General features: G+C 69.6%; 52 protein-coding genes and 3 pseudogenes (2 of these 55 running past the window's edge). 25 read left to right on the top strand and 30 right to left on the bottom strand.

The features are described 5' to 3' along the window. A protein-coding gene (locus ABD374_RS06825) for an SCO2400 family protein (RefSeq protein ID WP_344492249.1) crosses the window boundary here: on the bottom strand, positions 1-779 show its 5' portion. 79 nt of this gene lie to the left of the window's left edge; 779 of the gene's 858 nt are visible here — the first part of the coding sequence; its start codon is at positions 777-779; the stop codon falls past the left edge of the window. A gap of 112 nt (positions 780-891) precedes the next feature. Here ABD374_RS06825 and ABD374_RS06830 point away from each other — a divergent pair. The 4 genes and pseudogenes from ABD374_RS06830 (at position 892) to ABD374_RS06845 (ending at position 5,881) form a co-directional block, all read left to right on the top strand. Continuing rightward, positions 892-1,508 (top strand): annotated as a pseudogene (locus ABD374_RS06830) (hypothetical protein). A 146-nt stretch (positions 1,509-1,654) separates the two neighbouring features. Next, positions 1,655-2,692: a rod shape-determining protein gene (gene mreB / locus ABD374_RS06835; RefSeq protein WP_344492251.1), complete on the top strand. Its 1,038-nt coding sequence runs from the start codon at positions 1,655-1,657 to the stop codon at positions 2,690-2,692. A 43-nt stretch (positions 2,693-2,735) separates the two neighbouring features. Continuing rightward, positions 2,736-4,316: a sensor histidine kinase gene (locus ABD374_RS06840; protein WP_344492254.1), complete on the top strand. Its 1,581-nt coding sequence runs from the start codon at positions 2,736-2,738 to the stop codon at positions 4,314-4,316. Positions 4,317-4,468: 152 nt separating this feature from the next. After that, positions 4,469-5,881 carry an acyl-CoA synthetase gene (locus ABD374_RS06845; protein ID WP_344492456.1) on the top strand — a complete coding sequence of 471 codons (1,413 nt, stop codon included), beginning with the start codon at positions 4,469-4,471 and terminating at the stop codon, positions 5,879-5,881. Positions 5,882-6,429: 548 nt separating this feature from the next. On the opposite strand, the gene ABD374_RS06850 is transcribed toward ABD374_RS06845, so the two are convergent. The 6 genes from ABD374_RS06850 to ABD374_RS06875 form a co-directional block, all read right to left on the bottom strand. Beyond that, on the bottom strand, positions 6,430-7,278 hold the full coding sequence (locus ABD374_RS06850; RefSeq protein ID WP_344492256.1) for an amidohydrolase family protein: 849 nt from the start codon (positions 7,276-7,278) through the stop codon (positions 6,430-6,432). A 68-nt stretch (positions 7,279-7,346) separates the two neighbouring features. Then, positions 7,347-7,484, bottom strand: a complete 138-nt coding sequence (locus ABD374_RS06855) for a hypothetical protein (RefSeq protein WP_425577148.1) — start codon at positions 7,482-7,484, stop codon at positions 7,347-7,349. 64 nt (positions 7,485-7,548) lie between these two features. Then, on the bottom strand, positions 7,549-8,580 hold the full coding sequence (locus tag ABD374_RS06860) for an aldo/keto reductase (protein WP_344492259.1): 1,032 nt from the start codon (positions 8,578-8,580) through the stop codon (positions 7,549-7,551). Beyond that, positions 8,577-9,422, bottom strand: a complete 846-nt coding sequence (locus ABD374_RS06865) for an SDR family NAD(P)-dependent oxidoreductase (RefSeq protein ID WP_344492262.1) — start codon at positions 9,420-9,422, stop codon at positions 8,577-8,579. The genes ABD374_RS06860 and ABD374_RS06865 overlap by 4 nt, the downstream gene beginning before the upstream one ends. Beyond that, positions 9,419-10,771 (bottom strand): enolase C-terminal domain-like protein, encoded by a 1,353-nt coding sequence (locus tag ABD374_RS06870; RefSeq protein ID WP_344492459.1) that lies wholly within the window; start codon positions 10,769-10,771, stop codon positions 9,419-9,421. Before ABD374_RS06870 ends, ABD374_RS06865 begins: the two co-directional genes overlap by 4 nt. A 612-nt stretch (positions 10,772-11,383) precedes the next feature. Then, the gene (locus tag ABD374_RS06875) at positions 11,384-12,298 is read right to left on the bottom strand and encodes a YceI family protein (protein WP_344492265.1); all 915 of its coding nucleotides are present in this window, start codon (positions 12,296-12,298) and stop codon (positions 11,384-11,386) included. 186 nt (positions 12,299-12,484) lie between these two features. Here ABD374_RS06875 and ABD374_RS06880 point away from each other — a divergent pair, with 186 nt between their 5' ends. Beyond that, on the top strand, positions 12,485-13,663 hold the full coding sequence (locus tag ABD374_RS06880; protein ID WP_344492268.1) for a MalY/PatB family protein: 1,179 nt from the start codon (positions 12,485-12,487) through the stop codon (positions 13,661-13,663). Between the two features lie 253 nt (positions 13,664-13,916). Here ABD374_RS06880 and ABD374_RS06885 read toward each other — a convergent pair whose 3' ends face one another. Then, positions 13,917-14,945, bottom strand: coding sequence for a GlxA family transcriptional regulator (locus tag ABD374_RS06885; RefSeq protein ID WP_344492462.1), 1,029 nt, complete (start codon positions 14,943-14,945; stop codon positions 13,917-13,919). Between the two features lie 147 nt (positions 14,946-15,092). Here ABD374_RS06885 and ABD374_RS06890 point away from each other — a divergent pair, with 147 nt between their 5' ends. From ABD374_RS06890 to ABD374_RS06900, 3 genes are all read left to right on the top strand, one after another. Continuing rightward, positions 15,093-15,683, top strand: a complete 591-nt coding sequence (locus ABD374_RS06890; RefSeq protein ID WP_344492271.1) for an isochorismatase family protein — start codon at positions 15,093-15,095, stop codon at positions 15,681-15,683. Then, positions 15,683-16,417: a cysteine hydrolase family protein gene (locus ABD374_RS06895; RefSeq protein WP_344492274.1), complete on the top strand. Its 735-nt coding sequence runs from the start codon at positions 15,683-15,685 to the stop codon at positions 16,415-16,417. The genes ABD374_RS06890 and ABD374_RS06895 overlap by 1 nt, the downstream gene beginning before the upstream one ends. A 122-nt stretch (positions 16,418-16,539) precedes the next feature. Then, a complete protein-coding gene (locus ABD374_RS06900; protein ID WP_344492276.1) occupies positions 16,540-17,676 on the top strand; it encodes a hypothetical protein in 1,137 nt (378 codons plus the stop codon). Between the two features lie 839 nt (positions 17,677-18,515). Here the strand turns inward: ABD374_RS06900 and ABD374_RS06905 are convergent. Both ABD374_RS06905 and ABD374_RS06910 read right to left on the bottom strand, forming a co-directional pair. Further along, positions 18,516-18,953, bottom strand: a complete 438-nt coding sequence (locus ABD374_RS06905) for an ATP-binding protein (RefSeq protein WP_344492278.1) — start codon at positions 18,951-18,953, stop codon at positions 18,516-18,518. A 119-nt stretch (positions 18,954-19,072) separates the two neighbouring features. Further along, positions 19,073-19,468, bottom strand: coding sequence for an STAS domain-containing protein (locus ABD374_RS06910; protein WP_344492281.1), 396 nt, complete (start codon positions 19,466-19,468; stop codon positions 19,073-19,075). Positions 19,469-19,790: 322 nt separating this feature from the next. Between ABD374_RS06910 and ABD374_RS06915 the strand changes: the two genes are divergently transcribed. Both ABD374_RS06915 and ABD374_RS06920 read left to right on the top strand, forming a co-directional pair. Further along, entirely contained in the window at positions 19,791-21,260 is a 1,470-nt protein-coding gene (locus ABD374_RS06915) for a PP2C family protein-serine/threonine phosphatase (protein WP_344492284.1), read from the top strand. Beyond that, entirely contained in the window at positions 21,257-21,625 is a 369-nt protein-coding gene (locus ABD374_RS06920; RefSeq protein ID WP_344492287.1) for an STAS domain-containing protein, read from the top strand. The genes ABD374_RS06915 and ABD374_RS06920 overlap by 4 nt, the downstream gene beginning before the upstream one ends. Before the next feature lie 190 nt (positions 21,626-21,815). Here the strand turns inward: ABD374_RS06920 and ABD374_RS06925 are convergent, their stop codons facing one another. Together ABD374_RS06925 and ABD374_RS06930 are read right to left on the bottom strand one after the other, a co-directional pair. Then, positions 21,816-22,121 carry a hypothetical protein gene (locus tag ABD374_RS06925; RefSeq protein ID WP_344492290.1) on the bottom strand — a complete coding sequence of 102 codons (306 nt, stop codon included), beginning with the start codon at positions 22,119-22,121 and terminating at the stop codon, positions 21,816-21,818. A 370-nt stretch (positions 22,122-22,491) separates the two neighbouring features. Beyond that, the gene (locus tag ABD374_RS06930; RefSeq protein WP_344492293.1) at positions 22,492-22,896 is read right to left on the bottom strand and encodes an ATP-binding protein; all 405 of its coding nucleotides are present in this window, start codon (positions 22,894-22,896) and stop codon (positions 22,492-22,494) included. A 753-nt stretch (positions 22,897-23,649) separates the two neighbouring features. Between ABD374_RS06930 and ABD374_RS06935 the strand changes: the two genes are divergently transcribed. After that, positions 23,650-23,850, top strand: coding sequence for a cold-shock protein (locus tag ABD374_RS06935; protein WP_058941408.1), 201 nt, complete (start codon positions 23,650-23,652; stop codon positions 23,848-23,850). A 481-nt stretch (positions 23,851-24,331) separates the two neighbouring features. On the opposite strand, the gene ABD374_RS06940 is transcribed toward ABD374_RS06935, so the two are convergent. The 6 genes from ABD374_RS06940 to ABD374_RS06965 all read right to left on the bottom strand — a co-directional run bounded on the left by ABD374_RS06940 (position 24,332) and on the right by ABD374_RS06965 (position 29,647). Then, on the bottom strand, positions 24,332-24,865 hold the full coding sequence (locus ABD374_RS06940) for a hypothetical protein (RefSeq protein ID WP_344492300.1): 534 nt from the start codon (positions 24,863-24,865) through the stop codon (positions 24,332-24,334). Positions 24,866-25,505: 640 nt separating this feature from the next. Beyond that, positions 25,506-25,937, bottom strand: a complete 432-nt coding sequence (locus ABD374_RS06945; RefSeq protein ID WP_344492303.1) for an SsgA family sporulation/cell division regulator — start codon at positions 25,935-25,937, stop codon at positions 25,506-25,508. After that, on the bottom strand, positions 25,934-26,293 hold the full coding sequence (locus ABD374_RS06950; protein ID WP_344492306.1) for a hypothetical protein: 360 nt from the start codon (positions 26,291-26,293) through the stop codon (positions 25,934-25,936). Before ABD374_RS06950 ends, ABD374_RS06945 begins: the two co-directional genes overlap by 4 nt. A gap of 749 nt (positions 26,294-27,042) precedes the next feature. Next, a complete protein-coding gene (locus ABD374_RS06955) occupies positions 27,043-27,657 on the bottom strand; it encodes an FMN reductase (protein WP_344492309.1) in 615 nt (204 codons plus the stop codon). Beyond that, complete coding sequence (locus tag ABD374_RS06960) at positions 27,654-28,751, bottom strand: LLM class flavin-dependent oxidoreductase (RefSeq protein ID WP_344492312.1); 1,098 nt, start codon at positions 28,749-28,751, stop codon at positions 27,654-27,656. Before ABD374_RS06960 ends, ABD374_RS06955 begins: the two co-directional genes overlap by 4 nt. Positions 28,752-28,810: 59 nt before the next feature. Beyond that, positions 28,811-29,647 (bottom strand): alpha/beta fold hydrolase, encoded by an 837-nt coding sequence (locus ABD374_RS06965; protein WP_344492314.1) that lies wholly within the window; start codon positions 29,645-29,647, stop codon positions 28,811-28,813. A 663-nt stretch (positions 29,648-30,310) separates the two neighbouring features. Here ABD374_RS06965 and ABD374_RS06970 point away from each other — a divergent pair. From ABD374_RS06970 to ABD374_RS06980, 3 genes and pseudogenes are all read left to right on the top strand, one after another. Next, positions 30,311-30,481, top strand: a pseudogene (locus ABD374_RS06970) (IS5 family transposase); the annotation flags it as partial. 324 nt (positions 30,482-30,805) lie between these two features. Continuing rightward, on the top strand, positions 30,806-31,267 hold the full coding sequence (locus ABD374_RS06975) for a hypothetical protein (RefSeq protein WP_344492316.1): 462 nt from the start codon (positions 30,806-30,808) through the stop codon (positions 31,265-31,267). Next, the gene (locus ABD374_RS06980) at positions 31,264-31,902 is read left to right on the top strand and encodes an IS5 family transposase (RefSeq protein ID WP_344492319.1); all 639 of its coding nucleotides are present in this window, start codon (positions 31,264-31,266) and stop codon (positions 31,900-31,902) included. Before ABD374_RS06975 ends, ABD374_RS06980 begins: the two co-directional genes overlap by 4 nt. Before the next feature lie 338 nt (positions 31,903-32,240). Here the strand turns inward: ABD374_RS06980 and ABD374_RS06985 are convergent, their stop codons facing one another. The 6 genes from ABD374_RS06985 to ABD374_RS07010 all read right to left on the bottom strand — a co-directional run bounded on the left by ABD374_RS06985 (position 32,241) and on the right by ABD374_RS07010 (position 37,775). Then, a complete protein-coding gene (locus tag ABD374_RS06985) occupies positions 32,241-32,555 on the bottom strand; it encodes a GNAT family N-acetyltransferase (protein WP_344492322.1) in 315 nt (104 codons plus the stop codon). Between the two features lie 43 nt (positions 32,556-32,598). Next, entirely contained in the window at positions 32,599-33,339 is a 741-nt protein-coding gene (locus ABD374_RS06990) for a GPR1/FUN34/YaaH family transporter (RefSeq protein ID WP_344492325.1), read from the bottom strand. Positions 33,340-33,355: 16 nt separating this feature from the next. Further along, positions 33,356-35,245 carry an amidohydrolase gene (locus tag ABD374_RS06995; RefSeq protein ID WP_344492328.1) on the bottom strand — a complete coding sequence of 630 codons (1,890 nt, stop codon included), beginning with the start codon at positions 35,243-35,245 and terminating at the stop codon, positions 33,356-33,358. A 17-nt stretch (positions 35,246-35,262) separates the two neighbouring features. Next, entirely contained in the window at positions 35,263-36,216 is a 954-nt protein-coding gene (locus ABD374_RS07000) for an alpha/beta hydrolase (protein WP_344492331.1), read from the bottom strand. 378 nt (positions 36,217-36,594) lie between these two features. After that, positions 36,595-37,107, bottom strand: a complete 513-nt coding sequence (locus ABD374_RS07005; protein ID WP_344492334.1) for a DoxX family membrane protein — start codon at positions 37,105-37,107, stop codon at positions 36,595-36,597. A 5-nt stretch (positions 37,108-37,112) separates the two neighbouring features. Next, complete coding sequence (locus ABD374_RS07010; RefSeq protein ID WP_344492337.1) at positions 37,113-37,775, bottom strand: hydrolase; 663 nt, start codon at positions 37,773-37,775, stop codon at positions 37,113-37,115. A gap of 738 nt (positions 37,776-38,513) precedes the next feature. Here ABD374_RS07010 and ABD374_RS07015 point away from each other — a divergent pair. The 7 genes from ABD374_RS07015 to ABD374_RS34540 all read left to right on the top strand — a co-directional run bounded on the left by ABD374_RS07015 (position 38,514) and on the right by ABD374_RS34540 (position 45,270). Further along, positions 38,514-39,770 carry a PucR family transcriptional regulator gene (locus ABD374_RS07015; protein ID WP_344492340.1) on the top strand — a complete coding sequence of 419 codons (1,257 nt, stop codon included), beginning with the start codon at positions 38,514-38,516 and terminating at the stop codon, positions 39,768-39,770. Between the two features lie 225 nt (positions 39,771-39,995). After that, a complete protein-coding gene (locus ABD374_RS07020) occupies positions 39,996-40,862 on the top strand; it encodes an alpha/beta fold hydrolase (RefSeq protein ID WP_344492343.1) in 867 nt (288 codons plus the stop codon). Between the two features lie 193 nt (positions 40,863-41,055). Continuing rightward, positions 41,056-41,784, top strand: a complete 729-nt coding sequence (locus tag ABD374_RS07025; protein WP_344492345.1) for a helix-turn-helix domain-containing protein — start codon at positions 41,056-41,058, stop codon at positions 41,782-41,784. Between the two features lie 270 nt (positions 41,785-42,054). Next, positions 42,055-42,774 (top strand): alpha/beta fold hydrolase, encoded by a 720-nt coding sequence (locus tag ABD374_RS07030; RefSeq protein WP_344492348.1) that lies wholly within the window; start codon positions 42,055-42,057, stop codon positions 42,772-42,774. Between the two features lie 777 nt (positions 42,775-43,551). Next, the gene (locus ABD374_RS07035) at positions 43,552-44,277 is read left to right on the top strand and encodes an alpha/beta fold hydrolase (protein ID WP_344492350.1); all 726 of its coding nucleotides are present in this window, start codon (positions 43,552-43,554) and stop codon (positions 44,275-44,277) included. A 76-nt stretch (positions 44,278-44,353) separates the two neighbouring features. Next, the gene (locus tag ABD374_RS07040; protein ID WP_344492352.1) at positions 44,354-44,545 is read left to right on the top strand and encodes a hypothetical protein; all 192 of its coding nucleotides are present in this window, start codon (positions 44,354-44,356) and stop codon (positions 44,543-44,545) included. Beyond that, positions 44,542-45,270, top strand: a complete 729-nt coding sequence (locus tag ABD374_RS34540) for an alpha/beta hydrolase (RefSeq protein ID WP_425577149.1) — start codon at positions 44,542-44,544, stop codon at positions 45,268-45,270. Before ABD374_RS07040 ends, ABD374_RS34540 begins: the two co-directional genes overlap by 4 nt. A gap of 36 nt (positions 45,271-45,306) precedes the next feature. Here the strand turns inward: ABD374_RS34540 and ABD374_RS07045 are convergent, their stop codons facing one another. After that, positions 45,307-46,434 carry a low temperature requirement protein A gene (locus ABD374_RS07045; protein WP_344492355.1) on the bottom strand — a complete coding sequence of 376 codons (1,128 nt, stop codon included), beginning with the start codon at positions 46,432-46,434 and terminating at the stop codon, positions 45,307-45,309. Positions 46,435-46,484: 50 nt separating this feature from the next. Next, complete coding sequence (locus tag ABD374_RS07050; RefSeq protein WP_344492358.1) at positions 46,485-46,787, bottom strand: hypothetical protein; 303 nt, start codon at positions 46,785-46,787, stop codon at positions 46,485-46,487. A gap of 243 nt (positions 46,788-47,030) precedes the next feature. On the opposite strand from ABD374_RS07050, the gene ABD374_RS07055 reads away from it, so the two are divergent. Continuing rightward, a complete protein-coding gene (locus ABD374_RS07055; protein ID WP_344492361.1) occupies positions 47,031-47,609 on the top strand; it encodes a Dps family protein in 579 nt (192 codons plus the stop codon). A 113-nt stretch (positions 47,610-47,722) separates the two neighbouring features. On the opposite strand, the pseudogene ABD374_RS07060 reads toward ABD374_RS07055, so the two are convergent. Continuing rightward, positions 47,723-48,468 (bottom strand): annotated as a pseudogene (locus tag ABD374_RS07060) (transposase family protein). A gap of 1,140 nt (positions 48,469-49,608) precedes the next feature. Further along, positions 49,609-49,815 carry a hypothetical protein gene (locus ABD374_RS07065; protein ID WP_344492364.1) on the bottom strand — a complete coding sequence of 69 codons (207 nt, stop codon included), beginning with the start codon at positions 49,813-49,815 and terminating at the stop codon, positions 49,609-49,611. Between the two features lie 186 nt (positions 49,816-50,001). On the opposite strand from ABD374_RS07065, the gene ABD374_RS07070 reads away from it, so the two are divergent. The 3 genes from ABD374_RS07070 to ABD374_RS07080 all read left to right on the top strand — a co-directional run bounded on the left by ABD374_RS07070 (position 50,002) and on the right by ABD374_RS07080 (position 54,009). Then, complete coding sequence (locus tag ABD374_RS07070) at positions 50,002-52,368, top strand: hypothetical protein (RefSeq protein WP_344492366.1); 2,367 nt, start codon at positions 50,002-50,004, stop codon at positions 52,366-52,368. Positions 52,369-52,569: 201 nt separating this feature from the next. Continuing rightward, complete coding sequence (locus ABD374_RS07075; protein ID WP_344492369.1) at positions 52,570-53,154, top strand: DinB family protein; 585 nt, start codon at positions 52,570-52,572, stop codon at positions 53,152-53,154. Positions 53,155-53,200: 46 nt separating this feature from the next. Continuing rightward, positions 53,201-54,009 (top strand): IS5 family transposase gene (locus tag ABD374_RS07080; RefSeq protein WP_425577151.1). Its coding sequence is split into 2 segments (ribosomal slippage): positions 53,201-53,371 and positions 53,374-54,009, totalling 807 coding nucleotides; the frame shifts between segments, so codons are not numbered across the junction. 68 nt (positions 54,010-54,077) lie between these two features. Here ABD374_RS07080 and ABD374_RS07085 read toward each other — a convergent pair. Continuing rightward, positions 54,078-54,914 (bottom strand): restriction endonuclease subunit S, encoded by an 837-nt coding sequence (locus tag ABD374_RS07085; RefSeq protein ID WP_344492372.1) that lies wholly within the window; start codon positions 54,912-54,914, stop codon positions 54,078-54,080. Beyond that, positions 54,904-56,277: the 3' portion of a class I SAM-dependent DNA methyltransferase gene (locus ABD374_RS07090; protein ID WP_344492375.1), read on the bottom strand. It continues 66 nt past the right edge of the window; only the last 1,374 of its 1,440 coding nucleotides appear in the window; the start codon falls outside the window, past its right edge — the gene reads right to left on this strand; it ends in the stop codon at positions 54,904-54,906. The genes ABD374_RS07085 and ABD374_RS07090 overlap by 11 nt, the downstream gene beginning before the upstream one ends.

The raw sequence follows: 56,277 nt of genomic DNA on the forward strand, positions 1-56,277 counted from the left end.
TCCGGGCCCGGTCCCGGGTTCGCGGACGTCGCCGGCGGCGGGGCCTGCGAGGCGGGCGGCGCGGGCGCGGACGGCGCGCCGGCCCCGGTCTCCGACGGCGCGCCGCCGGTCTGCGAATCCAGAACCGTCGCGGTGCCGGAGCTGGTGGCGGTGGCGGTGCCGCTGGGGCTGTCGGTGCCCGTGGCTTTCGCCGAGGGGGACTTCGACGCCTCGGCGGACGGCGAGCCCCTGTCCGAAGCCGAAGCCGAGGCGGTACGTACCGCCGCCGACGGATCCGCCCCCGTGTCCCCCACGCCGCCGCCGGTCCGGGCCGGCTGCCCGCCCGGGCCCTCCCCGCCCGCACCCCCGCCCTCGCCCTCGCCGTCACCCTGCACGGCCCCGGACGCCAGGCCCTCGCCCACGGACTCCGTGGCGAGCTCGGCCAGGCTCAGCACGCCCCCGGCCAGCACCAGGCCCATGCAGACGAGAACCGTCTTGCGACCTCGGCGCCGGTGCGCCCGGCGGGCGCTGCGGGCACGCCTGGTGGCGGTACGCCGGGCGGCGCGGCCGGGGGCCGCAGGACCCTCGGGGCCTCCGGGCCCCGACGGCGCCGCGGGCACGGCGGGCTCGGCAGGCGCGGCCGGCTCGGCGAGTCCTTGGTGACTGGCGTCACCGTGCCGGACGTCGTGTTCCGACGGCGCCCCGGGCGCGGTGTGACCGAGTTCACCGGCGGGGGCTCCGCAGCCGGCACAGGCCAGAGCGCCGTTGAGGTGCCTGCGGCAGGAGTAGCAGTAATCCATGGCGCCCGCAGGCTACGTTCTCCGAGGTCAAAATCGGAGACCGCACCTGTGAGGATCCTGTGTGGAGTCCCGCGTTCCACGGCGTGTCAGCGGGGCGGGGCAGGATGGACGTATGCATACGGGCACACACCCCTTCGGACCGCTCGGACCGCTCGGCTTCCAGCTGGTGCTGTTGCGCCGGATGGCCGACCACCAGCCGGGCCTGGTCGAGGACGCCCGCCGGGAGCTCGGAGCGACGCCCGCGGAGATGCGCGAGGTCAATCGCCGCTGGCAGGGTGGGGCCCCTCCCATGCCCTTAAGGCCATGGGGGAGGTGCGCTCACCCCGGGCGCGCGGCACCGCGGCGCGCTACCGCTCGGTGCTCGGGCCGCCCGAGACGTCCGTACGCCGCAGGGTCGGCGACCTGGAGTGCGACGCCCTGGCCCGGCCGGTGCCGCTCTGGCCCGGCCTGCGCTTCGAGGTGCTGACCGCGCCGGGCGGTGCCGTGTGGAACGCATGGCTGGTCCGCGCCCCCGACGCCCCGGCGCCCGAGCTGCGCACGGCCGGTGATCTGCGTCCCTGGTCGTGCACCGTCGACGAGGCGGCCCGCGCCTTCCCGCCGGCTCGCCCGATGGAGGGAACGGCGCCCACGCGGTGGCGGATCGGGCTGGCGCCGCCCGACGGGAAGGCGTGCGTCGCGGAGTTCACCTGGGGTTTGTTGCAGCACGTGGGGTTTCCTGACGCACCGTGAGGCCGGGCCGCCCGGATCCTGGCACGGCGTCAGCTCGTACGCCCGACCGGCTCATCCCAGCGCGCGCACGGCCACCGGCGCCCGCACGATGCGAAGCAGGACCGGCGCCCGTCGGTCCGTCAGTGCTCTCGGGAGAAGAACCTGCCGTGACCGTCAGTCTTGAGCAGTTGCGCCGTTGCCATATCGCCGTCGACCTCGGGGCCGCCAGGACCCGCGTGTATGTCAAGGGCTGCGGGCTTGTCGTCGACGAGCCGAGTGTGGCCGCCGTGAACACCCGCAGCGGCGCCCTCATCGCCGTCGGCACCTTCGCCGAGCAGATGACGGGCCGTACGCCGGACTACATCCGTGTCGTACGGCCCGTGTCCGGCGGCACCGTCGTCGACATCGAGATGGCCCAACGCATGCTGCGCCACCTCCTCGGGGAGAAGCTGCGGCGTCAGCTCCGCCGCAAGCCGCGGCTGCGCGCCGCCGCCTGCACGCCGCACGACAGCGACCCGCTCGCCCAGCGCGCGGCCGTCGAGACCCTGATCGGGCTCGGTGCGCGCCGCGTCGAGCTGGTCGACACCCTCATCGCCGCCGCCGTCGGCTGCGGGCTGCCCGTGGAACAGCCTTCGGCCACCATGATCATGATGTGCGGGGCGGCCGCCACCCAGGTCGCGGTGCTCTCGCTCGGCTCGATCGTCACCGCCGAGCGCATGCCCGTCGGCGGCAACGCCATCGACCACGCGGTGCTCCAGTACCTGCGTCAGCAACACCAGCTGATGCTGCCGAGCCAGTCCGTACGCCCCCTCCAGCTGGCCCTGCGGGGCAACGGTCTGAACTCGCGGGGCCCCGCCTCCACCGAGATCCACGGCCGGGACGTGGTCACGGGCCTCGCCCGTTCCGTGCAGGTCGACACCGCCGCCGTGCGCCAGGCCATCCACGCTCCCCTCACCGCCGTGCTCGACGGGCTCGGGAAGGTGCTGCGCGACTGCCCGCCCGACCTGGTGGCCGACCTGGCCGAGCGCGGGATCATGATGGTCGGCGGCAGCGCGCTGCTGCCGGGCCTCGACCAGATGCTGCGGGACGCGACGGGCATGCCGGTGCACATCGCGGAACGGCCCGACGTCTGCTCCGTGCTCGGGCTCGGGGCGATGCTCGAAGGCAGGATCCATCCGATGGTCCTCCAGCCGATCAGGAACTGAGGAGGTACGGGGAGGTACGGGAAGGCGGGAGGACGAGGTGCCCATGGACCCGGAGAACGGCGCACGCGTGGCGCCCCGGCTGCCGATGCTGCTGGAGGCCGTGCTGAACGTCGGCTCCGATCTCGATCTGCGTGCCACGCTCCAGCACATCGTGGACACCGCCACGGAGCTGGCCGGGGCCCGGTACGGCGCGCTCGGGGTGGTCGATCCCGAGCGCGGCACCGTCACGGAGCTCTACACCTCGGGCGCCGACGACGAGGCGCGGGAGCGCGTCGGCCGGCTGCCGGACGGGCACACCGGCCTGATCGGCCACCTCGTCCAGGACCCGCGGCCGCTGCTCGTCCCCGACCTGTCCGCCGACCCGCGCGCGGCGGGGCTGCCGCCGGGGCACCCCGCCATGCGTTCCTTCGTCGGGGTCCCGGTCCGGGTCGGCGCCGAGGTCTTCGGCAACCTCTACCTGACCGAGAAGCGGGGGGCGGCCGGTTTCACCACGGACGACCTGGCACTGCTGCGGGTGCTCGCCTCGCAGGCGGGCATCGCGATCGGCAACGCGCGGCTGTACGAGACGGCCCGCCGGCGGGAGCGCTGGATCGAGGGCGCCGCCGCCTGCACCACCGCCCTGCTCACCGGCGAGAGCGCCGAGGACGCGCTGATGACCGTGGCCGAGCAGGCCCGTGTCCTCGCCGACGCCTCGGCGGGCGTGGTCCTCCAGCCCACCGCCGAGGGCGGCATGGAGATCGTCGCGGCCTCGACGCCCGACGACCCCGCCGACCTGCTCGGCGCCGTCATCGGGCCCGGCAGTCCCGTCCTGGAGCAACTGCTCGGCGGGGAGCCGGTGTTCGTCGAGGACTCGGCGACCGACGAGCGCATGACCACGCACGTACGGGACCGCTTCGGACCGAGCATGATGCTGCCGCTCCAGAGCGGCGGCAGGCTGATCGGCACGCTCGCCCTGCCGAGGCGGCGCGGCGGCCCCCCGTACACGGCCGCCGACCGGCTGCTCGCCTCGCAGTTCGCCTCGCAGGCGGCGCTCGCGCTCGTCCTGGCGGACAGCGGGCACGACCGGGAGCGGCTGGCGGTGTTCGAGGACCGCGACCGGATCGCGCGCGACCTGCACGACCTCGTCGTACAGCGGCTGTTCGCCACCGAGATGATGCTGGAGTCCACCCGGCGGCGGGCCTCCGCCGCGCCGGACGCGCCACCGGACCTGGACGGGCTGCTCGGCACCGCCGTCGACGAGCTGGACTCCACCATCCAGGAGGTACGGACCACCATCTTCGCGCTGCAACAGCCCCCGGCGGACGCGCCCGCCGGCTTCCGGGGCCGGGTCCTGCGCGAGACGGCCGGCGCCGCCGCGCTGCTGGGTTTCCAGCCGTCGGTGCACTTCACGGGCGCGGTGGACGCCCTGGTGCGCGAACCGGTGGACCGGCGGCTGCTGACGGCGCTGCGCGGCGCGCTCGCGGCGGCGCACCGGCGGGCGGGGGTCACGGCGGTCGGGGTGGAGGTCGACGCGAAGGCGCGGATGCCGGACGGGCGGCCCGGCGTACGGCTGACGGTGACCGACGACGGGGCGACCGGGAACGGGCGGCACGGTACGACGGTCACCTGGCAGGCACCGCTGTGACGCACGGGCGTGCGGCTCACGGGTGTGACGCACGGGCGTGGCCCACAGGTACGACGCACCGCTGTGACGTACGGGGGTGACGCACGGGCTGCGGTCGCCGGAGGGGGAGCCGTAGGGTCGGCCGCATGGCTGCCTCCCCTCCCTCCTCCCCCGTGTCCCCCCTGTTCCCCGCGCTGCGCCTGCGCTCGGACCGGCCCGCGCTGCGGTTCGGCGACCGCACGCTGACGTACGCCGGACTCGCCCGTGCCGCCGGTGACCTGGCCGCCCGGATCGCGGGCGCCGGGCGGGTGGCCGTCTGGGCCACCCCGAGTCCGGAGACGGCGGTGGGCGTGGTCGCGGCGCTGCTGGCGGGGGTGCCCGCGGTGCCGCTCAACCCCAGGACCGGAGAGCGGGAGCTGGCGCACATCGTGGCGGACAGCGCGCCGACGGCGGTGCTGGCCGCGCCCGGCGCCGGACTTCCCCCGGCGCTGGGGAAGCTGGAACGTATCGACGTCCCGGTGGCGGGCGGTGCGCCGGGGCCGCTGCCCGACGAGCCGCCGCCGGGCTCCCCCGCGCTGGTCGTCTACACGTCGGGGACGACCGGGCCGCCCAAGGGCGCCGTCCTGCCGCGCCGCGCGATCGCCGCGACGCTGGACGCGCTGGAGGACGCGTGGGCGTGGACGGCCGACGACGTGCTGGTGCACGGGCTGCCGCTGTTCCACGTGCACGGGCTGATCCTGGGGGTCCTCGGGCCGCTGCGGCGCGGCGGCGAGGTGCGGCACCTGGGCGGGTTCGACGTGCGGGGCGTCGCGCGGGAGCTTTCGGCGGGCGCGACGATGTTCTTCGGCGTACCGACGATGTACCACCGGCTGGCCGAAGCGCTCGACGACGACCGGGAGCTGGCGAAGGCCCTGGCCGGGGCCCGGCTGCTGGTGTCGGGGTCGGCGCCGCTGCCCGAGCGCGACCACCGGCGGATCACGGCGGCGACGGGGCGTGCGGTGATCGAGCGGTACGGCATGACCGAGACCCTGATGAACACGTCGGTACGGGCCGACGGCGAGGCCCGCCCCGGGACGGTCGGGCTGCCGCTGGCCGGTGTCGAACTGCGGCTGGTGGACGAGGCGGACGGCATCGGCGAGATCCAGGTGCGCGGGCCGAACCTGTTCACGGAGTACCTGAACCGCCCGGACGCGACGGCCGCCGCCTTCGACGGGTCCTGGTTCCGTACGGGCGACCTGGCGACCAGGGACGCCGACGGCTACGTACGGATCGTCGGACGCAAGGCCACCGACCTCATCAAGAGCGGCGGCTACAAGATCGGCGCGGGCGAGGTGGAGAACGCGCTGCTGGAGCATCCGGGGGTGGCGGAGGCCGCCGTCACGGGTGAGCCGGACGAGGATCTGGGCGAGCGGATCGTGGCGTGGATCGTGCCGGCGGATCCCCAGTCGCCGCCGTCCGGCGCGGAGCTGGCGTCCCATGTGGCGGATCTGCTGGCCCCGCACAAGCGGCCGCGCGCGGTCCGGCTGCTGGAGTCCCTGCCGCGCAACGACATGGGCAAGATCATGAAGCGGGCGCTCGGCGGCTAGGCGGGGTCCGGCCGGACCGCCCTCGACTCCGCGGTCACCCTGCTCGGCCCGGCCACGGCCTTCGGCACGGTCCGGCCCGTCGTCCTCCTGGTCGCGGGCGGCCACGGACCGCTGACCGCCCTCACCCTCCTGGCCCGGCCGCCGGCCTGGGGCGCGTACCGCGCGTCCCTCCGAGCGGCGACCGCCTACGGCCGGGAGGCCGCCGTCGTCTTCGACCTCCACCGCCACGAACTGCCGCGCCGTCCGGAGCTCGGGGTCACGCGGGAACCCGCCGCGGAGCGCGCCGGATGGGGGACGACCTCACCCAGTTCTACCTGCGCGGCCTGCCGCTCCCACCGGTCCTCAGGTCACCAGCGGCAGCTGAAGCGCGGCGCCGGGCGACGGGGCGGGCGGCCGCTCGGTGCGCTACCTCCGGGGCCGGGACCGGGGCGGCAGAAGGCGCGCGCATCCTCACGCGCCACCCGGCAGGCCCCGGCGACGTGGCACCGACCACGGCCCACCCCGCCACGCGGGATCGCTTGACGACAGCCTCCGGGAGGCACCCCGCCCTACCGCCCGAGCCCGTACGTCCGCCCGGCCGTCCCGGCGAAGACGTCGGCCCGCTCCCCCTCCGCCAGCCCGGCGGTCAGCTCCCGCGCCGCCGCGAGGACACCGGCGTACGACGACGCCAGCTCGCACACCGGCCAGTCGGAGCCGAACATCAGCCGGTCCGGGCCGAACGCGTCGAGCACCGTGCCGGCGTACGGGCGCAGGTCCTCCACGGTCCAGGCCGCCCGGTCCGCCTCGGTGACCAGGCCCGACAGCTTGCACACGGTGTTGGGCAGTGCGGCGAGGCGCCGTACGTCCGAAGCCCACGGCTCCAGCTCGCCGGACGCGACCGGCGGCTTGCCCGCGTGGTCGAGGACGAAGCGGAGCCCGGGGTGCGCCGCCGCGGCCTGCGCGGCGGCGGGGAGCTGGCCCGGCAGGACCACCAGGTCGTAGACGAGTCCGGCGGCGGCGACCGCTTCGAGACCGCGGTGGACGTCGTGGCGCAGCAGCCACTCGGGGTCCGGTTCGCCCTGCACCTGGTGGCGGATGCCCACGAGGCGGTCGCCGCCCGGCAGTGCGCGGAGACCGGCGAGCGCGTCGGCGACCCCGGGCGCGGTGAGGTCGGTCCAGCCGACGACGCCCGCCACGAGGTCGCTCGTGGCGGCGAGCGCCAGGAACTCCGGGGTCTCCTGTGCCACCGTGACCGTCTGGACGAGTACGGTCGCCCGGACTCCGGCGGCGGCGGCCCGCGGGGCGAGATGCCCGATGAGGAAGTCGCGGCGCAGTGGGGCCAGTTCGGGGCCGGTGATCCAGTCCTGGTCGCGTACGGACAGGTCCCAGACGTGGTGGTGGGCATCGACGATGCCCACAGCTGACCCATCGGTCCCAGCGTTCCCAGGGGTCCCAAGAGTCTTGAGCGTCCCAGAAACCACAGCGATCACAGCTCCCGGACGGCCGGGAAGCCGGCTCCGGCGGCGCGGACGGCCGCCGTCAGTTCGTCCGGGGCCTCGCGGTGCGCCTGCTCGTGCTCCTCGACGCGGTCGGTACGGACCCGTGTGCGCAGGACGGCTCTCATCAAGGCTCCTCGGAGACGGCGGGCACTGCGGGGGCGGGCGGGCCGGGTGCGGCGAGGCCGGTTCTCAGGGCCGCCCGGCTTCCGCCGGGACCGGTACGCCCGCCCCCAGCAGGCCCTCCGCGCACAGTTCCTCCCACATCCGCGCGGGCACCCGTCTCGCGAACATGGCGACCGCGTCCACCACTTCGGCCGCCGACCGCATACCGACCAGCACACTCGCCACCGCCGCCCCGCCGAAGGGGAAGCGCAGGGCGGCGGCGCGCAGCGGGACGCCGTGGCGCTCGGCGACGGCCTTGGCGCGCAGGGCGCGGCCGAGGAGGTCCATCGGCGCGGGGGCGTAGTCGTACGTCGCGCCGGGGCGCGGGTCGGCCAGCAGGCCGGAGTTGAAGACGCCCCCGACGACGACGCTTTTGCCGCGGGCGGCGGCTTCGGGGAGCAGCTCACCGGCCGCGCGCTGGTCGAGGAGGGTGTGGCGCCCCGCGCACAGCACGGCGTCGACATCGGTGTCGCGGAGGAAGCGGGTGAGCATCCCGGTCTGGTTCATGCCGGCGCCGATCGCCCGTACGGTCCCTTCGGCGCGCAGCCGTTCCAGCGCCGGGTATCCCTCACGGAACGCCTGCTCGGCGTGGTCGTCGGGGTCGTGGAGGTAGACGACGTCGATCCGGTCCAGGCCGAGCCGGCGGAGGCTGTCCTCGACGGAACGCCGGACGCCGTCACCGCTGAAGTCCCAGACGCGGCGGTGCGTGGCGGGTACGGCGAAACCTGCGTCCGGACCGACGGAGCCGACGGACCCGCCGGAACCGTCCGCCGCCTCCAGCAACCGCCCCACCTTGGTGGAGAGGGTGTACGTGTCGCGGGGGCGGTCGCGCAGGGCGTCGCCGAGGCGCCGCTCGGAGAGCCCGAGGCCGTAGTGGGGTGCGGTGTCGAAGTAACGGATGCCCGCGTCCCAGGCGGCGTCGACCGCCGAGGCGGCGTCCTCGTCGGTGACGGGGGTGAAGAGATTGCCGAGGGCGGCCGCCCCGAAGGACAGCGCGGTGACGGGCACCCCGCTGCGCCCGAGCGTGGCGACGTCCCCCGGGTTCGCCGGCGTACTCACCGGCCCACCGGATCTGCCGGATCCGTCAGACCTGCCGGACCTGCCGGACCTGCCGGACCTGCCGGACCTGCCGGACCTGCCGGGCGCGGGCGCAGGCCCTGCATCCCCCCGTCGACCGCGAGCGCGGTGCCGGTGACGGAGGCCGCGGCGGGGCTCGCCAGGTAGGCGATGGCGGCGGCCACCTCCCCGGCAGTGACCAGGCGGCCCATGGGCTGGCGGGCGTCGAGGGCGGCGCGTTCGGCCTCCGGGTCGTCGGCGGCGGCCAGGAGGCGGCCGACCCAGGGGGTGTCGGCCGTGCCCGGGTTCACGCAGTTGACGCGTATCCCTTCCCGTACGTGGTCGGCGGCCATGGCGAGGGTCAGGGACAGCACCGCCCCCTTGCTGGCGCTGTAGAGCGCGCGCTGCGGGAGCCCGGCGGTCGCGGCAATCGAGCAGGTGTTGACGATCGCGGCGTGCGCGGACCGCCGCAGGCGCGGCAGCGCGGCGCGGGAGGTGCGGGCCATGCCGAGGACGTTGACGTCCAGGACGCGGTGCCACTGCGCGTCGTCGTTGTCCTCGACCGTGCCGACGGCGCCGATGCCCGCGTTGTTGACCAGGATGTCGAGCCGCCCGCCGAGCCGGTCCACCGCCGCGGCGACCCCTTCCCGTACGGACGCGTCGTCCGAGACGTCGGCCTTGATGCCGAGCAGTGGCGCCCGCGCACCGGACGGGTCGAGGTCGAGTACGGCGACATCGGCTCCGCGTGCGGCGAGCAGGCACGCGGTGGCGTGGCCGATGCCGGAGGCACCGCCGGTCACCAGGGCCTTCAGCCCGTCGAGGCGAATCGGATCGGTCTCGCTCATACGGCGGCCTCCTCGGCGGCGGCAGCAGCAACAGCGGCGTCGGCGGCCCAGAACGAGCCGCCCGGATAGGTGAACTCGGCGATGGACTCAGGACGCATCGTGGCCGAGAAGCCCGGTGCGTCCGGTGCCGCGTAGCGTCCGCCCCGCACCACCACGGGGTCGGTGAAGTGCTCGTGGAGGTGGTCGACGTACTCGATGACCCGGTTCTCGGTGGTCCCCGTGAGCGCGACGTAGTCGAACATCGACAGGTGCTGCACCAGCTCGCACAGCCCGACGCCGCCCGCGTGCGGGCACACCGGCACCCCGAACGCCGCGGCGAGCAGCAGGATCGCCAGGTTCTCGTTGACCCCGCCGACCCGCGCCGCGTCGATCTGGAGCACGTCGACGGCCCCGGCCTGGAGGAGCTGCTTGAAGACGATGCGGTTCTGTACGTGCTCGCCGGTGGCGACCCTCACCGGCGCCACCGCCCTGCGGATCTCGGCGTGCCCGAGAATGTCGTCGGGGCTGGTCGGCTCCTCGATCCAGTACGGGTCGAACTCCGCCAGCGCCCGCGTCCACTCGACGGCCTCGCCGATGTTCCACCGCTGGTTGGCGTCGACGGCGATGCGGATGCCGGGGCCGACGGCGGCGCGCGCGGCCCGCATCCGCCGGACGTCGTCCGCCAGGTCCGCGCCGACCTTCAGCTTGATCTGGGTGAAGCCGTCGGCGACGGCCTCCCGCGCCAGCCGGGTCAGCTTCTCGTCGGAGTGGCCGAGCCAGCCGGGCGAGGTGGTGTACCCGGGGTATCCGTCCGCGCGCAGCAGCGCCTCCCGTTCGCCGCGCCCGCCCCGGCCCCGCCGCAGGAGCCCCAGTGCGTCCTCGGCGCTGAGTACGTCGGCGATGTAGCGGAAGTCGACCTGCGAGACGAGCCATTCGGGTTCGGCGTCGGCCAGGAACTTCCACAGCGGTTTGCCCGCCCGCTTGGCGGCCAGGTCCCAGGCGGCGTTGACCACCGCCCCGATCGCCATGTGCATCACGCCCTTCTCCGGGCCGAGCCAGCGCAGCTGGCTGTCCCCGGTCAGGTCCCGGGCGAGCGTGCCGGGGTCCGCGCACAGTGCGTCGGCCGGCCGGCCGACGAGGTGCGGGCGCAGGGCCTCGACGGCCGCGACCTGGACGTCGTTGCCGCGCCCGATGGTGAAGGTGAAGCCGTGCCCCTCGTGCCCGTCCGCCGCGTCGGTGCGCAGCACCACGTAGGCGGCGGAGTAGTCGGGGTCGGGGTTCATGGCGTCGGAGCCGTCGAGCTCGCGCGAGGTGGGGAATCTGATGTCGTACGTGTCGACGGCGGTGATGCGGGGGCCTGCTCCGGTCACGGTCACGCAGGGCTGCCTCTCACGCTCGGGCGAAGGCCCGGCGCCGGCCGCCGGGTTCGAACGCCATGTGCGGGCCGGGGGGCTCGCCGGGTCGACGGAGTCCCATGACCTTGTCCTCCGGTGGCCCGGTGCCTCGGTGGCTCGGTGGATCGGTCCTGGCCCTGTCGGTCGTGACGCGCGCGATCATGAGGACGACGAGGAGGCAGGATGCCCCCACCTTCCCGCCGCCGCCTCCCCCTCCCCCGGTGCCGCCCGCGCGCGCGCCGCTCTCGTCCTGTTCCCCACTGTCCTGCCGGTCATCGGACGACTCCTCGACGAAGGGAAGCTGTGGGCCGCGCAGGGGTGGCCCGGCCGGATCCTGCCGGAGGCCGCGACGAATATTTATCAGACCTATCCGCCCCTTCAACACCCCCCGGGCGCCAATTCCCCGGCAAAAACCGCTCATTGATCCGATGACTGGTGTGATGAGCGGCCTCAGCACGATCAGCGTGATGAGGCCGCCCGGAACGCGGAAGCCTCCGGCCGCGCCCGCGAGGGCACGACCGGAGGCTCCTGTCGCCGACCGGTGCCGTACGGTGCCGACCGTCACCAGCCGGTGCCGTACGGTCCGGACTAGTCCGGCGGGGTCGGGGTGTCCGGCCCCTGGAACATCGTCTGGATGTCCAGCTCCAGCTTGACCGTGGGACCGACGATGGCGATGCCGCGCGCGAGCATGTTCCGCCAGTTCAGGGTGTAGTCCTCGCGGTGCAGCTCGGCCGTGGCACGCGCGGCGCACCGCAGTTCCTCCCCGTACCCGCCGTTGACCGCGCCGAGGTAGGTGGTGTCCAGGACCACCGAGCGGCTGACGCCGTGCATGGTCAGGGAGCCCTGCACGCCCCAGTTGTTGCCGCCCCGGTAGACGAAGCGGTCGCTGATGAAGTGGATGTACGGGTAGTTCTCGACGTCGAGGAAGTCGGCGGACCGCAGGTGACCGTCGCGCGTGTTGTTGCCCGTCGTGATGCTCGACGCGTCGATCCGTATCTCGACCTGCGAGTCCTCGACGTTGTGCGCGACGCGCACGCCGCCCTCGAAGCGCTCGAACCGCCCGTGGACGTTCGCCATGCCGACGTGCCGCGCGATGAAGCGGATCGCCGTGTGGGGCGGGTCGAAGAGCCAGGTGCCGGGCGACGGCGGCTCCAGCTGCTCGGCCACCTCGAGCTGCACGCGGCCCATCGGCAGCGTCTCGCCGGCCGCGATGTCGAAGGTCCAGCGGGCGGGCTGCATGCCCTCCGCCGTCATCAGCAGGCTGTACGCGCCGGGCGGCAGGGCCGCGCAGAACAGGCCGTACGCGTCCGTGGTCCCCTTGGCCAGCGCGCGGCCGGTGGTCTTGGCCGTCACCGTGACCTCGGCGCCGCCGAGCGGTTGTCCGATCGGGTCCACCACTTCGCAGTTGATGGTGCCCGCCCCGGCCGGCGCGGGGAGCACGAGTCCGACGCCTCCGCCGAGGGCCGCCTTCGATCGCCTGCGACGAAGGAGTGAGAGGACCATGTAGTTCACCTTTCAATCGAGGCAGTCCAGGATAGATCGTTACCGGAATCATCCGTTCATCCCCCTCGCGTCCCCGGGCCGGAACCGCTGGTGAACGAGGGGCAGCCGCCTCCGGCCGGTGCCGGCGGAGCGCAGACCTCGGCCGAGGACCTGCGGCCCTCCCCGCCCGGCGTTAGGTTCGCCACCATGGACGCGATACGGCACGGCTCACCCGGCGACCCCAATCCCCTGCGCCGACTCTCCCCGGACGAGTTGCGTCGGCGTACGAGCATGAAATGGCGCGCGTACCCGGACGACGTGCTGCCGCTGTGGGTGGCGGAGATGGACGTGCCGCTCGCCGAGCCGGTGGCGCGCGCGATCACGGACGCGGTCGCGCTCGGAGACACCGGCTATCCGTTCGGAACCGGCTACGCCGAGGCGCTGGCGGAGTTCGCGCAGAAGCGGTGGGGCTGGGACGGTCCGGCGCCGGAGCGGACGGCGATCGTGCCCGATGTGATGCTGGGCATCGTCGAGGTGCTCAAGGCGATCAGCGGTCCGGGCGATCCGGTGGTGGTCAACTGCCCCGTCTACCCGCCGTTCTACCCCTTCGTGGAGCACATGGACCGGCGGATCGTCGAAGCACCGCTCGGCGGTGACCTGCGGATCGATCCCGCCGGTCTGGAAAACGCGTTCCGGGCGGCCACCGCGGACGGGGGCCGGGCAGCGTACCTGTTGTGCAGCCCGCACAACCCGACCGGCACGGTGCACACCCACGGTGAACTGGCCGCCGTGGCCGCGCTGGCGGACAGGTACGGGGTGCGGGTGGTCGTCGACGAGATCCACGCCCCCGTCGTGGCTTCCGGAACGGCGTTCGTGCCGTACCTGAGCGTGCCCGGGACGGAGAGCGGCCTCTCCCTGATGTCGGCGTCCAAGGCATGGAACCTGGCCGGCCTCAAGGCCGCGCTCGCCGTCGCCGGACCCGCCGCAGCCGACGACCTCGCACGCATACCCGAAGAAGTGAGCCACGGGCCCAGCCACCTCGGCGTCATCGCCCACACCGCCGCCCTGCGAAACGGCACCGAGTGGCTCGACGCGGTGCTCGCCGGGCTGGACCAGAACCGCCGGCTGCTCGCCGGCCTGCTGGCCGAGCACCTGCCGGGCGTGCGCTACCGGCCCGCGGAAGGCACGTACCTCGCCTGGCTCGACTGCCGGTCACTCGGTCTGGGCGACGACCCGGCCGAGGTCTTCCTCGAACGCGGCCGAGTCGCCCTCAACTCCGGGAAGACCTTCGGCACCGGCGGCGCCGGCCATGTGCGGCTGAACCTCGCGACCTCGCCCGAAACGATCACAGAGGCGGTACGTCGCATGACCGCCGCAGCCGCCTGACGACGGCGCGCACGGAACGACCGCCGGCCCGCCGCGAAGGCCCTGTCCGGCGCCGACCAGGACTGACGTGCGGCGTCTTCGGGAGAGCTCGGCCGCCTCGCGCCCTGCGGCAGGGCGCGCCCTCCGCAGAGGAGGCAGAGCCGCATCCGTCGACTCCACCGCATGCCCCTCCCCGCCTGCCCGCCGCGTGAGGACGCTCCGCGACCGGGAGGGCCGACTGGGGCCTGCGGGCCGCAAGGGCGGAGCAGGGACTTCATCGAGCCGCGTTGCCGCTCTTGGCCGTCGCCGTCCGTGTCCGGAAGCGGCGCCGGTACTCGGTCGGTGTCGTGTCGAGTCTGCGGCGGAAGGCCCTGACCAGGGTGTCGACGGTGCCGAATCCGCAGGTGGAGGCGACCCGTTCCAGGGTGGCGTCGGTGGATTCGAGCTGGTGGCGCGCCACTTCGACGCGGGCCGACTCGATGTAGGCATGCGGGGTCATGCCGAGTTCGGTCTTGAAGATCCGGGTGAGCTGCCGGTCGCTGACGTGGGCGCACGCGGCGAGGTCCGCGACCGTGAGGGGTTCAGCGATGTTACGCATGATGTGGTGGCGGAGATCCTCGATGCGCCGCGTCGTGGCGACCTGCTCCAGGGGAACGCTGAACTGGCTCTGCCCGCTCGGCCGTTTCAGGTACATCACGAGTTGCCGGGCGACGCGCAACGCGACGGCCTCACCCAGGTCGTCGGCGATGAGGGCGAGTGAGAGGTCGAGGCAGGCGCTGATTCCGGCACCGGTCCAGACATCGCCTTCACGGATGAAGATGGGGTCGGCGTCGACCTCGACGGCCGGATGGTCGGCGGCGAGCTGCCGCGCTGTCGACCAGTGGGTGGTGGCGCGCTTGCCGTCGAGGAGTCCGGCGGCCGCGAGGATGTGCGCCCCGACGCAGACAGATGTGACCCTCCGGGTCCGGCCGGCGAGTTGTCTCACCCGTTCCACCACGGCGGGATCGACGAGCGGGTGCACGCGGCGCTGATCGTCCACCTCGACCGCGCCGGGCACGATCAGCGTGTCGATGCCCTGCGCACACGGTTCGGACAGCTGGTCGAAGGTGACGTCGGGCAGGACCCGGACCCCGGCGCCGGTGGTGACCGGGTCCATGGTCGCGGCGGCCAGGACGACGTCGTAGGCCGCCGCCTCGTCCGTCTCGCGCCGTGCGAGGGAGAACACCTCCGGTGGTCCGGTGACGTCGAGCAGGTCGACGCCTTCGAAGAGGACTATGACGATCAGTCGTCCGACGGTGCTCAATCGATCCCCCACGTTCGGCAACAGCCATGTCGGTATCTGCATGTTAGTTGACATTGCCGACGCCCGGTGGTGGGCCATAGCGTCATGGGCACAGGGCACCGCACCGGTGAACTGCTCCCCCCGACAGGCGACTCCAGGCGGTTTCCCATGCCCAGAACGACACTGCGTCAGCTCAACGGCTTCGACGACACCCCGGCGAAGCTCGCCGAGTCCACCCTGGTCCTCGTCGACTACCAGAACACCTACACGACCGGTGTCATGGAACTGGACGGCTGGCAGGCCGCGCTCGACGCCGCCGCCCAACTGCTGGCACGGGCCCGCCAGGTGGGCACGAAGGTCATCCATGTGGTCAACGACGGCGGCGAGGGCACCCCGTACGACATCCGGGCCGAGATCGGCCGGATCCACCCGAGCGTCGCACCGGTCGACGGTGAGCCCGTCGTCGTCAAGAAGGCACCGAACGCCTTCGTCGGCACGGATCTGGACGAGCACGTCGACGCCGCGGGCAACAGCGACCTCGTCATCGCCGGGTTCATGACGCACATGTGCGTGGCGTTCACCGCCCAGGGCGCCTTCCTGCGCGGCAACCGCCCCACCGTCGTGGCCGACGCCAGCGCCACCCGCGCGCTGCCGGTCGCGGGCACCGAACTGGACGCCCGCCAGGTGCACCACAGCGCCCTCGCCACCATCGCCGACCTGTACGGGGTCGTCGTTCCGTCCCAGAAGGAGATCTCCTGATGAAGCTGCTCCGCCCGGCCGTCGCCCTCGCCACCGCCGCCGTCCTCTCGGCCGGCGTCACCGCCTGCGGCGGAAGTTCCGAGGCCGCCGCGTCCAAGGACGAGCCGTCGGCCTCCACCGCTGCCACCGCCGCCGCCGGGAAGAACGTCGCGAAGGACACGACAACGCTGCGGGAGCTCAACGGCTTCGACGAGACCCCTGCCACGCTCTCCGACGCGACGCTCATCCTCGTCGACTACCAGAACACCTACACCGAGGGCGTGATGGAACTCGACGGGTGGAAGCCGGCGGTGGACAACGCCGCAGCCCTGCTGAAGCGGGCCCGCAAGGCGGGTACGCCGGTCATCCACATCGTCGACAAGGGCTACGACCTGAAGTCGAAGGCGGGCCAGATCATCCCGGCACTCAAGCCGGCCAAGGGCGAGCCCGTCGTCGAGAAGAGCGTCCCGAACGGCTTCCACGGCACCGATCTCGCCGAGAAGGTCAAGAAGGCCGGGAACGAGAACGTCATCATCGCCGGGTTCATGACGAACATGTGCACCCTGTTCACGACCCAGGGCGCGTTCCTCAACGGCAACAAGCCGACCGTGGTGGCCGACGCCTCCGCGACCCGGCCGCTGCCGCTGAAGGGCGACCCGGACGGCGTTCCCGCCCAGCAGGTCCATCAAGCCGCTCTCGCCACGGTCCAGGACCTCTACGGAGTCGTGGTCCCGTCGCAGAAGTCCCTGACCTGAGACCACCCGACCCCCACCCCTGACCCCCCACCCTGAAGTCCCCCCACCCTGATCTCCCCCCACGCCGTCCCCCCACATCACCGAGATCACTTTCACTCACCACAGAAAGCAGAAGACGGGGCATGGCAACACGTAGAGGATTTCTGGGTACCGCGTCGGCCGTCGGAGCGGCAACGCTCTTCACCGGCCAGTCGGCCTCCACCGCGTCGGCGGCGACCGCGGGGACCACCGCGACCGACGAGAAAGCGGCACGCGACGCGATACGCGCCGTCAACGCGAGAATGCGCGCGAATTACGCAACCCTCAAGAGCGAACTGACGACGCAGCTCAGCCCGGTCATCGTCGTCTCGAACAACGCGGTCGGCGGACGCTTCACCCTCATCAACGGCGGCAGACAGATCGAGACCGTCGACCCGGTCCCGGAATACTTCGAACTGGCCAAGTCGATCGCCCACGTTCCCCTGGGGATCTACTCGGTGATCGCCGCCTACCTCAGCGATCAGGTCCCCAACATCCCCAACGCGGACCGCATCGACCCGCACGACCTGGGCATGGTCGTCACGAAGGCACCGGGCGACAGTGGCTGGATCACCCCGCTGACCGCCTTCGGGACCACACTGCAGGCGGCGCGAACCAAGCTCGAGACGGCGAACCTCCCTCTCGACCTCGAAGGTTCGTGCGACAAGATCCTCGGCGAGGCCGTCAAGTTCATCGACGCCTCCGTCGCGGCCCGGTCGTTCGACATGGTGTCGTTCAACCGGTTCGCCGCCACCGTCTACCCGTCCATCCGCGTCAACATGACCTTCGCCGCCACCGCACAGATCACCGGCATCGAAGGACTCATGAAGCGGTGGCGCACGCTGATCGGCGAGAAGGCGTGGAGCGACCTCTACGTCACGGTGCTGTCGATCTGGACCACGGCCGAGCTGAACCAGGCGTCCATCATCATCCGCCGCACCATGAACCAGGCGAAGGTGGACACCCATCTGATCGACCTGCCGACCGTGGAGACCCCCTCGGACTCGATTGCCGTGGCCCTGGACAACCTGGCACGCATCGTCCAGGACAACGTCGCCGCCGAGATGGTCTTCAACACCGACCTCAAGGTCGCCGACGCCCTCAAGGGCAAGGAGGACCTGCTCTCCGACGAGATCCTCCAGCAGATCGGCGGGACGGCGCCCACCGCCAGGACCGCCGCCTTCGGTGCGGCGGCAGCGACCGGCGCCTGCCCGATCACCGGACGCACCGCAGCGGTGTGATCACCGGGCACCCCCCGCTCCTGGAGCGGGGGGTGCCCCCTTCGGAACGCCCGCGCGGCGGGCAATCGCCGCGACGCCGGCCTCGGTGCCGTCCTTCGCGACCTCGGTGAGGGCGGCGACAAGCCGCTGGCGTCGGCTCGTCGGCCTTGTTGTTCGTCGGCGCCTGGCACGGCCCCTTGCAGCTGACCACGCCGCCCGGCTACGCCAGACTCTCCGGGCTCGGGATACCCAACACTCTGGCCGGAGTGGTCGTGCCGAACATATGCGCGCCCCTGGCCGTCCTGCTGCTCCGTCAGCGCATACAGGCCCTCCCCAGGGAACTGCTGGACCGGGCGCCGCCCGGATGGACGGCCGTGGGCCGTGGAGCAGCGTGGTGCACGGCCGTCGCTTCCTGCCCGGAACTGACAGCCTGCGTTCGAATTCGTCAGGAACACCCCCGCCCGGCACCAGCGATCGAACGGTTCAACCCGGCCCGGGTCACAGCCATTCAAGGCTCGCCCCGGATATGTGAAGCCCCACGTTCACCTCACCCCCGTGAGGCATCCACCTAAGGCAAAACGCCACTCAAAAAGAGCGTTTCAGCGACGCTTCTCATCTGTAAAGTTACCGAAAGAACAGATATATCTTTCTTTTTCATGCGAACGAGTCCTTCCCGATCCCGCTCAACCGGGGACTGTCAGGTGTTCGCCACGCCGCTCCCTCTCCGCCGCGCACAACGGCTGCCCCGGGAGCGCGGAACAATCCCGCTTGCCAACACCACCGGCTCACCCCTGCTCGGGACGCGCTGAGATGCGGGTGTCAACCGAGGGTCATGGTCGCGAAGCGGGTTGCGGCCGTGATCACCACCGGAGGAAGGCGTGCACGGTCTTTCCTGCGTCTTCCGGCACGGTGATGGTCTGCTCGGCGACGGTGTTGATCAGGTGCCATCCGATCCCGCCGCGCCCGGTCAAGTCGACTGAACGGGGCTTCGGAGCCGTGGGGCTGGTGTCAGTCAGGGCGATCTGCACGGTGTCGGCCACTGCCCGCAGACGGACGCTGAAGGGGCCGGGCGCGTACGCGAAGGCGTTGGAGGCCAACTCGGCGACGACCAGCAGCACATCGTCGTACGCATCGGGTGAGGCCGGCGGCTGCATGCGCTCCAAGCCGCGAAGGAAGACGGCTGCGCCTTCGCGTGCCTCGGTCACATTGCTCAGTTCGCCCTCGAAATGCCAGGTCTGTTCGACGGCCAAGGTGTTCAGGGCGGCTTCGCTGTGCAAGGTTTTTCGTTCGACGCTCATGGCACTCTCCCTTTCGCTCTGGCGGAACCGGAGGGTTGCCCTGTCGACTTCCCGATCCTTGCGCGGGCATGTCCGTCTTCCGGGGTTTGTGTGCGCGCAGGTGGCGAGCCGAGATCGTTTCAGGACCGGAGCAGAGCGAGGGCGGCATCGACAGTGGGGGTGACGGCGAGGGCCTGGTCGGCGCCCGTGATGTCCAACAACCGCCGAAGAGGTGCTCCCACCTGGGCGAGCACAAGACCTTCGACGGGGCCGGTGCCCTTGTGCAGTTGCAGGAAGCAGTTCAAGCCGCTGGAGTCGCAGAATGCCAGGCCGGTGCAGTCCAGCACGATCCGCTGCCGACCGTGAACGTGCATGGCGGCATTCACCGCGTCCATGAGGAGCGGGACCGTGGTGAGGTCGAGGTCTCCGCCCAGCCGCAGAATGGGGATGCCTTCATCAATGGCGGACTGGGCGGTGAAGCGCGGTTCGCTGATCTCCGGCACCTGGTCTGTCCCAGCGTTCGTCGGGTTCTCCATCGTTCGAACAGTACAGAGACAGCCCTCGTCGCCACTACTCCCACCGCAGAAAGCTACGGAACGGTAACCGGCCTCGAACGATCGAGTGGAAAGCGATGGCTTCATCGGTCGGTCCATCCGCGCGGCCCTGGCGTTTCCGCACCTCGTCTGCGCGCCCTCGGACCGCCCGGCACAGCCCGCTGTGCCGGCCGTCTCCCGACGGCGGCGTGAGCACCACGAAGTCTCCTCGCCGGATCGGGTGAGGCCGGGGGCGTTCGGTAGAGTTCCGGGGTGCTGGCTGTCCGGTCGGTGCCTTCCTGGGGGGATGAGCGAGACGAGGAACATGCCGGAGCAAGCGAGTCCGCCTGCGATAGCACCGAGCGAGCCTCTGGCCGCGCCGGTCGAGGCGGCGCGGATGGCGGCGGTGCGCCGTTACGACATTCTCGACACCCCTCCGGACGGCGCCTACGACAGAGTCGCGGCGCTGGCCGCGCGGCTGTTCGAGGTGCCGGTGGCGACGGTGACGATCGTGGACGAGGACCGCATCTGGTTCAAGGCCACGCACGGGCTGGAAGGCGTCAGCGAGATCGGCCGCGATCCCGGGCTGTGCGCCTCGGCAGTGCTCACCGATGACACCACCGTCATCCCCGACACCCTGCTGGACCCGGTCGCCTGCTCCAACCCGCTGGTCGCCGGCCCGATGGGGGTACGGTTCTACGCCGCCGCTCCGATCATCACCGCCGACGGGTACCGGCTGGGCACGGTCAACATCCTCGACACCCGCCCCCGCGAGATCAGCGAGGCCGACGCCTCCACCCTCGGGGACCTGGCCGCCGTGGTGGGCGACCAGCTGGAACTGCGGCTGTCGGCGCTGAACGTGGTACGCGCCGAGCAGGAGCGCCGCAAGGTCGAGCAGGAGAGGCGCCAGGCGGAGGAAGAGGCCCGGCAGCGGGCGGAGCGGGACAAGGCGGCCATCGCCGCGTTCGCCTCCACCCTGCAGCGCACCCTGGTGCCTCCCGCGCTGCCCGCGGTACCGGGCCTGGAGCTGGCCTGCCATTACAAGACCGCCTCACCGCAGGAAGTGGGCGGTGACTTCTACGACGTCTTCCCCGTGGGCGGGGGCCGGTGGGCGTTCTTCCTGGGCGATGTGTGCGGCAAGGGCGCCGAAGCCGCCTCGGTCACCTCACTGACCCGCTACACGCTGAGGGCCGCGGCCCTCGTCGACGCGGACCCGATGGCCGCGCTGAAGGCCCTGAACACGGCGCTGCTGCTGGACGCGGCGGTCGGCACCCGCTTCTGCACCACCATCATCGGCCTGCTCGATCCGGTCCAAGGCGGCGGTTTCACGGTCACGCTGGCCACCGGCGGTCACCCGCCCGCCTACCACCTCAGCCCCACCGGGGGCGGCGGTGTACGGGTCGAGGCGGCCCGTGCCCAGGGCGGCATGCTGGTCGGCGCGTTCGCCGAGGCCGCCTTCGCCTCACACACCCTGCGCCTGGCACCCGGCGAGGGGCTGCTGCTGTACACCGACGGGCTGACCGAGGCCCGCACCCTTGATGGCCACATGCTCGCCGACACGGGCCTGACCGACTTCCTCGCCCAGCGGCCGGCGCCGGTCAGTGCCGGCGCCCTGATCGACGACACCGTCGCACTCCTGGACACGCTCCCCGACACCGAACGCGACGACGTGGCCCTGCTGGCCCTGTCCGTCCCCACCCCCGATGCCGCTCCCTCAGGCATCACCACCACCGCTCACAGCGCCGCCGCCCCGACCGCCGACGTCTCCGTCGGGCAGGAGAACCGACGCCCATGACCGACGCATTCCGCATCGACGTCCCGCACACCGACGGCGCCCTGGCCGTGATCGCGCTGTCCGGCGAATTCGACATCACCACCGCACCCGCCGTCCGGTCCCGCGCCCTGGAGCTCATCGCGGACGGACACCCGGACCTGGTCGCCGACCTGGCGGGCGTCACCTTCTGCGACTCCTCCGGCCTGGGCGCCCTGGTCGGCATCTGGCGCTGCGCCAAGGACGCCGACGGCTCCCTGACCCTGGCGACCATCCCCGACCGGCTGGGCCGCCTGCTCAGCGTCACCGGGATGGACACCTTCCTGCCCGCCTACCCCAGCGCCGAGGCCGCGCTCGCCGCCTGCCAGGGCAACCGCACCACCGCCTGAAGACCCTCGCTCGCAGGGGTGGCACCAGCGGGCCCGCCCGGCACAGCCCAGCCCCACGGCTGGGCGCGGGGGCATGACCAAGCGCTCGTCGCGACCGACGTACTGGTCGCGACGCGCGCTCATCGGCTCCGCCATGGCGCCGCACGCCGGCGTGCGGCGCGCCGGATGCCGCCCTTCACCCGCGGACGGGTCAGTGGGACTCGTCGTAGGGGTCGCGGCTGCCGGACTTGGCCAGCCCGCGGCTGATCATGTAGCCGACGGTCAGGATCACGATGTACCACCACGCCTGGTCGGCGCGGAAGTAGTCGCGGTGGCCCTCTTCGGTGCCCACGACCATGGAAGCGATCAGTACCGCGACCACGGCGGCGAGGTAGATGAAGAACTCGGTCGTCTTCAGCGCCGACTTCGTCTCGGTCGACAGACGACGGGGACGGTGCGCGGCAGGGCCGCCGCCCGCAGGGTCGGTCGGGTTCCCGGCCGGGTTTCCTATGGTCATGGCGATGCATCCATCCTGTCCGTGCGAAGCACCTCATGCACTCCACGAGAGCGGAAGCGCCGCGTCAAGATCAACGCTCCCAGCCTCCGAATACCCGAAATCAGCCATGTAAACAGCAGATAAAAAAATGCCCCATACACCTGCCGTGCCCGGGGTCTGCTCAGCCGCCCGCCGGACAAACCGTCCCCATGGCCTGAAGTGCCGTGATGGCCGGAGGGGCCGCAGCGCAGGCTCGCCCCGTGGCCGGCCCCAGCCATCGCGTCCTGGCTGGTGTGCATCCGATTCTTGCTGCCTGCCCGGGCCACACGCACCGCACCTCCCGCAGGTGACAGCGCCCCCGGGCGCCCGGACGGTCCCTGCGGCTGTCTTCTCACCAGGCCAGGCAGGTGCGCACGGTCTTCCCGCCGTCGGGGCCGGACAGAACAAGGACGTCGTCAGCGAGCCGGTTGACCAGGCCCCAGCCCCACCCGCCGAGTGCACCGGTGATGTCCGGGACGCGCGGCCGGGGAAGCGCGGCGCTGGTGTCCCTGACCTCAATCAGCACACCACCGTCCCACGTCGCCAGGCACAGCGTGCACGGACCGGGGGCATGGCGGACCGCGTTGGTGACCAGCTCGCTGGCCACCAGCAGCACCGCGTCCGTCGCGCCGGGACTCCCCGGATGCCCGCGGCTGTTTTCCGCATCGGCCAGGAACCCGGTGGTGAACTGCCGGGCCAGAGCAGGAGCGTCCGTGGCGCCGGCCAGGTCGATGCAACGCCGAGAGGTAACAGTCATAGACGGGGTTCCCTGAGTAAGGCGGTCGGGGGGCTCATGGTGCTGCCGTCGATACGCCTGCCCGCTGAGAGACTCGCTATCGGACACCAGGTGGTGTGTTTACGCAGAGAGTGCCGACCCGGCCGTCGTAAGTTGCCGGTCCTTCCGCCGACAAGCTCCGCGGCGAGCCCTGGCCGCCCGGGAGGCCCAGGGGCTCCGCAGACTCGGGCCGGCTGTCGGTGACGGAATGGGACAGCAGCAGCCGTGCCTCCTCGACAGCGGCGGAGATGACGAAAGGCTCCCCGCGCCGATCAGCCTCAACAACGACCGAAACTGCTTCCGGGCCGCGGCACGCGCCAGAGCGCCATCAGCGTCCTGGACGGCCTGCCGGGCCGCCGGCAGCGCGCCGAACCCACGCGAGTCGCCACACGACAGGCCCGCGCGGTCCAGCACGACTCGCCGATAACCGGCGTTGATCAGCGCCACGACCTGACCGTGTCGCTTGAGGCCGTCGGCGTGCAGGCCCCGGACGCGGTACTGGACGCCCCGCACCGGGTCGAGCGGCGCGGGGGCCGAGCGGGCCGCTTCGACGCCACCCGATCCGCCGAAGGGCGCAGCTGGGCCTCACCGGCGGGGGCCCGGAAGAGCAGCGTGTCATCTCATCGGATAAACCGCGTGGAGCGGGGTAGAACGGCTGTGGTCCCTGATCCAGCAGGGGCTGGGGCACGTCCGACCGTGGGCCTGCTCCGCGCATGAGCGAAGGACGAATGCAGTATGGCCAGCGGCACCGTGAAGTGGTTCAACTCCGAGAAGGGCTTCGGGTTCATCGAGCAGGAAGGTGGCCCGGACGTCTTCGCCCACTACTCCGAAATCCAGGGCAACGGGTATCGCGAGCTGACCGAGGGCGAGCGCGTCACGTTCGACGTCGGCCAGGGCCCGAAGGGCCCGCAGGCGCAGAACATCGTCCGGGGCTGAACCCCTGTCACCTGCTTCCGGGGCTGTCCGTCACCTCCTGTGCCCGTTGGCAGAAGTGAGACGACAGCGGAAAAGACGAAGGGCCGCGAGTGCTGTCGCGGCCCTTTCGCCTGTCTTGCGCGGCCGTCTCGCGGCGTGTCGAGGAGGTCGATCCGCCCGGCGCATCTGCTGCAAGGCAGCCAACCGCGCGGCTCACCCGCAGCGCATGCGCCGACTCAATCACCGCCTCTCCCCACGCCCGGCGCAGCCACACTCCGTATCCAGCAGGCACCGGGAGCCGCAGGCATATCGGTTCTGGCTTCCCGGCGACGCAGGTAGCAGGGGGACTCAACGAAGTTGCAGGATCTGGTCCGCGCTCAGACGGAGGCTCCGAAGGCGGGGCTGAGCCCTTGGAGAACGGTGCCCGTCGGGCACCTCCTCGATGGCCGGCGTGGGGCAGGCACCGCGGACCGGTGATAGCTGACGGCCGGGTGGTCCGGCATCATCCGATGGCGAACAGCCCGGGGAAAGCTACGGTCGATTCAGAGGTATCCCTATCGATGAGATGTGGCAGCGTGCGCCGGGCGACGGCCAGTGCCACCTCGACTGCGGGCGGTTCGGCGCCCATCAGCTCGGCCGCCTCATTGACGCCGAAGCCGATCCAGCGGCACAACACCACACTGTCGGCGCACCCGTCCGGGAGCTGTCCGTACAGCACGAGCAGGCCCGGGTCCCGCGGTCCGATCCGGTCGGCCCGCCGTCCTACCTGAAGGCGCAGTTCACGCCAGACCTCGGCAGCGGGACAGGGCTGACTCAACAACCAGGCCCAGTGATTCCGGGCGGACGCCAGTGTGGCGGTCACGGCCGCGCAGGCCGAATCACCAGGCAGACGCGCTTCGGCATAGCGCATGTATCTCGGCCGGTTCCGCTCGACGAAAGCTGTGAATCCGAGGTCCGCCACCAGTGCGGTCGCCAACGTCGGTGGGGGACAGCGGGCGGTGCGTTCGCTTTGCGGCATGACGGAGGAGGAGGACAAGAGAATGAGGGCTCCTCAAGGGTGCGGGGGGCCACTGCCGGCCCCAGTGTTCAGTGCCGCACGTGTGAGCGGCGAAGGGAATGGGCCCCACACAGCCGTCAAGGGCTGCGCAGATGAGAACCGAGGGGCTGGTGGTGCTCGGCGCAGGAGGCGAGGGCCCCCGTGTTGCCAGGTCACCTTGCAGGTGGACGTTCGAGCCCCGATCCCGTCTCGCGTTCCTCGCGGCCGTCGGTGCCGGCGCCAGTAGCGCGTCCGGCACCACAACGGACAACTTGGCTCTTCCCGGGACCGGTCGCGGCGGGCCATGTACCCGCTGGAGAAGGAGTTCCTCCGATGTCCGCCTCTGGCGCCACGGCTCGCGTCGTCCTCAAGGTGCCCGTAGGGTTCTTCTCCTCCGACGCGCTCCCACACCGGCCTCATCAACTGTGCTGCCCCCTCGGGTGATGGACCCTGGCCAGGCAATATGCCTGCCCCCGAATAGGGCAGCACGCCTCTCGCGTGCTCCACGTCGGAACCCCGTGCGGGCCCTCCCACCTCGTGGCGGATCTGCGGACTCTCTACGCCCGGCGGGCCGGAGCGCGAGCAGCGACCTACGGCGCGGGAGGCGGAGGTGTTCGTCCTGTACGAGAGCCTCCACCCACTATGAATCCGCATTCTTGACGCCCGCCGGAAGGAGCTCCATCAATATCCGATCGAGTGCGGTGTCTATCTCCTCGCCGCAGTACTCCTCGGCGGACCGCGTCATGACCACGAAGTCACGCACATCGGCCGATGCCATCCTGACGACACACCAGGCCCGCCCGGAAGTGAGTTCGACGTCCGTCTCGTCCTCGCCGTGCGGACGGACACGCACATCACCCTCGCCCGACGGAAGGATGAGCCCGGTGGCGAGCAGATCCCTACTGAATACCCAGGTGGCGATCGGTGGCTCGTTCTCACTCACCCGGAACTCCATCCGAATCGCCAGCGGATCGCCCGGCAAGTGCCGCATGACCAGAGGCAGTTCATGCCATTCGTCCGCCACCACCGACTGTACTGTCACGTTGATTTGCTTCTCAACGGGGAGTCTCATGCCAATCCCTTTCGCCACAACTCGAAATTAGGGGTTCTCCGGATGACGGCGAGTCTCCCCAAGCACACGATCTTGACCTCGTGCGCACAGCTTGAAGAACAGAGTCGGCCCAGTCGGCTCGTCGCCCGTACCGCGTCCCAGAAGGGGCCGGCGACCGGCTTGGGTTCGGGCAGGGCGGCGGCGTGGCAGACGTCCGGAACCTCGACGATGACTGCCCCAGCGCGCTGAGCGCCGAAGCGACGCCCACAGGGGTTGATCGCGCGGTCGGCCTGGCCAGCAGGGCCCAGGACGGCTTCTTCCACCCCGTCGCCGCCGAGGCCGTCTGCGTGAAGGCCGCGGCCGTGGTGGACGTCCATGGGGGACGTCCACTCTTCGGGTTCTCGTCGGCGTGGAGCCGGGGAGATGCCCCTGCAGCTCGCCGAGGCTCTCGCCCTCATGCGGTATGTACGCGGCGACGTCCACGAACCCGACGACGTTCTCCGGGGCGCCGTTCACGTTGGTCAGTGCGCTGCGTAGGAGTGACTGACGAGTACGACGGGGCCGTCGATCTGGGAGACCCGTGGGTGACGTCGGAGGCGAGGCAGCGCAGTGGGTTCGGTGGCTCGATCACAGGGATGCCGCAGTTCCGAGATGACGCCTGAAGCATGTCGCAGAAGGCTGTAGCGCGGGCCGAGGCGTTGTGGGGTGGCAAGGTCCCGAGCCAGGCGGCGGTCCTTCCCTGGAGATCAACGCCTCCAGCAGCGTGGCGGGCGGCACAAGCTGGTCGTCAGGGCCCGCTCCCTCGTGGTACACCCGCACCCCGCGCCGCTTCGCAAATGCCGCAGCTCCACGAGGTTCATGGTTTTGTAACTGCCCGGAGGACCCCGCCTGCGCGGCGGGCCGGGGGGGTCGAGCCGCTCCTCGACAGGTGCCAGTTCCCCCGCCCTGCCGTCGACGGGCGTCCTCACGCCGCCGACGTCCTCGGGAAGGGCCATGTTGTCCATCGGTTCACGCCCATCCGCCGCCCAGGGGCCGCACCGGACGAGAATCGATTTCAGGCGCGGTGGCGGCGGATCAACATGAAGCACGGGGGCCCGACCCGACCTCCCCGAGGACGTCCCCTGCCTCAGTCGAAGCGCAAGTCGGCGAGTTGCCGTTCGAGCGCGGTGACGTCATCCTCGGGCTCCGCGCGGGCCGGGCGGGCGGCCATGAGCGCGGCCAGCTCGCCGCCCGCCCGTCGAATGCGCGAGGGAAGGCCGTCGGTGTACTCGTCTCCCCCTGATCCCCAGTCCTCGGACGCCGCGTACACCGCCGTCGGGACGATGGCGGCGCGCAGATAGGCGAAGAGCGGGCGCAGGGCGTGCTCCAGGACCAGAGAGTGGCGAGCGGTACCACCCGTCGCCGCGACCAGGACCGGTTTCCCGGTGAAGGCGTCCGGGTCGATCAGGTCGAAGAAGGACTTGAACAGCCCGCTGTAGGAAGCCGTGAACACGGGAGTCACGGCGATCAGACCGTCGGCCTCCTTCACTGCGTCGACAGCTGCGGCCAGTTGGGGCGGTGGAAAGCCGGTTACAAGATGGCTGGCGATGTCGCGGGCCAGTTCGCGCAGCTCGATGACCTCGGCCGGCACGGTATGTCCATGGGCCCCGAGTTCACCGCCGACGGACTCGACGAGCCGGTCCGCGAGCAGGCGGGTGGAGGAGGGGGAGCTCAGCCCCGCGGAAACGGCGATCAGCTTCATGCGGCGGTCGCTTCCCGCGTCGTTGCGGCGGCGATGCCCCGTTCCGTGTGCGTCGGTGCGTTCGGCACGTCGGCCGGGCGTCCGTTCGCGAACTCCTTGCGCAGCACGGGCACGACCTCTTCGCCGAGAATGTCGAGCTGTTCCAGGACGGTCTTCAGGGGCAGGCCCGCGTGATCCATCAGGAAGAGCTGGCGCTGGTAGTCGCCGACAGACTCCCGGAAGGTCAGGGTCCGCTCGATGACCTGCTGGGGAGAGCCCACGGTCAGCGGTGTCTGCTCGGTGAACTCCTCCAGCGAGGGGCCGTGGCCGTACACGGGAGCATTATCGAAGTACGGGCGGAACTCTCGCACGGCGTCTTGGGAGTTCTTCCGCATGAAGACCTGTCCGCCGAGACCCACGATGGCATCCTCCGGACGGCCGTGACCGTGGTGAGCGTAGCGACGCCGGTACAGCTGGACCATGCGCCTGGTGTGCTCCATCGGCCAGAAGATGTTGTTGTGGAAGAAGCCGTCGCCGTAGAACGCGGCCTGCTCCGCGATCTCCGGGGACCTGATGGATCCGTGCCAGACGAACGGCGGGGTGCCGTCCAGCGGCCGGGGTGTCGAGGTAAAGGCCTGCAGGGGCGTACGGAACGTGCCCTCCCAGTCCACGACGTCCTCGCGCCACAACCGGCGCAGCAGTGCGTAGTTCTCTTTGGCAAGGTTGATGCCCTGGCGGATGTCCTGCCCGAACCACGGGTACACAGGGCCTGTATTGCCACGCCCCAGCATGAGGTCGACCCGGCCGTCGGCCAGGTGCTGGAGTGTTGCGTAGTCCTCCGCGATCTTCACCGGGTCGTTGGTGGTGATCAGCGTCGTGGCGGTGGACAGGATCAGCTTCTCGGTGCGGGCGGCGATATAGCCGAGCATCGTGGTCGGGGACGACGGTACGAACGGCGGATTGTGGTGCTCGCCTGTCGCGAAGACGTCAAGGCCGACTTCCTCGGCCTTGAGCGCGATGGCGATCATCGCCTTGATGCGCTCATGCTCCGACGGCGTGCGGCCGGTGGTCGGGTCGGGTGTCACGTCTCCGACGGTGAAGATGCCGAATTGCATGTGTTCTCCTGAACCTGTCTGGATCCTGCGGATGTGGACTGGAAGCGACGGGTGCGGCGTCACTTCGCCAGGAAGGCGAGGAGGGCTGTGTTGACCTCCTCCGCGTGGGTCCACAGAAGGCCGTGCGGGGCCCCCTCGATCTCCACGTAGTCGGCGGACGGGAGAATCTGGTGGAACGGCCGCGCCGTTCCCTCGGCCGGGAGGATCCGGTCGGCCGTTCCATGCAGGATGAGCGCTGGGACGTCGACTGCGGGGACGTCGTCGCGGAAGTCGGTGTACCAGGTGGAGGGCGCGGCCGCGGCCGCGAAGGAACCGCCGCCGGCCGCGACGTTCCAGCTGTTGCGCACCGCTTCGGCGCTGATCCTGGTGCCGAGGTTCTCGTCGAGGTTGTAGAAGTCGTTGAAGAAGGCCGTGTAGTAGGCGTACCGGTCGGCCTCGACGGCGGCGACGACTCCGTCGAAGAATTCCTTGGGGGCGACGCCGTCGGGGTTGTCGTCGTTCTTGAGCAGGAACGGCTCCAGCGAGGCCAGGAAGGCGACCTTGGCGACCCGGTCGGAGCCGTACGTGGACACATAGCGGGCGACCTCACCGGTGCCCATGGAGAACCCCACAAGGACGGCGTTGCGCAGGTCGAGGGTCTCTATCACGGTGTTCAGGTCGGCGGCGAAGGTGTCGTAGTCGTACCCGGCCGTCGGCTGGGCGGACTGCCCGAATCCGCGACGATCGTAGGTGATCACGCGGTAACCGGCGTCGAGCAGCGCAGCGCTCTGCCGCTCCCAGGAGTGCCCGTCGAGCGGGAAGCCGTGGATGAGGACGACCGGCTGACCGGTGCCGTGGTCCTCGTAGTACAGGTCGATGGCGGTGGAGTTTTCCTGACCCACGGTGATGTACGGCATGGGGTGCTTCCTCGATTCAGGTCGGCTGGTCCGCACATCTGTGCGGCACGGAATGCCGTCACGCTACGGTCGGCACTGCGCCGCCAGTTGTCGCGTGACGCACCACGCCTTGCCCACAGGCGCAGAGTTGCGCCCGGAATCATTCGACGTCGGTCGGCTGGGCGTCGGCTTTCGCCGTCACGAGCCGGTCGACCGGACCTGGAGTTGGCCGAGAGCCTGCGGAGGATGGACGCCAGATGGGCTTCGCCGTGTGCGGGGAGACGACCATGGCGGCGGCCGACCCGTTGGGTGTGCGCCGCCGCAGCCAGTGTGGCGACCTTGCGTTCCGAGGCGGTGAGCGCGGCCCAGCCCTGGGTGGGACGTGGTCGAGCCGCGATGCGCCGATCGGAGCAGGTCATGGCTCGGTCCAGGACCGCCCGGAGCCGACTCCGGCCTGCGCGTACGCTCCGTACGCGCAGGCCGGCGCGGGTCGCCGTGAACGAGGCCCGAGGCCGGCGAGGCGAGCCGTGCCAGCTCATGCAGTTCCTCGGCGCGTCCCTGGCCGACAACGCACCCGTGGGCACGTGCGATCGAGGCCGTCTCCTCCAGCAGTACGGCCTTCCCGATCCCCGGCTCTCGTCCGAGCAGAGCGATCGTGCCGCCGTCACTGTCCCGCACGGCCCCGACCGGACCTACGGCCGGCTCATGCTCCACCGCTGCCTCGCCCGCGACCACGAAACCCTGCCCACCCGCTCCGAAGCCGTGATCAACATTGCCATGACCGACCTGATGGCCCGCCGCCTTACCAGCGAGAACACCATCTCCTGGCGCGACCCGAAGACGAGCACAGAACAGAATAGGCCATCTCGGGATGAAACATCGGACGAAAGCGACCTCTTAGGCGGCGGAAAAGAGACCGGGTCCAAGGGGAACAGCAGCAACGGAAGGGGAATCACGATCGAGTTGACGAGGTGCTCGACGAGCTGCCCCGACGCGTTTCCGCTTCCGAACAGCACCTCGCCGTGGTTGTCGAGCGAGACGTGCGCCGAGGGCAGGTCCTGTCGATCTGACTGGCTGAGTAAAACCCAGGTGCGGCGGGTCGCCGCGATGGGGGTGGGATGCCGGGCATGACGATCGTTCTGAACGAGCCCGGCGTCGATGGGCCGACCCGGGTCGTGGATGCCCTCCGCGTGTGGCAGGACGACCGAACGCCGCCGCAACTCCATCCGGGAGACCTCGGCTGGGCCTGGGCGCTGGGCGCTGGGCGCGGAGAGGCTGGCCGCGGCCGTCCGCACCTGGAGCGTGGACGGACGGATCATTGCCGTCGGATCCCTGGACGACCCTGATGTGCTGCGCCTGACGACCGCGCCGGATCTGCGACAGGACGGTGATCCGGCGCGCCGGCTGCTGGCGGACCTCGATGATCCGGAGCGCGGGGTCCTGCCGCCCGGAAAGGTCGGTCTCGAAATCCCCGACGGCGCCCTGCTCCGCGAGGTCCTCCTGGAGGCGGGCTGGACGTCAGCCGAGCCGCCTGAAAATGATCAGGCGGCGGTGTCGGACAGGCCGCGTCGCTGCCCCTGGCAGGGCCCGAACGCCCTTCGAGGACATGGGGCAGGTCGGGGTTCCATGATGGTCGGATGATTCGCCGTGGTGAATCGACCGATGCGGCCTGGGCACGGATCATGCCGCTGTTGCCGCGCTCCAACGGGCGTCGTGGCCGGTGGCGGGATCATCGCCAGGTCATCGACGGGCTCTTGTGGAAGGTACGCACGAGTGCGCCGTGGCGGGATCTGCCGGAGCGGTATGGGCCGTGGAAGACCTGCCATGAGCGGCTGCGCCGATGGACGGCGGATGGGACCTGGGATCAGATCCTCACGCAGGTCCAGGCGCACGATGACGGGGTCGGGACGGTCGAGTGGGCGGTGTCGGCCGGCTCCACCATCGCCCGGGCCCCATCAGCATGCGGCAGGGGCCCGGAAAAAGAGGGCCGCGGCACGTGGCCGGTTGCGCCGGTCGGCGGCGAGGCACTGGGACGATCCCGCGGCGGGTTGAGCACCGAAGTGCACCTGGCTGTGGACGGGAGCGGCCGTCCGATGTCGATCCTGCTGACGCCCGGACAGGCCGGTGACAACCCGCAGTTGGTGCCGCTACTGGAAGCGATCCGGGTGCCCCGGCCGGGGCCGGGACGTGCGCAGCGCGACAAGCGCCTCGGAACCGGTGGGCGTCCACGCGTAGTTGTCGAGTCCGACCCCCTGCGTCCCCCTTCCCGGCCATGAAGGACTGCAGCAGGGCGCGCAGGCCGGGAGGGAGGGAACCGGCCCTCAGCGCCAGCAGCGCGGGGGCCAGCAGCAGGATGGCGGGCCCTCGCCACCGCACAGGACCGTTCGACGGAGTCGGCCATCACCTTGTTGCTCTTTCCGCCGATCCGGTCGATGGCGCCTTCCATGACGTCCCGGCACCCGCTGTCACAGGCATCGGGTTTCCGAACCGTCGAACCCGAACTGCGTCCGAGGGGCTGGAGCAGCTGGATCGACAGCTTGTCGACTATTTTTGAAAGACCTGTGCGTGGGCTCGGCACGGGTCCCGAGTCGCGGCCTGCTTCGGTCGGCGCGCTTCAGAGGCCGAAATGTGCGCGGCGCGCGTCGGGTACCAGGTCGGCGTACTCGGGGTGCTTGCCGATCCACCCCCGGATGAAGGGGCAGTACGGCAGGACGCGCAGCCCGCGTGCCCGGGCGTCGTCGAGGGCGCCCCGGGCGAGCAGCCCGCCCAGCCCCCGGCCTGCGAACCGGGGTTCGGTCTCGGTGTGGATGAAGGCGAGCTCGCCCTCCGAGAGGTGATACTCGGCGAAGCCCGCGGTCTCGGTGCCGTCGTCACCGGCGAAAATCTCGTAGCGGGACTTCTCAAGGTGGTCCACCACCTGCGGTTCCATGGGGGCTCCCGTGCTGTCCCGTCAAGGGGATCGGTTGATATTTTCAGAGCGTGCGGCGCACGCCCGCCTGGCGTTCCAGGTTGCGAAGCTGGACGGACAGGTCGCCTTCGACGGCGAGGTGAGCGGGACCGCTGCGGCCGATGGGCAGGACCTGCTCGCTGCGCATGTCCTCGAGCATCAGAGCGAACGCTGTGTACATCGCGACGAGCGCCACCACGAGGCCGAGCGCACCGGACGCGCGCGTCAGCCATTCGGCGCCGGTGATGCCCGCGAGGCCGGTGGCGGCCCAGCGGGGCAGGGAGACCGCGAGGACGAGCCAGAGCGCGCGCTTGGGCCGGGTCACGGCGGTCATCAGGGCCCCGAAGCAGAGGAGCGCCAGGTTGAACACGCCGAGGACCTGAAGGCCGTCGGCCGCGCCGCTGAGCATGATGAGTGAGTAGGGCAGCCAGCTGCCGGCGAACACCGCCATCAGCGTCGCCGCGATCACGTCACGGGCGCCGAAGGCCAGGACACTCACCAGGAGTTGGAGGACGAAGGCCGGCAGCACTGTGAAGGCGACGGCGGCGCGGGCCCTCTCGTCGAAGAGCCCGAGCTGGAGGCAGCCCGTCATCACGGAAGCGATGGCTATCGTGAAGAAGCCCAACGGCATGGGCGAGGCGATGGGGCGCAGGTTGATCCGTGTCATCGACCGGAGGTCCGGTTCGAAACGGCGACCCTGGGGAGCTTCCGGCGGGGTGGCCCGGGCGTCGCCGCTGTCGGCAGCGGTGGGAGAGGCTGCGGTCATCGGGTGGATCTCTCTTTCAGTGCTCGAAGCAGGGGTCGACGAAGGACGGCGTGGTTTCGGGTACGGAGCCGCGCGCGACGCGCCAGCGGCGGTGCTGCTCGGACTCGGCGACGGCCTCGGCCAAGACCGACGCCTGGCGGGCGCCTTCCTGGCCCGACTGGTAGCCGCCGAAATGGGCCACGGGGCTCCACTCCGGGCTCACCGGCGGGACCGCCTCGTCGAGCCCCGCGTACTCCGCGGTCGCGTAGACGATGCGGCCGCCGACGACGGTGAGTACGGACTCGATGTCGGGAATGGCCTCCTCGGGCACAGTGAGGAAGTCGTCGGAGAGGATCGCGAGGTCGCCGTAGCAGCCCTCTCGCAGGGTTCCCTTGACGTCCTGCTCACCGGTGAGCAGGGCTCCCCCGCGGGTGTAGAGGTCGAGGGCGGTCTCCCGGTCGATCAGGTTCCCGGCCGGGTAGAGGGTCGTGCCGCCGACGGTGCGGCCAGTGACCAACCAGTGGAGGGCGACCCAGGGGTTGTACGAGGAGACGCGGGTGGCGTCGGTTCCGGCGGCGACGGTCAGGCCGCGCTCGAGCATGGCCCGGACCGGCGGGGTGTGGGCGGCCGCCTCGGCGCCGTAGCGGTCGAGGAACGCGGAGCCCTGGAAGGACATGCGGTTCTGGACGGAGAGGGCGCCGCCGAGGGCCGCGATCCGGTCCAGGCTGTCGGTCGAGACGGTCTCCGCGTGGTCGAAGAGCCAACGGTTGCCGCCGGGGAACAGTCCTTCGGCCGCGAGCTTCTCGAAAACGGCCAGGTCGCGGCGGATGGTCTCGTCGTACGTGGCGTGGAGCCGGAATCCCCAGCCGTTCTCGAGCAACAGCCGGACCGCCTGCTCGAATTCGGCCTCGTACCCCTCGGCGAGCGCGGGACGGGGCTCGGAGAAGTTCTCGAAGTCTGCGGCGGCCCAGGTCAGGTTCTCCCCCGCGCCGTTCAGCCGTAGCCACTCGTCCCCGTCCCCGGGCTTGACCATCTCGGTCCATCGCTTCAGGTCGGCGAGCTCCTGTCCGGCCGTCTGCGGGAAGAGGTGGTAGGCGATCCGGAGGGTCAGCTCCCCCGACCCGGCGAGGTCGACGACCGTGGCGTAGTTGTCGGGGAAGTTCTGGAACCCTCCGGCGGCGTCGACCGCCGACGTCAGGCCGAAGCGGTTCAGCTCGCGCAGGAAGTGTCGCGTCGACGTCCGCTTGTCGGCCTCGTCGAGGGCCGGTGCCTTGGCCAGGGTCGAATACAGGATGAGCGCACTCGGCGCTGCGAGGAGGACCCCGTTTGGTTCCCCGTCCCGGGCCCGGACGATCTGACCGCCGCGGGGGTCGGGGGTTTCCCGGGTGAAACCGGCGGCCCGCACCGCGGCCCGGTTCATCAACGCCGACTGGTACAGATGCAGGACGAAGACCGGGGTGTCGGGAGCGGCGGCGTTCAGCTCGGCGACGGTCGGCATCCTGCGCTCGGCGAACTGTTCGGCGGTCCAGCCGCCGACGATCCGGATCCACTGCCCCTTGGGAGTGCGGCCGGCCTGTTCGCGCAGCATGCCGAGGGCGTGGCGGAGACTGCGCACCCCGTCCCAGCGCAACTCCAGCACGTAGTTGAGGCCGCCCCTGATGACGTGCAGGTGTGAGTCGTTCAGGCCGGGGATGACCCTGCGGCCGAGCGCGTCGACGACCCTGGTCCCCGGCCCGACGAGGTGGGCGAGGTCGTGGTCGTCGCCGAGGGCCGCGACCCGGCCGTCGCGAATTGCGACGGCGCGGGCCTCAGGACGGTCGGCGTCGCCGGTGAACACCTTCGCGTTGCGGACGAGAAGGTCGGCCTGCGGATGTTCCTGCTGCGGACCGGGCACGAGGCCCGCCACGGGCATACTCGTCGTCGGCATGCTCATCGACGGCCCCATCACGCCAGGGCCTTGCGCAGTGTGTCGATCGCGACACCGATGGCGAGTTCTGCGGCCCGTGTCTCGCGCAGCGCGTTCAGCATGACGAAGTCGTGGATGGTCCCCTGTACGCGCAGGGCGGTGACGGAGACTCCGGCGGCGCGAAGCTTCGCCGCGTACGCCTCGCCCTCGTCGCGCAGGACGTCGGCTTCGGCGGTTATGACCAGGGCGGCCGGCAGGCCGGTGAGTTGCTCGGTAGTCGCACGCAGCGGCGAGGCGGTGATCTGGGCGCGGTCGGCCTCGTCGGTCGTGTACTGGTCCCAGAACCACTGCATGCCGTCGCGGCGCAGGAAGTAGCCCTCCGCGAACTGCTGGTACGAGTCGGTGTCGAAGCTCGCGTCGGTGACCGGGTAGAAGAGGACCTGGTGGACGAGGCGGACGTCGCCACGCTGCTTGGCCATGAGGGTGAGGGCAGCGGTCATGTTGCCGCCGACCGAGTCGCCGGCGACGGCGATCCGGGTGCCGTCGAGCTCCTTGTGGTGTCCCTCGCGGGCGATCCACTGGGCGACGCTGTAGTTCTGCTCGATGGCGACCGGGTAGCGGGCCTCGGGAGAGAGGTCGTACTCGGGGAAGACCACGGCGGCGTTCGCGCCGACGGCCAGTTCGCGTACCAGCCGGTCGTGGGTGCGGGCATTGCCGAACACCCACCCCGCTCCGTGGATGTACAGGATGACGGGGAGGGGGCCGGTGACCCCGCGCGGACGCACGATCCGGGCACGGACGTCGCCGGTCGGACCGCCGTGGACAGTGATCCATTCCTCGTCGACGGCGGGGAGCAGGACGTCTTCACCGCTCTGGACGTCGTCCACGGCCGTGCGGCCGTCCGCCACCGGAACCTGGAAGAGGAACGGCGGCTGGGCGGTGGCCTCGGCGAACGCCCGAGCGGCGGGTTCGAGGGTCAGCAGGTTCGGCATGAGGGGTTCTCCTTCGGAAGGTGTGCGGAATCGGGCGGGCGTTCAGCGGGTGCCACGCGCGACGTGAGGAAGGTCCGGTGGTGCTTTTTGTCGAGGGAGTACCGGCTCCGCGTGTCGGCGCGCGTACGCGGCTCGGCCGCTGGGAGGCGTACACGCGGATTTCGTGACCGAGGCGGACCGGCAGCTGCTTGAGCGTGCCGAACGCCTGGGTTCAGGCACGCTTCTGGTGCGGCAGCGGCCGGCCGCCACCACGCCAGGAGCGGTGGCGGATGCGGTGACCGCGGTTTCCTTCAGGTGCTCCTGGTCGGACGAGTGAGAGGGCCCGGCCTCCCGGGCGGGGGACGCGGGGCGGCCGGGCCCGGTCTGCGCGGCTCCTGCTCAGCGCCGGGCGGCCTGCGGCGCCGCTGGGGCCGGCCGATGCAGTACAAGCCGGGTGAGCAGCCCGCTGCCGAGACCCACCACGAGAGCGAGGGCCGCCCACCACAGCGGGTACGGCGTGAGGCCGAGGGGCGCGTCGAGCGACCAGGCGCCTGGTCCGGTGGCAGCGAGAGCGGCGGCGGTGCCGATGAGAACGAGCGGGTACTCGTACCCGTCGTTCTGCACCCAGAGGCCGTTGTGCCGTTTCACGGTGAGAGCGACTGTCATGACTCCGACCACCCCGGATGCCGCGAGCGGGGTCAGAAGACCGGCGGCGAGCAGCAGACCCGATCCGATCTGGCCACCGCCCGCCGCCAGGGCGGTGAAGGATCCACCGCGGAAACCGTCGGCACGGAACTCCTCCGTGCCTCCCTCAAGTCCCCTGCCGCCCAGGTATGAGCTGATCTTCTGCACGCCATGGCCGGCGACGAGCAAGCCCACCAGCAGACGCAGGATCAGAATGCCGGTGTCCAAGGAGGTCAGCCGGCCGCGTGTGCGCCGATGATGCTCTGCGCGTACACGACACCCAGGCCGTACGCGCCCGCGTGGGCCTTGACGATCTCCATAACCGCGCCGTACGACTCCTGACGCGCCCAGTCACGCTGCAGCTCCAGCAGCACCTGCACCCACGTCACCGGCACCGCGCCGGCAGCGATCATCCGCTGCAGCGCGTGCTCGTGGGCGGCCGGGCTGACGCCGCCGGAGGCGTCGGAGACCACGTACACCTCGTAACCCTGCTCCAGCGCGGACAGCGCGGGCAGCACCAAGCAGACCTCGGTCCACAGGCCCGCCAGGATGATCTTCTTGCGCCCGGTGGCCTTGACCGCCGCCACGAGCGCCTCGTCCTCCCATGCGTTCATCGTCGTGCGGTCGATGACCTCGTGGTGAGGAAACACCTCGGCAAGCTGCGGCAGCAGGGGGCCGGAGAACGACTCGGCGGCGACCGTGGTCAGGACCGCCGGCACATCGAATGCCTGAGCCGCCTTGGCGAGACCCACGGTGCTGTTGATGATCGCAGCGCGGTCGCCGCTCCCGGTACCGAAGAACATCTGCGGCTGGTGGTCCACGAAAAGCATGACCGCGTTGTCGGGCGTGAGCAGGTCCGAGCTCGGGGCAGCCTGCACCTTGTTGATGTCGAACATGAGGGGTCCTTTCGAAACAGTCGGTATCGCGCCTGCCGCATTCCCGCGGCTCGGCACACCCCAAAGCTATGACCGGCCCGACCGGCCGACTTTTCTCTCTGCGCCCAGGAGTTGGCACGACAGCGCACTGCCGCTCAGGATCCGGGCAACCGTCCGCTCCTTGATCACGCCTCGTGCGCCCTCGCCCCGTTGTCACCGCCCGCCTGGACCGGATCGGCATCGAGTCGATCTCCTGGTGGCGGTTCAGACTCACCGGTCAGTCCGCCTCCGGCCGAAGCCGTCGGCGAGCGGCCTCAAGCCGCTGGTCACAGTCAGGCGCGAACATCCCAGCAAGTGACTTGTCCAACGTCCCGGCGATGCGATGGATCGGCGCCCGGACCGCCGGATCTCGGCAACCCGGCTCAGGTCCGTCATCCGCAGCTTCTCCCACCAGTCCGGCCACACCAACGCGTCGTCACGCGTGAGCTTGATCGTGACTTGGCTGCAACCCATGTACACCCACACTGCTCGGCCCGCCTTCGACCACACGAACTCACTGACCTTCGACCTTGACCAACACGGAGGGCACCCCCGGCCAGAACTCCGCTCGGCATCCGCACGACCGCACCAGCCCGCTGTGACCACTCGTGGCCATAAATCGGACACCACGGGACGAGCTGGGTGCCGAACCTCACACTGTCGAAAATTTGGAGTCCCGGATTCACGGAATGTAGAAAGTGGTTCTAGGGAAGGATCAAAATGACTGAACAGCTGCAACGGGCTCGGGCGGGCAGCCACGCACTGCGTCAACTCGTAGAAGAGCTGGCCGAGAGGCTGCAGCGTTCCGTAGTCCTTGATGACCCCCTCGTCAGGCTCATCCACGCAAGCAGGCACTTCGACGACGCGGATCCGGTACGCATCCGCAGCCTGCTGCAGGGCCTCGCGGACAGCGAGGCCATTCGGTACGTACTCGACCAGGGCGTTGCCCAATGGGCCAAGCCGGGATACATCGAAGGCCGAGACGACCTAGGGCTGCTTCCGCGCTACTGCGTGCCCCTGCGAGAGCGCGGGCGCCTTCTGGGCCTGCTCATGGTCGTCTCCGCCGGCAAGGACCTGACAGCGTACGAGACGGCCGCCATCGCCCAATCGGCCCAGGCCATCGCCGCTCAGATGTACGCGGAACATATGACCGACCATGCCGAGGGGGGCGGTGTCCCCGATCTTCCCTGGGCCCTTCTCGACGCGAGCCCCACCGCGCGCCGTGTCGCCCAGCAGCAGATCCTGGACACCGGCGTGCTTCCGGACGCACGGCACGCCGTGGTCAGCGTCGTGCAGGTGGTTCGTTCCCACGAGCCTCCCGGGCAGATCGAGACTGCGCTGCGTGCCGCGATGGAGAGGTTCTGCCGCACTCGGTCGGCGCACGGCGCAGTCGCGTTCACCACCGACCGTGCGGTCCTGCTCCAGCTGAGCGAGCAGTCCCCGACGCCGCAAGAACTGAAGGAGCAGTCCCGCCGGATCATCGAAGCCCTCGACACCTTCCTGGACTCCGCCGCCGCTCCCGTGCTCGGCATCGGAGGGTGTCAGACCGGCGTGGCTGACGCGTGGGTCTCCTACGAACAGGCACTCGTAGCTGCCCGCGCGGCCCGGCGGATGCCCCACTTCGAGCGCGTCGGCGAGTGGGAAGAACTGCGGGAGTTCGCGGTCCTTCTCCAGCTTCCGGATCACGCCCTGAACGCATCCCTGCTGCCCAAGCCGCTGCGCGCCCTCCTCTCGGCCACAGGGGGGCAAGGGCCTCGCCTGGAGGAGACCCTGCGGTCCTTTCTGGAGCACGCCGGCTCGGTCCCGAAGACCGCGGAAGCGCTGCAGATCCACCGCACCTCGTTGTACTACCGGTTGCGGCAGATCCAGGAGATCACCGCGCTGGACCTGGACAGCGGCGCGGACCGGTTGGTCCTGCACCTCGGTCTGCGTATCCGGGATCTGCTGCAACTGGACGGGTCGGCCACCACCGTCTGAACGGGCCGACCGCCGCCCTCCTGCCGAGCCCCTCGGCTCCGTCGCTACGAAGTGACGTGGTTCTCGTCGACCAATCCCTACGGAACGCGGTAGTGGCGACAAGCCTGGTCGAACGACAATGGGTTCAGGCGCGGCCGACACAACGTCGGCCGGCCATCACGTGGATTGCCGACACAGCGGAGCAAGGCACGCCGTGAAGGCTTGGCAGGAAAATGAGGCAGGGCCATGGGCGAGCTGAAGACGAACGACCGCGTGCGGCTGACCTACCGGGACAGCGGAGGCGATGGCGTTCCCCTGGTCATGCTGCACGGCTGGGGGCAGACCCAGGAGATGTTCCGCCATCAGATGGATGGTCTCGCTCCTGCCCGCCGCGTCATCACACTGGACCTCAGGGGCCACGGGCTCTCAGAGAAACCGCGGCACGGCTATCGCATCGCGCGGTTGTCCCGTGACGTCCTCGACCTCGTCGATCACCTGAATCTCGATCGTTTCGACGCGCTCGGCTGGTCGATGGGCGCCTCGGTGTGGTGGAGCTTCATCGACCAGTACGGCACCAGCCGGATCCGCCGGTTCGTCGCCGTGGACCAGCCTGCGGCCGTGGCGGCCGTTCCCTGGCTGACCACCGAGGAGCAGCGGGACTCCGGAGCCATCTTCGACGTGGCCGGGCTGCTGGAACTCGGCGCCGCGCTGGCGGGCCCGGACGGCGAGCAAGTGCGTGAGGACTTCGTCCGCGGCATGTTCTCTGGTGACCCCGACCGCGACCTCATCGCGTTCGTCGCCGAACAGATCAAGTCGACCCCGTCCCACGCCGGGGTGCCCCTGCTCTACGACCACTGCGCGCAGGACTGGCGCGACGTCCTCCCCCGAGTGGACGTGCCGACCTTGGTGATCGGCTGCGAGGGAAGCCATGTGAGCCCAGCCTCGCAGCAGTTCATCGCCGGCCGGATACCAGGCGCGCGGCTCCACGTCTTCCCGTCCGACGTGGCGAACTCCCACTTCCCCTTCCTCGAAAACCCGCCTGCCTTCAACGCGGTAGTCGAGACCTTCCTCTCCGAAGTGGCGGACGCGGCCCCTTCCGCCGCGGACGCGTAAATTCCGGACGATACGCGGGCACTTCACATCCCTTTGACGAACGACGGCACGACTGGAGCTCATGGTGACCAGGTCGGTCATTTCACGCATGCCAAAAAACGCAGAAACATATACTGCCCGGATATCTCAGAACGCCGATTTCGGACACTGTAGAACACTTCCCTGGGCCTCGCGGAAGGGAGATGACGCATGCTTGTACCTGGGACTCGAACGCCCCTCGCCGGAGACGCTTCCGAGTCGGGAAGCCCAGCCCTCATCGGCGGCCGGTGACCTTGTCCTCCTCGACGCCCTGCGCCCCGAGCACCTGGCATGCGGCAATGAATTCGTGTTCTTCCGCGTCCCCTGCTCCTACCTGGGGATCACGCAGGACGAGATGCTGCACCTGACGGGCCTCCGGGTCAGCGGAGCCGACGGCGTCGCGGCACTGGTGTCGAAGGTCCTGGCCGTGCTGATCGGCGAGGACGGGCTGTGGAACTCGATGAACGGCAAACGGCTCGCCCTCAACGCCGTGGACCTCATCGCTCTGCTCGTTGCCGAACTCCTCGCTCCCTACCGGTCCGAGTCCACCGAAAGCGGCAGCGAGATGTTGGCCCGCATACGGTCGTACATCGAAGAGAACCTGATGGACCCGGACCTGTCGCCGGAGACGATTGCGCGCGCCCACCACATATCCGTTCGCTACCTGCACAAGCTGTTCCAGGGTGACGGTACGACGGTGAGTACGCATGTACGGCAGCGCAGGCTCGCCGCCTGTCGCCTCGACCTGGGCCGACTGCCGAACCGCAGGCGCTCCGTGGCTGCGGTCGCGCAGAGCTGGGGCTTCCCCAGCCCCTCCCACTTCAGCCGTCTCTTCCGCCAGGCCTATGGCGAGTCGCCCAGCGAATGGCAGGTCTCGGCTTCTGGACAGGCGCGAAATGTCTGACACGTGCGGCCGGCACCGCCGACGGGCCACTTAAGTGCGCTACGGGCGCCCGCACCGGCGCGCGCACATCATCTGTAGGAGCCACGGCGTCGTAACGTGGCACCCGGGGCCGTGAGAAACGCCGTCGCGCGCGTGCCGTCCGCTTCCAAGGAAGCATCCACGATGTCGTGATGCCGAATGCGAGACCCATGCCGCCCAAGCGGCCATCAGCCAGACCCTCACCGTCCCGCACACCGCACTGGCCGCGGTGTGAGAAGAAAGAGTCCCCACGTGCCCCCTGCTCCTCCCACAGTCGTCCTCGTGCACGGTGCCTTCACCGACGCTGCGGGCTGGCTCGGCGTCATCGACGAACTCCAGCGCGACGACGTCGCGGTTCTCGCGGTGGCCAATCCACTGCGCGGCCTGACCTGCGACGCCGCCTACCTGGCCTCCGTGGTCTCCCAGATCGACGGTCCGGTCGTCTTGGTCGGCCACTCCTACGGCGGTGCACTGATCACTGTGGCGGGCACTGCGGACAACGTGGTCGGACTCGTCTACATCGCCGCCTACGCACTCGAAGAAGGCGAGAGCCTCAGTCAGTTGCAGGACCGCTTTCCCGCTCCTGCGCTCGTTCGCAGTCTGAAGCAGTGGACCTACCCGACTGACGGAGGGAAGACGGCCACCGAGGTCAGCATTGCTCCGGAGGCATTCCTCTCAGTCTTCGCTGCCGACGTCTCCCCGTCCCTCGTCAGGGTGCTTGCAGCTTCCCAACGTCCGTTGGCCTCGGCGGCGTTCACCGAGGAGGCATCTGCGGCGGCCTGGCGGACGAAACCTTGCTGGGCCCTCGTGGCCGACGCGGATCAGGCGATCAACCCCGATGTGGAGCGCTTCGGTGCCAGGCGGGCCGGTGCGACGACCATCGAACTGGAAGGCGCCTCCCACGCGGTCACCGTCTCCCGGCCGTCGGCGGTGGCGGACCTGATCCGCGACGCCGTTCGCGCAACGAGTTGACGCACGCACCGGGTGACGCGAGAAGACCAGGCACGTGACTGACGTCTGCCGGAGTTCGCTGCACGCCCCGCCCGGTGGACGGCCGTACCACCTTTTGTCTGGCACGGTTCCCTCCGGAGATCACCGAGCAGGCCGTGCACGACGTTTGCCGTTCAATACTTTCTGGACTACCGCGCAGTGCCCCAGGACGTTGCCAAGGAGCGCGGGAACGCCTACCAGCTCATCGACTGCCCGGTGCTGACCCTGTGGGATGAGGGCTCCGGCGCCGCCGGACAGACGCACGACGTCCTGGACGTATGGAAGCATCCTCCGCGATGTCCGCAGCGTGCCCATCGCCCAGTGCGGGCACCTGTGCCAGGGGGCAACGCTCCGACGTCGTCGACCGGGACCTCCTCGGCTTTCTCATGGACTGGAACGGCTGAACAGGGCACCGCTCTCGAACTCGGGGAAAAATTGCAGCGCGTGGACCGGAGCAAAGCCGCCCCACCGGTGCCACCCGACAACGTGGGCACGCACAGGACACAGCCAGGACGCGGACAGACGAACACTCCGCTCGGCACCCCCTAGAGTCGCCCCCGTGTCGACGATCAACCGTTCGGCAAGACCCCCGCGCGGAGTCCGGCGGGAACCTTTCAGAGTCCGCGGCCGCCCGGCCAGTGCACACCAACCGACCCCAAGGTCGGCCCGCGGCATCGCATGACAAAGGGGCACAGAAGCCCCGGCCCGGCCGACAGGCCGCACGACAATGCACCACTTCACCGATGAGGGAGATTCTCCATGCCCAGTTCCGACAAGCCGACCGTCGTCCTCGTGCACGGCGCCTTCGCCGACGCCTCCAGCTACGCCCAGGTCATCCCCCGGCTGATCGCCCGCGGCCTGGACGTGGTCGCCCCGGCCGTGCCCAACCGCAGCCTGACAGGGGACGCCGCCTACGTCGCCTCCGTCGTCCGGCAGATACCCGGCCCGGTCGTCCTGGTGGGCCACTCCTACGGTGGCGCGGTCATCACCGTCGTGGGCACCGAGGACAACGTCAAGGCCCTCGTCTATCTGGCCGGTTACGCATTGGAGAAGGGCGAGAGCCTCGGCGAACTACAGGGCCGCTTTCCCGACAGCGACCTTGCCTCCGCGCTCGTCTACACCCCCTTCCCGAACGAGGGCTCGACCACGCCCGGCACCGACGTGTCGGTCCGGACCGACGAGTTCCCGGCCATCTTCGCCGCCGATGTGGACCCGCAGATCGCCGCCGTCCTCGCCGTATCCCAGCGCCCGCTGGCCGCACAGGCCTTCGCCGAGCCGGCCCCTGCCGCGGCCTGGAAGACCAAGCCGTCCTGGGGTCTGGTCGCCTCGTCCGACCGCACCATCAACCCTGACGTGGAGCGCTACGGCTACGAACGGGCCGGCATGACCACCGTCGAGGTCGACTCCTCCCACCTGGTGATGCTCGCCCACCCCGAGCGCGTCGTCGACCTGATCGAGGAAGCCGTACGGACCACCTCCGACTGACCCCACGCACAGCAGCTCGTGCCCGTCCACGGCCGTCACACCACGACAGCCGCCGCCCTTGCGCAGAGAGCGAACGATGAACAGACCGATCTCACGCCGTACCGGCACCGTGTCCCTCCTGGCCGGCGCAGCCGCCGGTGTCGCGCAGGCTGCGCAGTCGGTGACGGCCGTACGGCACGGGCGCCTTGCCGAACCCGCCGTCGTCCTGATCCACGGCGCGTTCGCTGACGCCTCCAACTGGAGCTCGGTCGTCGAACGCCTGCGGTGACAGGGCCACCGGGTACTGGCAGCGGCCCTGCCACTGCGCGGTTCAGCAAGCAACTCCGCCTCCATTCGCAGTGTTCTGAACAGCGCCACCGGCCCATCGTGCTGGTGGGGCACTCCTACGGCGGAGCGGTCATCAGCCAGGCCGCGGCCAACGCCCTGCAGGATGAGGCACTGGTGGACATAGCCGTGCTCGTTCCCGACGTCGGGGAGAGCCCGCTCCGGCTCACCGTCAAATTCCCCAGCAGCGCCCTGGGACAGGTCACCGCCGCCCAGAACTACCCGTTGCCCGACGGCGGACAGAGGGAGCAGCTGGTCGTCGAAAGACCCTGTCTGTCCCGCACGCAGTTCGTGGCCGGTGTTGCCGCGACCTCTCCTCGCCGCGTGATGACCGGCCTCACCTGGCGAAGCGCCGCACGCGCGTCCGACCGAACACCTCGCATCTTGGCTGCGGCTGCTGGTGCGTTGGTTCCTCGTCGGGACCGGAGCTCCAGCCGTTGCTGCTGTCCGCCGATGAGCGGGCGGCATCGGAGCGATGGACGCGCCGGGCGACATCGGCCAGACTCTGGCGTGCGCGCCGCCGACTGCCGCGGCCGCCCGGCTCTTCGGGCGGCCGCGGACACGGCCCCCAAGCGGCGGCGCCGTTCCTCGCCGACCGGCTGGACGGCCCCACGGCCCGGCGGGCCGCCCACCAGCAGCGTCGCTCAGGTGGAGGCTGCCCGTTCGTAACCGTGGGCGGGCCAGCCGACGGTTGCGAACCATTCTTCACCGGCGCTCCACCGTGACCACCACAGCCAGGACCGCCAGCAGCGCTCCAGCGGCGAGGGCAGGTGCCGGGAAGAAAGCGGCCAGCAGGACGCCGACCGCCGCGACGGGATACGGAATCCCGTCGGCCACGGTTCTTTGATGGGGTCGGAGGTGTACGGCCCAGACGGTGATCAGGAAGACGGCCGCGGGGACGGTGACCGCCGCGCCCGCAGCCAACGGCGGGGCGTCCGTGCCACGCGTGACGTGATCCGCGTAAGCGGCCAGGCCGGCTCCCTCGGCGGTCGCCGAAGCGAAGATCAGGTAGTGGCCGTAGGCCCAGGTGAATCTCCTGCGGTGGGCTTGGTGCGTCGTGGCAAGCAGGGTGTGCGCGGATCTGGAGAAGTACAGCCACCACATGGCGTAGGCCATGAACAGGCCACCGGCCGCCACCGCGTACAGCGAGCCGGTGCCGTGGTGCCGGTCGAAGGCGCTCCGGACGGCAACGGTGGCCGCCGCGACGGACTCTCCGAGGACGATGAGGGTGAAAAGTTCGTAGCGCTCGGCAATGTGGCGCGGATGCCATGGGGTCATCCCGGTGGACTGCGCCCACACCGGGACGGAGACCTCGGCGGTGATCAGCAGCACGATACCCGGCAGGCGCGCCGCTGCCGGGAGACCGAGCAACCCGACCCACCCGATCTGACATGCCGTCACCCCAACGGCGAAGCGCAGGGTGGCCGGCCGCCGAGCGGGGTCGGACCACGCGGCGCGCAGCCACAGGGCGGCCAGTGCCGTGCGCAGCACGACGTATCCGATGGTGATGACCCGCAGGTCACCCTCCTCGAACGCACGGGGAACGCCTGCGGCGAGCACGAGCGACCCCGTGATCTGGACCAACACCGTCAACCGGTACAGGACGTCGTCCGGGTCGTAGGCGGAAGCGAACCAGGTGAAGTTCATCCACGCCCACCAGATGGTGAAGAAGACCAGCGCGAAGCGCAGGACACCGGTGGCGTACTCCCCGTCGGTCAGTGCCTCGTGCAGGCTCCTGGACGTCTGCGCGACCGCGATGACGAAGCACAGGTCGAAGAGAAGCTCCAGCGAGGTGGCGGCCCTGTGCGGCTCATTGGGGTCGCGGCCCGGCATGGTGCGCCATCGCCGGGGCGCCGGGGCCGCGTGGGCGATCCGGGAGCGGCTCAGCGGAGGGCTCCGAGCGCGGTCTCGACCGTCCGGTGGAAGGTGGGGTACGTGTACATCATGTGCTTGAGCCGGTCGATGGGTATCTCGGCGTGAACGGCCACGTTCAGTCCGTAGAGCACCTCGCCTCCCGCCGGCCCCGCCGACGTCGCGCCGATCAGCACACCCCGGTCCGCGTCCTCGACGAGTTCCGCCTCGACCCCCACCACGTCCAGCCCGGCTTCGGCCAGCGTGCCCGCGACGTACTCACCACCCGGCCCCAGCCCGACGACCACCACATCCGCCTGCTCGTTCGCGCTCATGCCTGCTTCTCCTCGTTCCCCGGGCTCCACGGACGTGGGCCGGCCTGCCGAGGCTAGATCGGCCGGCCGAAGGCCCGTGCCTGCCAGCGCACGGGTCCTTGCCCGAGAGCGAACGCTTGGCACGAGGCACCGCGCACTGTGCGCTGGCGGACACCACCGCATGCGCTCCCGGTCAATTCGCCCTGCGTCGGGCTGCCTAGCGTCAATCGGGTAAGCACGGCACGGCACCACCGGAGGCGAACCATGACCACTAATGCCAAGCCCATAGCCGGCAGCCAGCCGTGGCTGCACCAGAGGGGCGAGGTGATCCAGGAGTTCGGCACCGTCAAGCAGTTCCCGATCGGCCTGTCCTACGAGGCGCGGATGTACTCCTGCCAGCGGCTGAACAAGGTCCTGGCGGACACACAGATCCTTTACGGCCTCTACAAGAAGCATCATTGGCTGATGCGCGGTGCGACCTTCTACCAACTGCACCTCGTCCTCGACAAGCACGCGGGGGAGCAGCTGGAGATCGTCGATACCATCGCCGAACGCGTCCAGTCCCTGGGCGGCGTCGCGGTGGGCGACCCCAGGCACGTCGCGGAGATCACATCGATCCGGCGGCCTCCGAACGGCGTGGAGGAAGTGCCGGCGATGCTGTCACGGCTGCTGGAAGCCCACGAGACCATTCTCGTCGAGGCCCACGACGCCGCGACCCGGACCGGCGAGTTGGGTGACGACGGCACCAACGATCTCCTGGTCTCACAGGTGATCAGGACCGGGGAACTACAGGCCTGGTTCCTGGCCGAGCATCTGGTCGACACCCCACTCGTCCGCGCCTGAAGGATCCTTCTGTACTCGGGACGCGCCTCCGTGGACCGCGTACACGGCGACTGGGGTCCGCCGCAGCGGGGCTCTGGGGATGAGGTGGCACCTCGTCCGGTTCATGAGCCTTTTCAGCGTTGCTTCTCCAAAGTGAGGGCCGCAGCGGCGATGTCCGTCGTGCGGTTCGGGCTGCAGCGGCCCCGGCGGAAGATCCGCCGGGGCTTCAGACGGGCGACGCCTCGACAGGAGCGCGGGCCCAGGCGAGTGACCGGTTCAGCGTCTGTTCGGTCGGTGACAGTTCGCCGTTGGGCGGACGGCGGATGGCGGTGGCGGCCCCAGAAGTCAGCGCCGGTGAAGTTCGCGGTCGGCGACGATCGGAACGCCCTGGCGTTCGCAGAATCGGATGATGCGGTGGAGGCGTGCGGCGGTCAGATCGTGAGCGCGGTCCGGCAAGGCCGGCGAAATCCACGGAAGCTGGCCTTCAGGATCGGTGACGACCTGTACGTTCACGCCGTAGCGCCGGTGCTTGTGGGCGTAACCGGCGCATCCGTCGCCCAGGCGGTCGCACTCGCTGAGGGTGCCGTCCAGGAGCACGTGGTTCGGGTCGTGCTCGCGCAGGGTCTCGAGCCGACCCGGCGCCCGGTCGGCGAGGAGCCGCACGACGGCGGTGGTATATCCGTGGGCGCTCCTCCGGAGATGCCCAGCCCGGCGGCGATCTGCGCGAGAGAGTCGGACTTGCGCAGGTAGGCGAGACCAGCGAGGGCAGTTTGTACGGCAGGAGCTTGCAGCGGCGGTCAACCTCACGGGGGACGACAAGCATCGTGACCCAGTCGGCCAGCGCATGAGGCGGGTCGAGTGCGGCAGGACAGGGAACCAGCAGGGCTGCCGACCGGCGGGTTGAGACTTCGAGCACCTCACCCAACGGCACAGGGGCCCTACCCGCTGCGGCCACCGAGGTCATCACCCGATCGGTGGCCACGCTGAAAGGGCTCACTGACTGCTGAAGACGTGCTCGTGCCCGTGCCCGGACGGAGATTCGCCGCCGACCGGCCCTGTCACCGATCCGTCAGCGCACACCCACAGCGTCAGAGCCGATCCGTGAACTCCAGGAGCCGACGGAAACGACAAAACGTCTTGCGGTTCAACCGGAGGCGTGGGAGCGATCACAACGCACTCAGCATGCGCTCGCCACAGAAGGCCAGGTCAGACGCGCCTGGAGTGCGTCCGCCTGCTGCGACAGCGGTTCAGTACCGCACGGCGCGCGGCCGATACCGCACGGAAACCAGCCGCGAAAACCCCGTTTCCGCAGGTCAGAACGTTTCCGCAGAGTGAAACTGGTGGGGCGGGTGGGACTCGAACCTAAACTCGTGACGCGTCTCACCTGCGGAAACGTCACAGAGGTGGACATTCACATCCTGCTGAGTCCTGCTGCATCCGCCTCGATCCCCGGCAACCACGGTGCCGTGCGGTACGTACCGCACGGCCGCGGGTCGGCCTTGCGCCAGGAGCGGAAGGAGATTCGCGTAAACGCATCTGCTGCTTAGGGGCCAGTCACGGCCTGCCCGGAGTGCACTCCGCCCACTCGGTCACCACCCCTCTCCCTTGCCCGCGTCAGTCACACTCCGTGTCGATCAGGCGCCTGGAGGCCGCGCATCAGAGGCACGCCGTGAACCGTAGCTGATCTTGGCGGGGTCGCTGGGAAGCGACAGTTTCCTCGCGTCTAGCGCGCCGGGCAGCCGCAGCAGCAACGCGTCGGCCACACTGTGCACGCCTCCGCGAGTTCGCCGGGCCGTACCAGGCCACCGATTCCAGAGAGGATCCGCTGCGCGTCCCTCAGCAACCCCAACGTCCGATCGCCGAGCTCCCCCCTGGGCCAGCAGAGCTCCGGCGAGGATTTCATCGACCGCTGGCGATCAACCCGGCCAGCACGGCGTCGTCGTTCACCCGGGCCCCCTGGGGTGCGCACCCCAGGCCTGGTCCCCGCGCGGCACCGCACCGGCAGTCCCGGGCATCGCAGTCAGCGACGATCCCCGGCCCCTTTGACGATCGACCGTACGAAGCCCGCCAGGCAGGTCAAGACAGCAGTGCCTGCGGCAAGTGGTTCGGCCAGCCTTGGATAGGCAAACGTGAGGCAGACGACGGCTCCGGTGGTGAGCAGTCCCAGCGCCATGGCCAGCAGTAGCAGGAGCGTGCGTAGCTCGCGGTAATCAGCGTTCCTAGTCATGGGGGAATCTCTCTCCTCGTTTCGGGTGCTCGCCCCGGGCGGGGGCGGGCCGGCCGGTCGGCCGCGGTGCCGCGCGGGGCTGGTTCTTCGCCCATTGCAGCGGACCGCTAGCACAGGGACCAGACGAAGGTGGGGGGTCTCTAAAACAGGCCTGGCGGTGTGGGTGGTCGCCGGTACGGTCACAGGGTGAACAGCGCGAAGGTTCCCAGCCGGGCAGACCAGCAACTCATCGATCACGCCCGCGAGTATGGCTTCGCGGTCACGAGCAAGCAGTTGTATGGGTGGAGGCGTCACGGGCTGCTCCCGGCAAACGCGCATGGTGGAGGGCTCGGTCGCGGGCAGGGCAGTACCTCGCAGCCAGTGGCCGCCAGCTTCGCCCTGGTGCTCGGTCTCGTCCGGTTTTCCGGGCGAGGGAAGCGGCCGTCGGACGTGGCGCTGCTCTTGTTCGGCGAGGGCCTGCCGGTGCCGGAACCGACAGCCCGGGCAGCCTTCCAGGCCGCCGTCGACGGCGTCTGCCTTCCGGGCGGTGCCGAGCCCGGCGGGGACGTCGACGAGCATCTGGACGCCGTCGACTCCTACATCGACCGCGGCGGTCAGGTTGTGGTCATGGTGCCCGCGCGAGCGCGCCGGGTGGACGAGCAGATCGTCGCGTTCTTCGAATCAGCCGGTGTCCCCTGGCCACCGACGGAACTTGCCCAGTTGGACGAGAATCTGAGCGCTGAGCGCATGTCGCCGCAGGGCGCCGCGCTGTTCGCTGCTGATGCCCTGCTCACGGGAAGCGCACCTCTGCCCCGTATCGGCGCGCCGCTGCGAGGGATGTCGCCCGGCCTGGAGGTGAACCCGATCGCGTCTCTCGTGGAGACCACAGTGCGCGACGTGCCGCACTCCCCCGTCCTGGGCCCCGACGGCAGCCTGACGATGCTAACCGGCGACGTTCGCCGCACCCTCCACGAACTAGCGGCAACAGCCTCGGCAGAGGAACTCCGCGCCGCCTGGCAGGCTGCCCGGGATGTGCGCGCATGGGCGCTGGATTTGTGCGCGCGGACGGAAACTGAACTTGCCGCCCGGGTGCCCGGCGACGCCACCATGGAGTGGTGGATCAGCAGACAGCTGCCGGCCGGGCTCTCTCCTGGACGAACTGCGCACCCAAAACGAAAGAGCCGCCGCTACCGCCCTGTCAGCCCTGGGCCTGCTTCTCCAGCGCGAACAGTTCGCCGAGCTCGACCGGGTACAGCCGGGCTGCCAATGGGACCTCGCCCACACACCGGGCTTTCTACCCCCGCCTGCCCGCGCCTTCCTCGCCCTGCCCTCTGCCGCACCAGCCTGCCTCAGACAAGCCGCACACCAGGTAGAGGGAACGGCCTGCACCTTCCCGACCCAGACTTTCGAACGGCGAGCATGAACCTGAACGATCCCGCCCCTGTCCGCACCACGGCAGAAAAATTCCCTGATGCCGCCTACGTACCCTCCTCTTACGATCTGTGGATCACACCCCACGTGTTGGCACACGCCCTCTTCGTCTCGGGCAGAGCGCCGGGGCACCGACACCGGCACGGGAGGTCCTCGACCTATGAGTTCATCCATCGAATCGCGGCCATGCCCGCCTACCTCCATTGGACCCGCAAGGGCATCAAGCGCACCGACCTCGCCCTCGAACTGGACCCCACTGAGAAGGGCATGCTGTCCTACACCCTGGGACAGGCCATGTGCCAAATCTTCGCGGAACATCTCCTGTCCGTCCGATTCTTCATGCACGTCTCCCGCTATGCCGACACTTACGGACTAACTTTCCCCCCAGGGCAGAGCCGGGCAGACTTCTTCGGCCCGCGGTACTCCGGGACCTGGGTCGTCGCCGAAGCCAAGGGCCGCTCAGACCGCCTCGACAAGAAGACCCGCCAGGCGATGGAGGCGCAGAAAAGAACAGTCAAGACCGTGTCCGGCCAGGTGCCGGAAATCTCCTACGCGTCCGCAGTCGACTTTCCCTCCAAGGGCGGCGCCATGCGTCTCACGGCAATCGACCCGGAAGAAGCCGAGCCCGGCGCCGTCGACCTGCCTGTCAACCTCGATCAGTTCGCGCTGGCCTACTACACCCCGTTCCTGGACGCCTTCGCCCACCAGCAGCCCCAACTCCTGGGCGACTATGTCGTGGTGGGCTTCGAATCCGTCAGGGTCACACTGGGATTGCTGGCCCCAGTCCTGCAACGGATCGAGCGGGCCGTACACCTCGAAGACACAAGCGGACTGTACGGCGACGTCACCCGCCTGCTCGACCGCTACACCACCCGCTTCACACGCGAAACCTCCACGCTCTATGCCGACGGCACCCTCTCCGCTGCCGACTGGAACCACCGCCCCGACCTGCTGCGCCGCGAACGCCCCCAGCCAGATGCCGAGCAGATGCGCAGACTGCATGAGTTCTACCGGATGGTGGATGTGCAGGACGACCCGAGCCGTGATGAATGGATGCGCGAGGAGGACTGGAACTGGCGGAGCCTGCCGCCGGCTACGGGTGCTCTGCCGGGAATCTTCCCGCCCGTGGACGTTGCCGAGTAACGAGGTAATCCTGGCCGCGTGCTGCGTGGTCGCACCGGAGCGCGCCAACTTCTGACTTAGACGTTGTCTCACGTGGCAAGTTCATCGGCTTCTTGTGGCAGCTCAGGGCACTGGCCATTGCCAGACTTCGGCCCTTCCGGTCGTTGCGGTCCACGCACGGGATCTTGAGGCCACGAGTAGCCCATGGCAGGCTCATGCCGCATGATCGATGAATTCGCGAAGGACAACCTGCACGGGAGACTGCGGCGGGACCGCAAGGCGCTGGTCTGGAAGCTCGACGGATTGTCCGAATACGACACCCGCCGACCGTTGACAGTGACCGGGAGCAACCTCCTCGGCCTGGTCAAGCACGTGGCCTGCGTCGAGGCCAGGTACTTTGGCGAGGTCTTCGACCGCCCTTCCCCGGAACCGCTGCCCCGGTGGCAGGACCACGACGGCAGCGATCTGTGGGCGACTGAGGACGAGACCCGCGATCAGATCATCGAGTTCTACCGGCGCACGTGGGAACACTCGGACGCGAGGATCAACGAGCTTCCCCTCGATGCCCCCGGCCACGTGCCGTGGTGGCCGGAGCCTTATGCCGACACGAACCTATTCGCCGTCATGGTCCACGTCCTCGGCGAGACCAACCGGCATGCCGGGCACGCCGACATCCTGCGCGAAGGCGTCGACGGCCGAACCGGGATGCGCCCCGAACATGAGATGCAGATCGATGAGGAAGCCCGCGACGCCTACTACGCGAAGATCGAGCAGGCCGCCAGATCGGCCGCATCGGCCAAGGCATAGAGGGCTGTGCCACGTGACTTGATGTTCGAGCGGCATGATGGCGGCCGTGAGGGCTGATCTGTCGAAGCGTCTGGTTCCTGATGAGCTCTGGGAGCTGGTCGCCCCGCTACTGCCGTCGTTCGCGGCTCGACCGCAAGGTGGCGGGACCGCTCCGCGTGACGAGCGGGCGGTGTTCACGGCTGTGGCGTACATACTGACGAGTGGGTGTGCGTGGCGGTATATCTGCCGGAATCGTTCGGTGTATCGCCGGCCACCGCGCACCGTCGGTTCAGCGTGTGGACCGAGGCCGGGTTGTGGCGCAGACTGCACCGGGCGGTGCTGGACGAACTCGGCGCCAGGGGTGAGTTGGACTGGTCGTCCGCGATCGTCGATGCCGCGTCGGTGCGGGCAAAAAAGGGGGGCTCGCTGACCGGTCCGAATCCAGTCGATCGCGGTAAGAAGGGCAGCAAATTACACGTGCTGTCCGAGGGGCAGGGCCTGCCGCTGGTCGTGGCGGTGTCGGGTGCGAACCTGCACGACAGCCAGGCGTTCAAGCCGCTCATCCTGGGGATACCGGCCGTCCGCTCCCGGCGCGGACGACCGGTGAAGGTCCGCGCAGATAAGGCGTATTACTCCGCGGAACACCTGCGCTGGCTCCGCGATCGCCGCCTCGTTCCTCGGATCGCCCGGCCCGGTATCGAGTCCGGTGAGCGCCTTGGCCGGCACCGCTGGAAGATCGAGCGGTCGATCGCCTGGCTCTTTGGCTACCGCCGCCTCACGGTCCGGTACGAACGAAAAGGCAGCCACTTCCTCGCCTTCCTCGGCCTCGCTGCAGCCCTCACCTGCTACAAGAGACTCGCAAAACTCACCACGTGAGACATCCTCTTAGGCGTTCTCCCACACGGAAGCACACCTCTTCCCAAAATCTGGCCAACTGGGGTGGATTACGCTGCCATTTCCACACGCAGTTTCCGCAGCAAACCCATCAGCTCGTCAACGATCGCCACAATCCGGTCCTGCTCCTCACGAGGGGGGAGAGGGATGGGCGTACGCCTAATGGCGCGTTGCGACACATTCTTCATTGAACTACTGGTACCACTTGCTTCATCTTCGTAATGCGCCCGCGCGACTGCAGCACGGTTGGCCAGGTTCAGGTAGCGCGGACTGCAACCGTCTCCCACATTGAGCCGCAAAGTCTTGTCACTCAGCATCAAATGGGGAGGCGTTTGCGCGACTACGACACTTCGGGCTACCAACTCTGCTGTGTTCGCTCGCGAAATAAGGAAGTCACCGGTTCGCACTTCCAGCTCCGTCCGAGGAAGCTGACCTTCCTTTAGAGCTTTGTTTTCACCAGGTCGAAACTCGCCCCAAGAACAAGCGCTCACCTTCAGCACGCCCCACTCGTCACCTTCCTTGGGGCGAGCTTGAGCGCTTGGGCTCCAGCCTGCCTCAATATTAGTGAGAAGAGCGCCAAGCATGACCCATCGCCATTGCACAGGTAGCGCATACGGTTCGACTTTTGGGTTTCCCTTGGCGTCCACGAGAGGCCAAGAATCAAGTGTGTCAGGCTTGATACGGAGCAGTAGTTCCTCTACTGGTTCGTCTTTCTCGGTTGATCGAGTCAACCGCCCCGTCACTGCCAACTGAAGGATCGCCGTTTCCAGGGGGGCGAGATCCTCGGCCGTTTTGACCAGGTCGCACATGTGCTCAAGCGCGAACTGGCTGTTCCCTTCGGCAAGATCCTTGAAGGCGGATCTCGTCAATTTCTGCTCAATCGTCACGCAAAGTCCTCATCAAAGTTTCACGGATAGTGACTAGGATGTCACGGACGGAGTTCTGCTTCGCCTGCCACTGCTCAAAGAGCTCATCCGTCCCCACCTCTTCAGCATCGAAAGAGTGAGGGTTCTTGAAGTCAAGGTTGTAGCCTCTGTCAATAATATCTCCGATCGGGACTTTCCATGCTTGTCGAGATTCGACCCGTTCATTCCACCACGCTCGTTCCGGATCAAACTCGCTTACGCGGATAGGCCGAGACCGGTTGTAGGCCTTCATGCCAGACGGCAACTGATGCTCAAAGAACCAGACCTCTTTTGTCGGCTCGCCCTTCGTGAAAAAAAGTAGGTTTGTGGCAATATTGGTATATGGCGAGAAGACGCTGTTGGGAAGGCGGACGACCGTGTGCAAGTTGCAGTCTCGGAGTAGTTGTTCTTTGATGCGCTCCTTAGCTCCTCCCTCTCCAAACAATGTGCCATTTGGCAAAACAATGCCTGCGCGCCCTCCCGGTTTCAGCAGACGCATGATGAGCACCAGGAACAGGTCGGCGGTCTCCCGTGTGCGGACGTTCTGCGGGAAGTTCTGCTCAATCCCAGGCTCCTCGACGCCACCGAAAGGCGGGTTGGTGACGATTACGTCTACGCGGTCGGCCGGACCATAGTCTCGGAGCGGTCGCGTCAGTGTGTTGGCGCGGCGGATTGCTGTCGGCGCATCGATCCCGTGCAGGATCATGTTCGTCAGACAAAGTAGGTGCGGCAGCTGCTTCTTCTCGATACCACGCAATGACGCCTGGAGGAGCGCTTCGTCATCGGGCGTCTTCACCTGCCCCCGCAGATGGTCGATGGTGTTGGCCAAGAAACCGCCGGTGCCGCAGGCCGGGTCCAGCACGGTCTCGTCGAGCTGAGGATTGACCATCTCCACGATGAACTGCGTCAGCGCCCTCGGCGTGTAGTACTCGCCGGCGTTGCCAGCGCTCTGTAGGTCCTTGAGCAACTTCTCGTAGAGGTCGTTGAACTGGTGCCGGTCAGCCCGGACGGTGAAGTCGATCGAGTTGATCTTGTTGATCACCTGGCGGAGCAGCGTGCCGCTCTTCATGTAGTTGTACGAGTCCTCGAAGGCCTCGCGCACGATCAGGGTCCGCGGGTTGGTGCCGCCTCTCAGCTTGCGCAGCGCCGGGAAGAGGTCGTTGTTGACGAAGTCGTTGAGGCCATCACCGGTGAGGCCTTCTTCGTCGCCCGCCCAAGCCCGCCACTGGTACTGCGCTGGGATCGCGGGCACGTAGCCGTCGGTCATCAGCTCCAGTTCCTGCTCAGTGTCGTCCAGGATCTTGAGGAAGATCATCCAGACGAGCTGGCTGAGGCGCTGCGCATC

Source organism: Streptomyces enissocaesilis (assembly GCF_039533765.1).
Classification (GTDB): Bacteria; Actinomycetota; Actinomycetes; order Streptomycetales; family Streptomycetaceae; genus Streptomyces; species Streptomyces enissocaesilis.

What these genes read in the sequence shown, in the direction of transcription:
- ABD374_RS06840 (WP_344492254.1), top strand. Translation starts at nt 2,736, where the DNA reads ATGGACCCGGAGAACGGCGCACGCGTGGCGCCCCGGCTGCCGATGCTG.
- ABD374_RS06855 (WP_425577148.1), bottom strand. Translation starts at nt 7,484, where the DNA reads ATGAGAGCCGTCCTGCGCACACGGGTCCGTACCGACCGCGTCGAGGAG.
- ABD374_RS06865 (WP_344492262.1), bottom strand. Translation starts at nt 9,422, where the DNA reads ATGAGCGAGACCGATCCGATTCGCCTCGACGGGCTGAAGGCCCTGGTG.
- ABD374_RS06875 (WP_344492265.1), bottom strand. Translation starts at nt 12,298, where the DNA reads ATGGTCCTCTCACTCCTTCGTCGCAGGCGATCGAAGGCGGCCCTCGGC.
- ABD374_RS06880 (WP_344492268.1), top strand. Translation starts at nt 12,485, where the DNA reads ATGGACGCGATACGGCACGGCTCACCCGGCGACCCCAATCCCCTGCGC.
- ABD374_RS06890 (WP_344492271.1), top strand. Translation starts at nt 15,093, where the DNA reads ATGCCCAGAACGACACTGCGTCAGCTCAACGGCTTCGACGACACCCCG.
- ABD374_RS06895 (WP_344492274.1), top strand. Translation starts at nt 15,683, where the DNA reads ATGAAGCTGCTCCGCCCGGCCGTCGCCCTCGCCACCGCCGCCGTCCTC.
- ABD374_RS06900 (WP_344492276.1), top strand. Translation starts at nt 16,540, where the DNA reads ATGGCAACACGTAGAGGATTTCTGGGTACCGCGTCGGCCGTCGGAGCG.
- ABD374_RS06905 (WP_344492278.1), bottom strand. Translation starts at nt 18,953, where the DNA reads ATGAGCGTCGAACGAAAAACCTTGCACAGCGAAGCCGCCCTGAACACC.
- ABD374_RS06910 (WP_344492281.1), bottom strand. Translation starts at nt 19,468, where the DNA reads ATGGAGAACCCGACGAACGCTGGGACAGACCAGGTGCCGGAGATCAGC.
- ABD374_RS06915 (WP_344492284.1), top strand. Translation starts at nt 19,791, where the DNA reads ATGCCGGAGCAAGCGAGTCCGCCTGCGATAGCACCGAGCGAGCCTCTG.
- ABD374_RS06920 (WP_344492287.1), top strand. Translation starts at nt 21,257, where the DNA reads ATGACCGACGCATTCCGCATCGACGTCCCGCACACCGACGGCGCCCTG.
- ABD374_RS06925 (WP_344492290.1), bottom strand. Translation starts at nt 22,121, where the DNA reads ATGACCATAGGAAACCCGGCCGGGAACCCGACCGACCCTGCGGGCGGC.
- ABD374_RS06930 (WP_344492293.1), bottom strand. Translation starts at nt 22,896, where the DNA reads ATGACTGTTACCTCTCGGCGTTGCATCGACCTGGCCGGCGCCACGGAC.
- ABD374_RS06935 (WP_058941408.1), top strand. Translation starts at nt 23,650, where the DNA reads ATGGCCAGCGGCACCGTGAAGTGGTTCAACTCCGAGAAGGGCTTCGGG.
- ABD374_RS06945 (WP_344492303.1), bottom strand. Translation starts at nt 25,937, where the DNA reads ATGAGACTCCCCGTTGAGAAGCAAATCAACGTGACAGTACAGTCGGTG.
- ABD374_RS06950 (WP_344492306.1), bottom strand. Translation starts at nt 26,293, where the DNA reads ATGGACGTCCACCACGGCCGCGGCCTTCACGCAGACGGCCTCGGCGGC.
- ABD374_RS06955 (WP_344492309.1), bottom strand. Translation starts at nt 27,657, where the DNA reads ATGAAGCTGATCGCCGTTTCCGCGGGGCTGAGCTCCCCCTCCTCCACC.
- ABD374_RS06960 (WP_344492312.1), bottom strand. Translation starts at nt 28,751, where the DNA reads ATGCAATTCGGCATCTTCACCGTCGGAGACGTGACACCCGACCCGACC.
- ABD374_RS06965 (WP_344492314.1), bottom strand. Translation starts at nt 29,647, where the DNA reads ATGCCGTACATCACCGTGGGTCAGGAAAACTCCACCGCCATCGACCTG.
- ABD374_RS06975 (WP_344492316.1), top strand. Translation starts at nt 30,806, where the DNA reads ATGCCCTCCGCGTGTGGCAGGACGACCGAACGCCGCCGCAACTCCATC.
- ABD374_RS06980 (WP_344492319.1), top strand. Translation starts at nt 31,264, where the DNA reads ATGATTCGCCGTGGTGAATCGACCGATGCGGCCTGGGCACGGATCATG.
- ABD374_RS06985 (WP_344492322.1), bottom strand. Translation starts at nt 32,555, where the DNA reads ATGGAACCGCAGGTGGTGGACCACCTTGAGAAGTCCCGCTACGAGATT.
- ABD374_RS06990 (WP_344492325.1), bottom strand. Translation starts at nt 33,339, where the DNA reads ATGACCGCAGCCTCTCCCACCGCTGCCGACAGCGGCGACGCCCGGGCC.
- ABD374_RS06995 (WP_344492328.1), bottom strand. Translation starts at nt 35,245, where the DNA reads ATGCCGACGACGAGTATGCCCGTGGCGGGCCTCGTGCCCGGTCCGCAG.
- ABD374_RS07000 (WP_344492331.1), bottom strand. Translation starts at nt 36,216, where the DNA reads ATGCCGAACCTGCTGACCCTCGAACCCGCCGCTCGGGCGTTCGCCGAG.
- ABD374_RS07010 (WP_344492337.1), bottom strand. Translation starts at nt 37,775, where the DNA reads ATGTTCGACATCAACAAGGTGCAGGCTGCCCCGAGCTCGGACCTGCTC.
- ABD374_RS07015 (WP_344492340.1), top strand. Translation starts at nt 38,514, where the DNA reads ATGACTGAACAGCTGCAACGGGCTCGGGCGGGCAGCCACGCACTGCGT.
- ABD374_RS07020 (WP_344492343.1), top strand. Translation starts at nt 39,996, where the DNA reads ATGGGCGAGCTGAAGACGAACGACCGCGTGCGGCTGACCTACCGGGAC.
- ABD374_RS07035 (WP_344492350.1), top strand. Translation starts at nt 43,552, where the DNA reads ATGCCCAGTTCCGACAAGCCGACCGTCGTCCTCGTGCACGGCGCCTTC.
- ABD374_RS07040 (WP_344492352.1), top strand. Translation starts at nt 44,354, where the DNA reads ATGAACAGACCGATCTCACGCCGTACCGGCACCGTGTCCCTCCTGGCC.
- ABD374_RS07045 (WP_344492355.1), bottom strand. Translation starts at nt 46,434, where the DNA reads ATGCCGGGCCGCGACCCCAATGAGCCGCACAGGGCCGCCACCTCGCTG.
- ABD374_RS07050 (WP_344492358.1), bottom strand. Translation starts at nt 46,787, where the DNA reads ATGAGCGCGAACGAGCAGGCGGATGTGGTGGTCGTCGGGCTGGGGCCG.
- ABD374_RS07055 (WP_344492361.1), top strand. Translation starts at nt 47,031, where the DNA reads ATGACCACTAATGCCAAGCCCATAGCCGGCAGCCAGCCGTGGCTGCAC.
- ABD374_RS07065 (WP_344492364.1), bottom strand. Translation starts at nt 49,815, where the DNA reads ATGACTAGGAACGCTGATTACCGCGAGCTACGCACGCTCCTGCTACTG.
- ABD374_RS07075 (WP_344492369.1), top strand. Translation starts at nt 52,570, where the DNA reads ATGATCGATGAATTCGCGAAGGACAACCTGCACGGGAGACTGCGGCGG.